At 43.1% G+C, this 57,671-nt stretch carries 56 protein-coding genes and 1 pseudogene (1 of these 57 running past the window's edge); 23 read left to right on the top strand and 34 right to left on the bottom strand.

The window, feature by feature from the left end; translation table 11 throughout:
* Together ilvA and QZ998_RS06265 are read right to left on the bottom strand one after the other, a co-directional pair.
* Positions 1-757, bottom strand: partial view of a threonine ammonia-lyase gene (gene ilvA / locus QZ998_RS06270; protein ID WP_296558947.1) — the 5' portion only. It extends 440 nt beyond the left edge of the window; 757 of the gene's 1,197 nt are visible here — the first part of the coding sequence; its start codon is at positions 755-757; its stop codon lies beyond the left edge, outside the window.
* Positions 758-809: 52 nt separating this feature from the next.
* Entirely contained in the window at positions 810-2,465 is a 1,656-nt protein-coding gene (locus QZ998_RS06265; RefSeq protein WP_296558946.1) for an NAD(P)H-dependent oxidoreductase, read from the bottom strand.
* 382 nt (positions 2,466-2,847) lie between these two features.
* On the opposite strand from QZ998_RS06265, the gene QZ998_RS06260 reads away from it, so the two are divergent.
* The 8 genes from QZ998_RS06260 to larC all read left to right on the top strand — a co-directional run bounded on the left by QZ998_RS06260 (position 2,848) and on the right by larC (position 11,889).
* The gene (locus QZ998_RS06260) at positions 2,848-4,170 is read left to right on the top strand and encodes a DUF362 domain-containing protein (protein WP_296558945.1); all 1,323 of its coding nucleotides are present in this window, start codon (positions 2,848-2,850) and stop codon (positions 4,168-4,170) included.
* A 114-nt stretch (positions 4,171-4,284) separates the two neighbouring features.
* On the top strand, positions 4,285-6,294 hold the full coding sequence (locus QZ998_RS06255; protein WP_296558943.1) for a sigma 54-interacting transcriptional regulator: 2,010 nt from the start codon (positions 4,285-4,287) through the stop codon (positions 6,292-6,294).
* A gap of 3 nt (positions 6,295-6,297) precedes the next feature.
* Positions 6,298-7,014, top strand: coding sequence for a lipoyl(octanoyl) transferase LipB (gene lipB, locus QZ998_RS06250; protein WP_296558941.1), 717 nt, complete (start codon positions 6,298-6,300; stop codon positions 7,012-7,014).
* A 2-nt stretch (positions 7,015-7,016) separates the two neighbouring features.
* Positions 7,017-7,253, top strand: coding sequence for a biotin/lipoyl-containing protein (locus QZ998_RS06245; protein ID WP_296558940.1), 237 nt, complete (start codon positions 7,017-7,019; stop codon positions 7,251-7,253).
* Positions 7,243-8,001 carry an SDR family NAD(P)-dependent oxidoreductase gene (locus tag QZ998_RS06240; protein WP_296558938.1) on the top strand — a complete coding sequence of 253 codons (759 nt, stop codon included), beginning with the start codon at positions 7,243-7,245 and terminating at the stop codon, positions 7,999-8,001. The genes QZ998_RS06245 and QZ998_RS06240 overlap by 11 nt, the downstream gene beginning before the upstream one ends.
* Before the next feature lie 28 nt (positions 8,002-8,029).
* Positions 8,030-9,892, top strand: a complete 1,863-nt coding sequence (locus tag QZ998_RS06235) for a non-ribosomal peptide synthetase (RefSeq protein WP_296558936.1) — start codon at positions 8,030-8,032, stop codon at positions 9,890-9,892.
* A gap of 46 nt (positions 9,893-9,938) precedes the next feature.
* Positions 9,939-10,688, top strand: a complete 750-nt coding sequence (larB, locus tag QZ998_RS06230; RefSeq protein ID WP_296558935.1) for a nickel pincer cofactor biosynthesis protein LarB — start codon at positions 9,939-9,941, stop codon at positions 10,686-10,688.
* A gap of 49 nt (positions 10,689-10,737) precedes the next feature.
* The gene (larC, locus tag QZ998_RS06225) at positions 10,738-11,889 is read left to right on the top strand and encodes a nickel pincer cofactor biosynthesis protein LarC (RefSeq protein WP_296558934.1); all 1,152 of its coding nucleotides are present in this window, start codon (positions 10,738-10,740) and stop codon (positions 11,887-11,889) included.
* A 59-nt stretch (positions 11,890-11,948) separates the two neighbouring features.
* Here the strand turns inward: larC and QZ998_RS06220 are convergent, their stop codons facing one another.
* The 4 genes from QZ998_RS06220 to QZ998_RS06205 all read right to left on the bottom strand — a co-directional run bounded on the left by QZ998_RS06220 (position 11,949) and on the right by QZ998_RS06205 (position 14,613).
* Positions 11,949-12,434, bottom strand: coding sequence for a histidine phosphatase family protein (locus QZ998_RS06220; RefSeq protein ID WP_296558932.1), 486 nt, complete (start codon positions 12,432-12,434; stop codon positions 11,949-11,951).
* A 118-nt stretch (positions 12,435-12,552) separates the two neighbouring features.
* On the bottom strand, positions 12,553-13,311 hold the full coding sequence (locus tag QZ998_RS06215; protein ID WP_296558930.1) for a DUF2786 domain-containing protein: 759 nt from the start codon (positions 13,309-13,311) through the stop codon (positions 12,553-12,555).
* A 157-nt stretch (positions 13,312-13,468) separates the two neighbouring features.
* Positions 13,469-14,236, bottom strand: coding sequence for an EFR1 family ferrodoxin (locus QZ998_RS06210; RefSeq protein ID WP_296558929.1), 768 nt, complete (start codon positions 14,234-14,236; stop codon positions 13,469-13,471).
* A gap of 41 nt (positions 14,237-14,277) precedes the next feature.
* Positions 14,278-14,613 carry a winged helix-turn-helix domain-containing protein gene (locus QZ998_RS06205; protein WP_296559000.1) on the bottom strand — a complete coding sequence of 112 codons (336 nt, stop codon included), beginning with the start codon at positions 14,611-14,613 and terminating at the stop codon, positions 14,278-14,280.
* Positions 14,614-14,940: 327 nt separating this feature from the next.
* Between QZ998_RS06205 and larE the strand changes: the two genes are divergently transcribed.
* Positions 14,941-15,747, top strand: coding sequence for an ATP-dependent sacrificial sulfur transferase LarE (gene larE, locus QZ998_RS06200; protein WP_296558928.1), 807 nt, complete (start codon positions 14,941-14,943; stop codon positions 15,745-15,747).
* Between the two features lie 84 nt (positions 15,748-15,831).
* Here the strand turns inward: larE and QZ998_RS06195 are convergent, their stop codons facing one another.
* On the bottom strand, positions 15,832-16,527 hold the full coding sequence (locus tag QZ998_RS06195; protein WP_296558927.1) for a glutamine amidotransferase: 696 nt from the start codon (positions 16,525-16,527) through the stop codon (positions 15,832-15,834).
* A gap of 322 nt (positions 16,528-16,849) precedes the next feature.
* On the opposite strand from QZ998_RS06195, the gene QZ998_RS06190 reads away from it, so the two are divergent.
* The 9 genes from QZ998_RS06190 to QZ998_RS06150 all read left to right on the top strand — a co-directional run bounded on the left by QZ998_RS06190 (position 16,850) and on the right by QZ998_RS06150 (position 24,846).
* Complete coding sequence (locus QZ998_RS06190; RefSeq protein WP_296558926.1) at positions 16,850-17,683, top strand: MetQ/NlpA family ABC transporter substrate-binding protein; 834 nt, start codon at positions 16,850-16,852, stop codon at positions 17,681-17,683.
* Positions 17,684-17,751: 68 nt separating this feature from the next.
* Positions 17,752-18,765, top strand: a complete 1,014-nt coding sequence (locus tag QZ998_RS06185; RefSeq protein ID WP_296558925.1) for an ATP-binding cassette domain-containing protein — start codon at positions 17,752-17,754, stop codon at positions 18,763-18,765.
* The gene (locus QZ998_RS06180; RefSeq protein ID WP_296558924.1) at positions 18,755-19,414 is read left to right on the top strand and encodes a methionine ABC transporter permease; all 660 of its coding nucleotides are present in this window, start codon (positions 18,755-18,757) and stop codon (positions 19,412-19,414) included. Before QZ998_RS06185 ends, QZ998_RS06180 begins: the two co-directional genes overlap by 11 nt.
* A gap of 21 nt (positions 19,415-19,435) precedes the next feature.
* Positions 19,436-19,969, top strand: coding sequence for a 2-oxoacid:acceptor oxidoreductase family protein (locus QZ998_RS06175; RefSeq protein ID WP_296558923.1), 534 nt, complete (start codon positions 19,436-19,438; stop codon positions 19,967-19,969).
* 1 nt (position 19,970) lies between these two features.
* On the top strand, positions 19,971-20,270 hold the full coding sequence (locus QZ998_RS06170) for a 4Fe-4S binding protein (RefSeq protein WP_296558922.1): 300 nt from the start codon (positions 19,971-19,973) through the stop codon (positions 20,268-20,270).
* Positions 20,263-21,432, top strand: a complete 1,170-nt coding sequence (gene porA, locus QZ998_RS06165) for a pyruvate ferredoxin oxidoreductase (RefSeq protein ID WP_296558921.1) — start codon at positions 20,263-20,265, stop codon at positions 21,430-21,432. The genes QZ998_RS06170 and porA overlap by 8 nt, the downstream gene beginning before the upstream one ends.
* Entirely contained in the window at positions 21,425-22,336 is a 912-nt protein-coding gene (locus QZ998_RS06160; RefSeq protein ID WP_296558920.1) for a thiamine pyrophosphate-dependent enzyme, read from the top strand. The genes porA and QZ998_RS06160 overlap by 8 nt, the downstream gene beginning before the upstream one ends.
* The gene (locus tag QZ998_RS06155) at positions 22,333-23,661 is read left to right on the top strand and encodes a phenylacetate--CoA ligase (RefSeq protein WP_296558919.1); all 1,329 of its coding nucleotides are present in this window, start codon (positions 22,333-22,335) and stop codon (positions 23,659-23,661) included. Before QZ998_RS06160 ends, QZ998_RS06155 begins: the two co-directional genes overlap by 4 nt.
* A gap of 12 nt (positions 23,662-23,673) precedes the next feature.
* Positions 23,674-24,846, top strand: coding sequence for an aminotransferase class I/II-fold pyridoxal phosphate-dependent enzyme (locus QZ998_RS06150; protein WP_296558918.1), 1,173 nt, complete (start codon positions 23,674-23,676; stop codon positions 24,844-24,846).
* 56 nt (positions 24,847-24,902) lie between these two features.
* Here the strand turns inward: QZ998_RS06150 and QZ998_RS06145 are convergent, their stop codons facing one another.
* The 3 genes from QZ998_RS06145 to QZ998_RS06135 form a co-directional block, all read right to left on the bottom strand.
* Positions 24,903-25,232: a hypothetical protein gene (locus QZ998_RS06145; RefSeq protein WP_296558917.1), complete on the bottom strand. Its 330-nt coding sequence runs from the start codon at positions 25,230-25,232 to the stop codon at positions 24,903-24,905.
* A 142-nt stretch (positions 25,233-25,374) separates the two neighbouring features.
* Positions 25,375-26,553: a MalY/PatB family protein gene (locus QZ998_RS06140; RefSeq protein ID WP_296558916.1), complete on the bottom strand. Its 1,179-nt coding sequence runs from the start codon at positions 26,551-26,553 to the stop codon at positions 25,375-25,377.
* The gene (locus tag QZ998_RS06135) at positions 26,550-27,695 is read right to left on the bottom strand and encodes a PLP-dependent aspartate aminotransferase family protein (RefSeq protein WP_296558915.1); all 1,146 of its coding nucleotides are present in this window, start codon (positions 27,693-27,695) and stop codon (positions 26,550-26,552) included. Before QZ998_RS06135 ends, QZ998_RS06140 begins: the two co-directional genes overlap by 4 nt.
* Positions 27,696-27,929: 234 nt before the next feature.
* Here QZ998_RS06135 and QZ998_RS06130 point away from each other — a divergent pair, with 234 nt between their 5' ends.
* Together QZ998_RS06130 and QZ998_RS06125 are read left to right on the top strand one after the other, a co-directional pair.
* The gene (locus QZ998_RS06130; protein WP_296558914.1) at positions 27,930-29,819 is read left to right on the top strand and encodes a ThiF family adenylyltransferase; all 1,890 of its coding nucleotides are present in this window, start codon (positions 27,930-27,932) and stop codon (positions 29,817-29,819) included.
* Between the two features lie 167 nt (positions 29,820-29,986).
* Positions 29,987-30,316, top strand: coding sequence for a DUF2325 domain-containing protein (locus QZ998_RS06125; RefSeq protein WP_296558913.1), 330 nt, complete (start codon positions 29,987-29,989; stop codon positions 30,314-30,316).
* 104 nt (positions 30,317-30,420) lie between these two features.
* Here the strand turns inward: QZ998_RS06125 and QZ998_RS06120 are convergent, their stop codons facing one another.
* From QZ998_RS06120 to cysK (QZ998_RS06010), 23 genes are all read right to left on the bottom strand, one after another.
* Positions 30,421-31,332, bottom strand: a complete 912-nt coding sequence (locus QZ998_RS06120) for a cysteine synthase family protein (RefSeq protein ID WP_296558912.1) — start codon at positions 31,330-31,332, stop codon at positions 30,421-30,423.
* A 1-nt stretch (position 31,333) separates the two neighbouring features.
* On the bottom strand, positions 31,334-32,494 hold the full coding sequence (locus QZ998_RS06115; RefSeq protein ID WP_296558911.1) for a PLP-dependent aspartate aminotransferase family protein: 1,161 nt from the start codon (positions 32,492-32,494) through the stop codon (positions 31,334-31,336).
* 18 nt (positions 32,495-32,512) lie between these two features.
* Positions 32,513-33,553 carry a uroporphyrinogen decarboxylase family protein gene (locus tag QZ998_RS06110; protein WP_296558906.1) on the bottom strand — a complete coding sequence of 347 codons (1,041 nt, stop codon included), beginning with the start codon at positions 33,551-33,553 and terminating at the stop codon, positions 32,513-32,515.
* Positions 33,550-34,470 (bottom strand): homoserine O-succinyltransferase, encoded by a 921-nt coding sequence (gene metA / locus QZ998_RS06105; protein ID WP_296558903.1) that lies wholly within the window; start codon positions 34,468-34,470, stop codon positions 33,550-33,552. The genes QZ998_RS06110 and metA overlap by 4 nt, the downstream gene beginning before the upstream one ends.
* 165 nt (positions 34,471-34,635) lie before the next feature.
* Positions 34,636-35,916, bottom strand: a complete 1,281-nt coding sequence (locus QZ998_RS06100; RefSeq protein WP_296558901.1) for an O-acetylhomoserine aminocarboxypropyltransferase/cysteine synthase family protein — start codon at positions 35,914-35,916, stop codon at positions 34,636-34,638.
* Between the two features lie 601 nt (positions 35,917-36,517).
* Complete coding sequence (nifH, locus tag QZ998_RS06095; protein ID WP_296558899.1) at positions 36,518-37,369, bottom strand: nitrogenase iron protein; 852 nt, start codon at positions 37,367-37,369, stop codon at positions 36,518-36,520.
* A 40-nt stretch (positions 37,370-37,409) separates the two neighbouring features.
* A complete protein-coding gene (locus tag QZ998_RS06090) occupies positions 37,410-38,756 on the bottom strand; it encodes a nitrogenase component 1 (protein ID WP_296558897.1) in 1,347 nt (448 codons plus the stop codon).
* A 33-nt stretch (positions 38,757-38,789) separates the two neighbouring features.
* A complete protein-coding gene (locus QZ998_RS06085) occupies positions 38,790-40,415 on the bottom strand; it encodes a nitrogenase component 1 (RefSeq protein ID WP_296558896.1) in 1,626 nt (541 codons plus the stop codon).
* Positions 40,416-40,453: 38 nt separating this feature from the next.
* Complete coding sequence (gene cysK, locus QZ998_RS06080; RefSeq protein WP_296558895.1) at positions 40,454-41,386, bottom strand: cysteine synthase A; 933 nt, start codon at positions 41,384-41,386, stop codon at positions 40,454-40,456.
* 13 nt (positions 41,387-41,399) lie between these two features.
* A complete protein-coding gene (locus QZ998_RS06075) occupies positions 41,400-42,323 on the bottom strand; it encodes an ABC transporter permease subunit (RefSeq protein ID WP_296558893.1) in 924 nt (307 codons plus the stop codon).
* Entirely contained in the window at positions 42,324-43,130 is an 807-nt protein-coding gene (locus QZ998_RS06070; RefSeq protein ID WP_296558891.1) for an ABC transporter ATP-binding protein, read from the bottom strand.
* 25 nt (positions 43,131-43,155) lie between these two features.
* Complete coding sequence (locus tag QZ998_RS06065) at positions 43,156-44,226, bottom strand: ABC transporter substrate-binding protein (RefSeq protein ID WP_296558888.1); 1,071 nt, start codon at positions 44,224-44,226, stop codon at positions 43,156-43,158.
* A gap of 183 nt (positions 44,227-44,409) precedes the next feature.
* On the bottom strand, positions 44,410-45,276 hold the full coding sequence (locus QZ998_RS06060) for a radical SAM protein (protein ID WP_296558886.1): 867 nt from the start codon (positions 45,274-45,276) through the stop codon (positions 44,410-44,412).
* Complete coding sequence (locus QZ998_RS06055) at positions 45,273-45,626, bottom strand: NifB/NifX family molybdenum-iron cluster-binding protein (protein WP_296558885.1); 354 nt, start codon at positions 45,624-45,626, stop codon at positions 45,273-45,275. Before QZ998_RS06055 ends, QZ998_RS06060 begins: the two co-directional genes overlap by 4 nt.
* A 191-nt stretch (positions 45,627-45,817) precedes the next feature.
* Entirely contained in the window at positions 45,818-45,982 is a 165-nt protein-coding gene (locus QZ998_RS06050; RefSeq protein WP_296558879.1) for a YezD family protein, read from the bottom strand.
* A gap of 228 nt (positions 45,983-46,210) precedes the next feature.
* Positions 46,211-47,896 (bottom strand): ASKHA domain-containing protein, encoded by a 1,686-nt coding sequence (locus QZ998_RS06045; protein ID WP_296558877.1) that lies wholly within the window; start codon positions 47,894-47,896, stop codon positions 46,211-46,213.
* A gap of 5 nt (positions 47,897-47,901) precedes the next feature.
* Positions 47,902-48,924, bottom strand: a complete 1,023-nt coding sequence (locus QZ998_RS06040; RefSeq protein ID WP_296558875.1) for a uroporphyrinogen decarboxylase family protein — start codon at positions 48,922-48,924, stop codon at positions 47,902-47,904.
* Positions 48,925-48,976: 52 nt separating this feature from the next.
* A complete protein-coding gene (locus QZ998_RS06035; RefSeq protein ID WP_186892907.1) occupies positions 48,977-49,648 on the bottom strand; it encodes a DUF1638 domain-containing protein in 672 nt (223 codons plus the stop codon).
* A gap of 1 nt (position 49,649) precedes the next feature.
* A complete protein-coding gene (locus tag QZ998_RS06030) occupies positions 49,650-50,606 on the bottom strand; it encodes a GTP-binding protein (protein WP_026393851.1) in 957 nt (318 codons plus the stop codon).
* A gap of 151 nt (positions 50,607-50,757) precedes the next feature.
* Positions 50,758-51,837, bottom strand: a complete 1,080-nt coding sequence (locus QZ998_RS06025) for a uroporphyrinogen decarboxylase family protein (RefSeq protein WP_026393852.1) — start codon at positions 51,835-51,837, stop codon at positions 50,758-50,760.
* Positions 51,838-51,888: 51 nt separating this feature from the next.
* Complete coding sequence (locus QZ998_RS06020; RefSeq protein ID WP_026393853.1) at positions 51,889-52,554, bottom strand: corrinoid protein; 666 nt, start codon at positions 52,552-52,554, stop codon at positions 51,889-51,891.
* Positions 52,555-52,797: 243 nt separating this feature from the next.
* On the bottom strand, positions 52,798-53,232 hold the full coding sequence (locus tag QZ998_RS06015; RefSeq protein ID WP_026393854.1) for an Rrf2 family transcriptional regulator: 435 nt from the start codon (positions 53,230-53,232) through the stop codon (positions 52,798-52,800).
* On the bottom strand, positions 53,232-54,161 hold the full coding sequence (cysK, locus tag QZ998_RS06010; RefSeq protein WP_186892906.1) for a cysteine synthase A: 930 nt from the start codon (positions 54,159-54,161) through the stop codon (positions 53,232-53,234). Before cysK (QZ998_RS06010) ends, QZ998_RS06015 begins: the two co-directional genes overlap by 1 nt.
* A gap of 277 nt (positions 54,162-54,438) precedes the next feature.
* Between cysK (QZ998_RS06010) and QZ998_RS06005 the strand changes: the two genes are divergently transcribed.
* From QZ998_RS06005 to QZ998_RS05995, 3 genes and pseudogenes are all read left to right on the top strand, one after another.
* A complete protein-coding gene (locus QZ998_RS06005) occupies positions 54,439-55,563 on the top strand; it encodes a cysteine desulfurase family protein (RefSeq protein WP_296558869.1) in 1,125 nt (374 codons plus the stop codon).
* 20 nt (positions 55,564-55,583) lie between these two features.
* Positions 55,584-56,402 (top strand): annotated as a pseudogene (locus QZ998_RS06000) (ATP-binding protein); the annotation flags it as partial.
* A 71-nt stretch (positions 56,403-56,473) separates the two neighbouring features.
* Positions 56,474-57,232 (top strand): tRNA threonylcarbamoyladenosine dehydratase, encoded by a 759-nt coding sequence (locus QZ998_RS05995; protein ID WP_296558867.1) that lies wholly within the window; start codon positions 56,474-56,476, stop codon positions 57,230-57,232.
* On the opposite strand, the gene QZ998_RS05990 is transcribed toward QZ998_RS05995, so the two are convergent.
* Positions 57,207-57,521, bottom strand: a complete 315-nt coding sequence (locus QZ998_RS05990) for a hypothetical protein (protein ID WP_296558866.1) — start codon at positions 57,519-57,521, stop codon at positions 57,207-57,209. The genes QZ998_RS05995 and QZ998_RS05990 overlap by 26 nt on opposite strands.
* Positions 57,522-57,671 lie beyond the last annotated feature (150 nt).

The raw sequence follows: 57,671 nt of genomic DNA, 5'->3' as shown, positions 1-57,671 counted from the left end.
TGACTGTAACTATCTCATCCACAAAATCACTACACAGACTGAAGGTCAGCTCTCCCGGTTCTTTTACGGCGATCCCGTCAGCAATGGTTGATACCTGCGGTAGTCGGCAGATTTTGCAATTTTTAATCGACTGGAGCATGCTGGCGGCGCCGTAGGCCTGAACCCCGTAAACTTTCACCTCAGGTTTTAAGGACTTGAGCACGTAGGCAATACCAGAAATCAGTCCGCCACCACCAATCGGAACAATCACTGCATCCAGATCTGGCAAACTTTCTAGCAGTTCCAGACCAATGGTACCCTGGCCAGCAATGACAAACTCATCATCGAAGGGATGGATAAAGGTGTAACCTTTCTCGGCCTGAAGCGCTAATGCTTTTGCATAGGCCTCATCATAGCCGCCTTCTACCAGGCAGACCTCGGCACCATAGGCTTTAGTTGCTTCAACCTTGGAGATCGGGGCTCCGTCAGGAAGACAGATCAGGGCTTTGATATGGTTAATAGCGGCCGCCATCGCCACCCCCTGGGCGTGATTACCAGCTGAGCAGGCAATCACACCCTTGGCCTTCTCTGCTTCACTGAGTTGCGAGATCTTATAGCAGGCCCCCCGAACCTTAAAAGACCCGGTAATCTGTAAATTTTCGGTTTTTAAATAGATATCACTGTCTGGACATATTTTGGGGGCATGAATCAAATCGGTGGGACGAATATATTTTTTTAAGGTAAATGATGCGTGGTAAATTTTATCCAGTGTTAGCATTTAAACTCCTATTCTTAAATCGATGGTGTTACGACAAAATTCTCTTGCCTTCCTATTTCGGTTTGGCCATATCGCTGGGATACCATTTTAGAAACCAGAGTGAAAACACAAAGGTTGGAACGCTTAATAAGATCGGAATAATCGCCGCAAAATTAATCAGTACCGTTGTATTTAGCCATAAAGCAATGCCGGCCTGAGCCAGGAAAACCAGCGACCAGATATAACATAGCAGCCGATTGGTTCTTAAAAACAAAACATTTTTAAGGGCATTGCGACCATTGAAGTAATGGGTATAGTCGGCCGTTAGCGGAATCGTTTTTAGGGTCGAGATTGCCCAGATTATCGCCAAGGCAAAGTATCCGATAATAGCAAAGGTATTTCCCTGATAGTCCGCTCCAAAGGTCACCACCGTTAAACCCATCAGCGAAAAAATCAAAAGTGTAGCGCGTTCAAAATAAACCAGATCAGTGCCCCGCTTGATGCCACATAATACACCACTGATCATCAATGGAATCACTACCCCAATCAAGGGACTGTAATCTGCCAAAAGAAAACAGAAAACCCAGGGACACATAGCCAGAAAAAACCAATAGGGCGTATTTTTAAAACTGATCGGGATAAGCCTTTTTTTCTTGTCCGCGCTCAGATTAACCGGTCCGAACAGACCATCTAAAAATGCGTTGAAGACCCGCATATCGCCTACAACCGCATACTTTTTTTCCATTAATGATTGGGCGGCATCAATTTTTCCTTCTAATATCCGCTCTAGGGTAGTCAGATTGATACTGATTGCGGTCGTTTCTCTGGCAAAATCATTACGCAGCAGGGTACAGGTTTCGTCTTTAATGACAAATTGGTAGCGCTCTTTGATATCGGTGAAATCAATCTGGAGAACGGCATTCATTTTTGGTCGTACCTTGGGGTTAAATGCGGTCTGCACTTCTTTCATATAATGCCAGGCAATCAGCCCGCCGTCAGAATCCTTCATCCGGGTATCATCGACCCCCCAACTCAGGTTGGTGGTCTGGAGATAGGTGGGTGTTTCAACAAAAGGTTTTGAGAGGCCTTCCTTGATTTTTTCGGAAAGGCTCAGATTTTCGCCGTATTCCCTGCCGGCGATCTTAACCAAATCCAGATAAGGACCAGTCAGGTTATCCAGCTGTTGAATTCCTAGCAGCTCACCTTCGACACAGATTATTTTTTCCCACTTTTCCTTGCCAAAAAGATTATTAAACTGTTCCTCGACCCCCTCATAATTATTTTTTGTCGACGGAAAGCCACAAGTGCTGATCAATATGTGCTTTTTCGCTTCCATTTTTTCAGGATTCCGGAAAGGATGGCCATAGGTTCCGCCGCCTTCATTGTCAATAAATGGCAGCAGTGCCGGTTGGGTTCGCTCCATGAATTTTTTCATCGCGCTTGAAATACCGTAATGGTAGAGCGGGCTAGCCCAGATGACAATGTCAGCCTCTTCATATTGATGGAAAAGTTCCGTCATGTCATCCTGAAAAACACATTCCCCTGGGGTAGTAGTCCAACAGGTATGGCATCCTGTACATGCATTAATATTCTTGCGGATTAAATCCACAGTTTCTATTTCTGTCTCCGAGTCGAATTCTAACAGACCCGATGCAAATTGCTCGGCAATGATCATGGTATAACTCTTAGCTGCTTTATGACTGCCGTTTAATAATAAAACTTTACGCATTTTATCCTCACTTTCTTTTTTAAATTCAAATTACGAAAGTATCGATGAACTAATCGTTTGACTTTCGTATTGTTATTTTATTCTTATTTTCTATATAATACCTCGTTTCATATGATTATAACAAAAAACATGCGCTTCGAATACCGCTATTTTCAAACTCTTGCTTGACCGAGATGTTTTAATTAAGGCTAAATTGGTGTGTCACGTGCTATAATGAGACACTGAAGCGTCTCATTATGACACATGACACACTGATAAACGATCGCGAATCACGGTTTCTGGTTTTTTTAGAACTTCTTTGTTATGGCATGATTATTGCGGGTATATATTATACGTCCGTCTACGGACAAATAAATGGTGACTATACCAAAAGGAGATTATCATGAGTAAAACAAAAGTATCTGTTGTAAAGGTTGCACAACCCGAAGGCAATGCCTCATTCATGGGCGGAAAATATATTCGCATTGAAGAGGATGTTAGAAAAATTGAAGCCGCTGTTGCCGAAGCAGTTGAACTGGCGATTGGTTCCCTTGATACCATCATTAAAGAAGGTGACACCGTTTTAATTAAACCAAACCTTGCTTTCCAGGCTCCCCCTGAAAGTCACGCGGTTGTCGATCCCCGAACCATTGAAGCCGTTGTTTCTTATGTTAAGAAAAACTCCAAAGCCGGAAAAGTAGTCGTTGGTGATAACCCCTCCCTGGGAATGCATGTTGGTCGTGCTAAACCCGCTTTTAAAGATTCAAAAATGGAAGAGGCAGCCAAACTTGGCGGTGCTGATGAAGTCATCTATTTTGACGAGCATGATGTCGTTCCCGTCGATATTGAAGGGGCAAAACTATTTAAACATGCCACTGTTTTCAAACCTTTTATGGATGCCGATGTGGTTATCAACCTTCCCAAAATGAAGGTGCATTTAGCCGGAACGGTAACCTTAGGTCTTAAAAACTGGAATGGGATCATCCCTAACTGTCATCCTAATGATCAACAGCAGGGGGCTCATCGGATTGAACTGGGTCAGAAAATGGCTGATATGTACAGGATCCGTCATGCCGACCTGACCATTGTTGACTCCGTTATTGGGATGGAAGGACAAGGGCCTCATGCCGGTTCTCCAATTGAAATGAACTTGATGATCGCTGGTACCGATACTGTTGCTGTTGACTCAGTCACCTGTTCGATCATGGGCTTTGAACCGATGGAAATTCCTGCCATCCGCTGTGCCGGAACCGAAGGCCAGGGCGAAATCGATTTAGATAAAATTGATGTTGTCGGTAACTCGATTGAATCCGTCATGAAACACTTTAAACGACCTGGTGGCGATCCCATCGGAATGTATGCTGGCTTAACCTGTATGATGCAACAAACCTGTCCCGGCTGTTTTGTCAATGTTCGTGGTGCTCTGGATTCCTTTGCCTTAAGCGGAATTGATATGAAAACCTTCCTTGAAAAAAATGGTGAAGTTATTGTTATTGCCGGTGGTGTTCCAGATTTCGAACCTGAAATATGTCGCGATAAAGATGTCTTTATCTGTGGTGATTGCTGGGAACTTTTCCCCTCTGTGGATAAGGTCAAAGAAGGCGCCGCAATTGCTAGATCAGTAACCTATTACCCTGGGTGTGCACCCGTTTACATCTTTGCACAACTGAATGGTGACTTGCAAAAATTGGCTTCTGCCTGCTATAGCTACCCATGTCCTAAGTAAAAAGCATCTTACTTAATAAATCAAGCCAGGGGATTAGTTCCCCTGGCAAACTGTTTATCGCACTAACGACACCACTGTTATCTTGGAATGTCGCTTGAAAATAAAAAACGGAGCGTGAACGCTTTGAAAATGTCTGCTGACTTTGATGAAATAAAAAGAACCTGGGACGATTTCGTGTTTTCGGGAAATATCGGCAATCATATTCGCAAACCGATTATTGATTCCTGGCTGCGCTGTCAAAAAGCTGGGCTGGATCCCCGCGCTTTGAACCGAACCCCAACTGTCAGTGAAGCTAATTTCAGGAAACGTCTAGAACAAAATAAGCTCCTCCTGGATGTCAGTATCCCATTTATGATGGAACTGCAGGAATTTGTCAACGAATCCGGTTTTTCGACAACCCTTACCGATCCCAATGGGGTTATCCTGGAACTGATATGTGATCAATCTATTTTGAAGGAAGCCTTCACTAAAAATCTGGTTCGCGGTAGTATCTGGAATGAACAGATGGCCGGTACCAATGCGACCGGTTTAGCGATTGATCTGCTCCAACCGATTCAGGTGATCGGAGCCGAGCACTACTATGAATGCTACCATGAGCTAACCTGTTCCGCCGCACCGATTCTTGATGCCCACGGTCAACTGCTGGGGATTATGGACATGGCCGGACCTAAAGAAATGGCTTATCCCCATACCCTGGGAATGGTTGTTGCGACAACAAAAGCTATCTCAAGGCAGCTTTGTATTGCTGAATCGAATCGCCAGGTCGATTTAACCAACCACTATCTGAGTACCCTCATCGACTCTGTGACCGATGGGGTGGTTGCTGTCGATGTGAAGGGAAAAATTATCGGCATTAATTCTCAGGGCGCAAAAATTCTAAAGACCACTACCTTTGAGTCCTACGGAAAAAACATCCTGGAGATTATGGATGGCGAAACCATCCTCGATGATCATGGCAATGTCCCGCCAACCTACGAAGAAAAAGATAAGCATATTATAACCAAAAGCAAAAAAATAAACTGTCTGGTTAACAGCAAGATGATTCTTCATGAAAACGGCACCGTTGTCGGTGCTGTTGCAAGGCTAACTGATATGGATAGAAAAATCCTGGTATCTGATAAGGCCAAACGCAAAGGCACTCGCTTTACCTTTGATGACATCGTCGGCGAAAGCTCCGAGCTGCTGCGATCTGTTCATCTTTCCCAGATTGCCGCCAAGGGCAGCGCAACTGTCCTGTTAGAAGGTGAAAGCGGAACCGGTAAAGAAATGTTTGCTCAAGCCATTCACAACGCCTATCAATCCGATCAGCCATTTATTGCCATCAACTGTGCCGGCATTCCAGAAAATCTGATTGAGAGTGTCCTTTTTGGCTATGAAGAAGGTTCTTTCACGGGAGCCAGCAAACATGGAAAAATCGGGAAATTTGAACTAGCCAAAGGTGGCACCATTTTTCTCGATGAAATCGGAGAAATGCCACTAAACACCCAGACCATTATGCTACGAGTCTTGCAGGAGCGCTATATTCAGCGCATCGGCGGCGACAAGGATATTCCCATTGATGTGCGGGTGATTGCTGCCACCAATAAAAATCTTGCCGAAGAAGTAAAAAAGGGGCGGTTTCGACAAGATCTTTACTATCGGCTGAATGTATTGCAAATTAATATTCCGCCACTGCGGAAACGAAAAAAAGATATCCCGATTTTAGCCGAAATCTTTCTCAATGAGATTACCCAGGCCTGCGGCAAATACATTGAACCGCTTCATCCCTCCACCATCGCGACGATGCAGGAATACGAGTGGCCGGGAAATGTGCGGCAGTTTAAAAACGCCATTGAACAGGCAGTAAACTTCACTGAAACCAATCGCATTGACGATTATTTTATTTCCAGTTTTCTGCCCAATCTCAATGCTGAGCTGACACCTAGAGAATCACCCCCGCCACCGCCAAGAACCATTGAAAAAAATACTGAACAAACCAATCTTGATTTAAAGAACATCGAGCTTAGCACCATCAAAAAAGCCCTAACGCTTTTCTCTGAACGCAAGAAAGCAGCTGAGTACCTGGGTATATCCCGCAGTACCCTATACCGCAAAATGAAACAGTATCACCTGGAGGATTATTAGACCATGAAAAAAGAGCTCACCTGGTTTGACCTGGGACTAATTTCCTATGAAGATGCCTTTATCATTCAAGAGCAGCTCCACCAGCAATGCGTGGACGGTTTCTGGCCGGACACCCTCCTTTTTCAGGAGAATTATCCGATTATTACGCTGGGTCGGGGAACCCATGAAAAGAACCTGCTTTATCCTGCCGAAGAGCTGGCTGCGATGGGTATCGCCCTAATATCGGTCAGCCGGGGTGGCGATATTTCCTATCATGGGAACGGACAATTCATCGTTTCGCCGATACTTCATTTTGATCAGTATGCTAAAGGTGCTCACCAATATGTGCGCTGTCTGGAGCAAATTGTCATCAACGTGTTGGATTACTATGGCTTGAAAGGTAACCGCGTCAAAGGCCGAAGCGGTGTCTGGGTTGTGGAACCGGGAACCGGTGAGGATAAGAAAATATCAGCTCTCGGTATCGCCGTTTCTCACGGCGTCAGTCTCCATGGCATGTCCATTAATGTCAACCCCAACCTCGAGCATTTTAAAACCATTATTCCTTGCGGCATTGAAGATAAGGGCGTCACCTCGATGGCAGCCTGTGGCTGCTCTCCCGTTACCCTGTCCGATCTTCGCGATCAGTTTATCCTGGCCTTTGATGGAATGTTTGGTACCCGAACAATAAAAAGAACGATCACAGAACTATGTAATGAAATAAATACGATTAAGGAGAATTAAACATGAAATTTGAAATTGCAGTTCCCGAATTTGCCGAAGGCGCTGAAGAAATAAATTTAAGACAATGGCTTGTTGCTGTTGGTGACACAATTAAAAAAGGTGATAACATCGCCGAAGCGGCCACCGATAAGATTTCCATCTATATTGAATCACCGGCCGACGGGGTTCTTACCGCGATGTTAGCTGCCGAAGATGACCGGGTTCTGGTTGGCCAGATCATCGGCGAAATTGAGGGTTAAAAGCATGGCCGGTATTCATCAGGATAAAGTTATTATTATCACCGGCTCATCCCGGGGAATTGGTTACTCATTTGCTGAATATCTCAGCAATGAGGGCGCTAATATTGTCATTATTGGCCGTAATATTGAAACAGCTAAAGCTGCGGCCGAAAAATTGCCCACTAAATGTATTGCTGTCCAGTGCGATATATCTTCCGAAGCAGATGCCATTAGAATGGTTGATATTGTTATGGAAACCTATGGTAAGATCGATGTGTTAATCAACAACGCTGGAATCTTCCCCGTCAAAACCTTTAGTGCGATGACCTTAGAAGACTGGAAGGCAGTGATTGATATCGATTTAACCGGAACCTTTATCGCTACCCATGCGGTTTATAAGGTACTTGAACAGCAGAAACGGGGCAAGATTATTAATGTTGCTTCGATCGCCGGCCGGGTTGGAGGACTGGGTTTCACCCATTATTCTGCCGCTAAGGGCGGGGTCATTGCTTTTACCAAAGCCTTAGCAAGAGAAGCTGCTCGTCTTAATATTCAGGTTAATGCGATTGCCCCCGGTGTCATTGAAACCGATATGGCTAAATCAAATTTCCCTAAATACGCCCTCACCGAACATACCAAAAACACCCCAGCCGGACGACTTGGCACCGAAGAAGACCTTTTTGGAGTCATTTCCTTCCTCTGTTCACCCGGAAGTGATTACATCATCGGTCAGACCATTGCCATCGATGGCGGCTATACCATGATTTAGAGAAACTGACAATATTGAGGAGACTCCCATGAATATACAAGACTCATTTATCAAGCTGAGAAACAGTGTTGTCACCATCTCCTATCTAGAGGCTAATGGCCAGGAAATAACCGAAAGCTATGCCTCACTTTTTGGAAATGCTATGAAAGTCCTTGGCGGTTACCAGTCCCAGGGGCTAAAAAAGGGAGCCCTTCTTGTTTTTCAATTAAAAAGCATTCAGGCTCAGATCACTTGTTTTTGGGCCGCCATCCTGGGGGGAATGGTTCCTGCTATTCTGCCCATTGGCCAGGATGAAAAATCCCGGGCTTATCTTCACAGTGTGCTAGCCACTCTGGACAACCCCTTCATAGTCAGTGATCTAGAAGGGGTAACCACTATTTTTGAAAACAAGCTCTTAATGGTTCGGGCTTTGGCTGAATCCACCCCGGGAACCATTACTACAGTTAATGATCGTGATCCCGGAATGATTCAGTTTACCTCGGGCACCTCATCAGATCCTAAAGGTGCTGTTCTCACCACCCGGAATCTGTTTGAAGGGGGGATCGCCAGCAGTATCATCGTTCGCGAAAATGTTCAGGAACGCTATTTAAGCTGGCTGCCGCTATCCCACTGTTTTGGTTTTGTTGGCTATCACTTGGTTCCGATTGTCAACAACTTTCCCCAATATATAATGAGCCCACTACAGTTTGTACAAAACCCCAACCGCTGGCTGGAAAAGCTCTCGCAGTTTTCCGCCACCGTCACCGGAGCCGCCCTGTTTGGTATTGAACTATTGCTTAAGGTCGGCATTAAACAGCAGCGAGCGGTGGATTTATCAACTGTTTATATCTGTTTTTGCGGTGGCGAGGATGTTAACCCCCTTTCCTTAACCTCCTTCGAAGCGCAGACGGCACCGATGGGTTGGATCCGGGATACCCTGAAACCAGCCTACGGTCTCAGCGAAACCACCATGGGCGTGGCCTACACCCCCTATGGTTGGCCCTTCCGGATGGATTACTTTCTGGGTAACGGCATTGCCATTGGTGAAAAACTGTTCTTCTGTGACCCCGATGATGATACCATCGGCCGGATGTCAGTAGGTGTTCTGGATGCATGTAACGAAGTAGTTATTAAAGATCTTGCCGGAAATATTCTGGAGCCGGAATATCTGGGTCTGATCCATATTCGGGGCACCAATGTGATGCTGCGCTATTATTCAAAAGACAGCAATGCTTCCACCGGGCTAGACGAGAATGGTTGGTTTAACACTGGTGATCTGGGTTTTTTTAGAAACGGTTGGTTAAATATTTTTGGTCGCTATAAAGATATTATTATCGTCAACGGTGAAAATTACCTGGTCTCTGATTTAGAAAAAACCGGTAAACAAGCATTGCCTGAAAATACCAACCTGATTGTTATTCAGGGCAAAGATCGAACCACTCAGGAAAACTGCCTGATTCTCTTTAGTGACTCCAAAGACCCACATACCCTAACCCTTGCCGGCCAAACGATTTCGACCAGCTGGCAGATTCCGATCACCTGGGGTGTGATGATTGATGAAATTCCCAAAACCACCTCGGGTAAAATTAACCGACTAGCCTTAACTGTTGCCTGGGAAAACGGTGAATATAATAATTATGATCTGGCTATCCCCTTAGGCAGCAGCACCGCTGAGTCAACCTTGCATGGCACCTATAAGGAGATGGCCGAATACTGGGCGAAGATTCTAAAAATTTCATCTGCCCTGATTGGACCAAACAGTCATTTTGTCTTTGATCTTGGTGGCGACTCTCTTGGTCTTATTGACCTGATTCACCAGCTGGAAAAAGCCTATGGCATTAAAATGAACACTGATCAGATCAGAAACCACCTGACCCTAAAAGAAATGACCGATTATATCGAGACTCTTTAGTGAGATTTTTTAATACGCTGACGCATCAGCAGTCATGGAGACAATTATGAATGTAGATCAATTAACAAAATTATTGGAAGATGTCAAGAACCAGCAATGCGAAGTACCAGCCGCACTGGAACTACTAAAAAATCTGCCTTATGAAGACCTATCTTATGCCAAGGTAGATCATCACCGGGAACTGCGAAACGGCTATCCTGAAGTAATTTACAGTCCCGGTAAAACCCTGAATCAGATCAAGGGGATTGTCGAAAACATGCTGGCGCGATCGACCGGCAACATCCTCGCTTCGCGAGCTGAACGGGACGTATACGACACCATCAAATCCATAACACCTGATGCCATTTATTATGAAGAAGCGCGTTCCGTTGTCGTTAAGCGGGAAGAATTTAAAACCACCGACGACTACATTCTCGTCGTCACCGCCGGAACCTCTGATATCCCAGTTGCCGAAGAAGCCGTTGTTACCGCCATGGTTATGGGCAATCAGGTCAAGCGGCTTTACGATGTCGGGGTTGCCGGTATCCATCGACTCCTCGGTAACGTCGATACTATCAATCAGGCTAAGGTAATTATTGTAGTGGCCGGTATGGAAGGGGCCTTGGCTTCGGTGGTCGGCGGTCTTACTGATAAACCGATTGTCGCTGTTCCCACCAGTATCGGTTACGGCGCTAACTTTGGTGGTATCTCAGCTTTGCTTTGTATGCTGACCTCCTGTGCCAGCGGCATCGGCGTTGTCAATATTGACAATGGTTTTGGCGCTGCCTGTATGGCTTCGAGAATTATCAAATTATAACCATAATCGTAATTTCATCAGGGCCTGGCCCAACGAAGGAGAATTGTCCATGAAGGTTTTGTTTTTCGATTGTTTTTCCGGTATTAGTGGGGATATGGTTTTAGGTGCCTTTATTGACTTGGGTATTGATCCTGCTTACCTTAACGCTGAACTAAAGAAGCTAAATCTCAGCGGCTTTCGCGTCGAAGCCGCAGCCACCATGAAAAAAGGGATTTCCGGTACCCGTTGTCATGTAATCCTGGACGCTGACCGGCATCATCATCGGCACTTTAACGATATCAAAGAAATCATCGAAAATTCAACCCTTTCGGTTGAGGTGAAATCCACCGCTCTGGCGATTTTTATGCGGGTAGCGGTGGCTGAAGGCAAGGTTCACAATGTTCCAGTTGAGCGGGTTCATTTTCATGAGGTCGGGGCTCTGGATTCAATTGTTGATATCGTCGGTGCTGCCATTTGTTACCACGCTCTAAAACCGGATCTGGTTTATGGTTCCAAAATAAATGTCGGTAGTGGCTGGGTACGCTGTGCCCATGGGCTGCTACCAGTGCCTGCTCCAGCCACCGCTGAAATCCTCTGTCAGTCTAATTTCGAAATGTATTCCAAGGCGATAGATGGCGAATCAGCCACCCCCACCGGGGTTGCCATTCTGGCCGAACTGGCTACCTACTCTCCCACTACGCCAAGTTTTATCCCGGAAAAAACCGGATACGGCTTTGGCGGCAAGGATTTTGGTGTGCTAAATGCCCTACGCATTATTCAGGGTCGAAAATCAGAATCGAACACGATTATGGTTGTGGAAACCAATGTTGATGATATGACTGGCGAAATGGCCGGCTATGTATTAGAAGTTTTACTGCAAAACGGCGCTCTGGATGCCTTTTACACTCCGGTATATATGAAGAAAAACCGCCCCGGAATCCACCTGACGGTTTTATGCAGCGAAGCCAGTCTGCCGCTGATTGAAGAAATTATTCTAAAAGAAACCTCAACCATCGGCATTCGCAAATATCCGGTCGAGCGAACCTGCATGCACCGACATTTTAAAAAAATTGATACCCCACTCGGTCAAGTCACCATCAAGATATCTCAACAGGGTAACATTACCCGGGCGACCCCGGAATATGAGGATGTTAAGAAAATCGCTCAGGAATCGGGAAAATCCCTTTGGGAAGTATTGGAAATGGTCGAAAAATTGAAATAGTATTCTAATCGCAAAAAATAATAAAGACTCAGACAAATGGATTCTGAGTCTTTACCAGTTTAAACGATTTTTTCCTGATATTCTCCCGGCTCGGCAATCCATCGCATTTTTCCCGAGCCTTGATCTACTTGATGAATCTCAATCAATAGGGCACAACCCTTTTTAATGATCACATTTTTTTCGCAAAAGCGGTAGGTCCATTCTGAGAGATCTGGTTCATGACCAACAACGATGATTGTGCAGTTATCTTCGGTTTTACTCAGTTTATCTGTTAGCTCGTCGTAATCACCCGTTTCAATGAATTCGCAAGTTTCAATTTTATCAATATTACAGATGTCTTTAATAATGCGCGCTGTTTCGATTGCCCGAGTAATGCCGCTTGACCATAGATAAACGGCTTGTTTATTTTTGAGATATTTGCCAAGAAAAGGGATGTCTTTATTTAGCTGATTGATCCCCTTTAATACCAGCCTGCGGTTCCGATCTGGAAAAACAGTACCGCGTTTCTCGGCCTTGCCATGTCTTATCAGTATCAGTTCCTTCATTTCTCCACGCTCCATTCTTTTTATCTATTTTAACATACCCTAATGAAACATCACGTTTTAATAGAAAAACCAGTGGCATATTTTTTGTATGCCACTGGCTCCTAAAATTTACACATAATTAGACAACTTCTTCTGTAACCTCTTCTGTAACCTCTTCTGTAACTTCTTCTGTAACTTCTTCCGTAACCTCTTCTGCAACCTCTTCTTTAACTTCTTCTAATTTATCTTGGGCTGTGAACACTTTTCCTTCGCGATAACCTTGAGCATAAAAAGAATAGTGTTCTTCGTGATTTTTCACTTTATGTTGGGCATGCTCCATCGGTTCAAGAATCGCTTTGACTTCGGGCGGCACCGTCATCACCAGTCCCCATTCCTGATGTTCATCCTCTTGTACCGTATAGGCATCATCTAAACCCTCATAAAAACCCTTTCCATAGGTTTCGCAGGCTTCGTTAATGATACGATTTGGCTTTTCATCTAGTTTCATCACTTTTGTTATTGCCTTTAGCTGGGAACGGACACAATCGACGGCATAGGCAAAGATACTGCTGCAAATCAGTGCATCTTCTTCATAGCCATGAAAAATAATGTAGTGCCGTTGGGTTCCGGGTGGCGTAATCATATAGAAAACGCAACAATTATTTTCTGAAATAACATCAGCTAAGCCTGTCATCCAATGCTCCCGGCGAGTGGTGTAATAAATATTGCTATCAACCTTAATGGGTTTTTCATCATATCTTAATAAATCACGTTCCGTCAGTTTAAATTCAACCATCAGCTTTTTTGCTTTTAAAATAGCATAATTTGCTTCATTGGGGTTGGGACTTTTGCCAAGGGCTAACAGTTTTTTGATTCGATCTCTTATATTAGCTTCCATTTTTCTTCCTCTTATGAACTTTCTGTTTTTTTGTCAAAAACAAACATCTCAATATAGAATCCATCTTAATTAAATATCATTTTATTCTATATCTCTTATTTTATTTGGTATGGCTCAAACTGTCAAGAACGAAGACGAATAATTTATGGATTCTTAATTATTTTAGGATCGGATTTTCAAATCGCCGCCACTTTAAAGTTTTCTTACCATACTGAATCGCTTCCCGAGGACAACGGTTAATACAGGCTGAACAATGGGTACATTGCTTCTTGATCCAAACCGGTTTGTTATCTTCCATTTTAATAACAGTAACCGGACAAATTATTTCGCATTTTTTGCAGCCGTTACACCTTTTATCTGCATAAAAAAGCCTTGTTTTTCGGCCATGCACATATAGCGGATAGGCAACTCTGGTCAAAAATGTTTTTTTTCGCTTGCTGCCATCATCCTGCTTATTTTTCGAAATGGCTGTGATTATATCGGTTAATTTTTTATCTGTCGAGATCAGTATCTTTTTCTGTAGGTCTGGACCTGTTGGCTGGTACATCATAATGTAATTGCTGGCCATCTTGAGTTCAAACGCAGCAGTCAATGGCAATTCCTGCTTTTCCAACAGCTCTTCAAGCATTTTCGCTGTTCCACCCATCCCTCCGCCGCAAGTCAACACGCCAAATACATAAGGCTTTATCCCTTCTTCCAGATTTTGTTCAATTTTAAGTTGTGCAATAAAATCTGCAACAATTGAAGGCACACCATAAAAGTAAACCGGAAAAACAAAACCAATTTTTTCATTGCCTGAAAGTCTGTAAATAAAAGATTTCTCTTTCATGGCAGCCGTTATGTCAATGAGATTTTCTCCCAGCTCATCACCAATCTTCTTTGCTGCATACAACGAGTTACCTGTTCCTGTAAAATAAAATATCATCTTATTCTCCTTTATTTTTATTCTTGATATGTAATTCTAGTTTACTTGCATTGGACATTCATTAATCGTTCAATATGCTCCACCAATGTTTTTAAATCCAATAACCTACTTTTTCCCGGATCCAGATAATAGAAATTCATGGTTCCCTGCTTATTAACATTAACAATTTTTGCATCCATCAAAATTTTTATATGATGGGATACTGCCGGTCTAGACAGATTGACTTTTTTGGTAATGTCCCCTACCCTAATTCCGGGGTAGCACCCACTTTCCATAATTGCTACAATAATGAGTTGTCGCGTTTCATCACCAATGGCGGTGAGCAGCGGTTGGCAGTCTTTAAAATTCTCGATGAGTGCTTTTTGCTCTTTACTCATGTCTTGCAAGTCTAATCCTCCGTTCAATGGTTCAATTCATTAAACCATTAATTATAGTATACATGTTTAAATGTTTTTATCAACATCGGGAAAGAAATTCAAGACCATTCACATTGATCTTACTAAAAATGACCTCTGATAATCGAATTGAATTATATTTTTTTCCATTTGAAATTATTTAATCCGTTCTTAAACTGCTGGCTGCAACCTTATATAGTTCACTGATTTATGCCATTTATTCCCTATAATCAAGCTTGACAACGGATTGAAAATAGCATAAAATATTAATCATATATAGTTACTATGATTACGTTTAAGGAGTGTATTATGGATAGCCTAACTAATAAATACCAAGCTTTGAAAAACTACTTAGCCGAACTGGAAAGTGTGGCAGTGGCCTTTTCCGGGGGTGTTGATTCGACGTTTTTACTAAAGGTAGCCTATGACGTTTTAGGTAAAAATGCTGTCGCAGTGACAGCCCGCTCAGAAAGTTTTCCCAAGCGTGAATTGCTAGAAGCTACCGCCTATGCTGAAGAATTGGGCGCCGATCACTTTATTATTGACTCGGAAGAACTCGACATTGAGGGTTTTTCCAACAATCCCAAGAATCGCTGCTATTTATGCAAATCCGAACTTTTTACCAAGATCAAAGAAATTGCGACTCTTCAGAAATTAAAGTACGTAGTTGAAGGCTCCAACACCGACGATGATGGTGATTACCGACCGGGGCTTATAGCAGTAACCGAATTAGGTGTGAAAAGTCCGTTGCGATTTGCCAATCTTTCCAAGGATGAGATCCGTCAACTATCAAAGGAAATGAACCTGACTACCTGGAATAAACAATCCTTTGCTTGTTTGTCGTCTCGATTCCCATATGGCGAGAACATAACCCCTGATCGCCTGCAGATGATCGACCAGGCCGAGCAATATCTGCTTGATCTAGGCTTCCATCAGGTTCGCGTTCGCTATCATGGCGATCTAGCCCGTATCGAAACTGATGAAATTGGTTTTGTCGCTTTGCTCAATAAAGATACTCGTACAAAAATACATGATCGTTTTAAAACACTTGGTTTTACCTATATCAGTCTTGATTTAAAAGGCTACCGAACCGGCAGCATGAACGAAACTCTGTAACAATATAAAAAGGGACTTATATAAATCAAATATTTATATAAATCCCTTTTATATTGTAGTCTTCGCTTAGTTAGTCTGCTATCGTTATAAAACCGCTATCTCACATTCATTTATGCTTTCCTTAACGTTATTGCTTGTCGCTAATTCATAAAAGCGCTTGAGTAAGGCCATACCATATGTCTTATGCTCAACTGTATTGCAAAATACATCTCCAACACATTCCGGATGGAACTGAACCCCCCATACATTCTCCTTAAACCGTAGCGCGTGAGTTGACTCAAAATCATTATGTGCCAATATTACGGCATTTTGGGGAATCTTGGTAACTGTCTGAAAGTGGGACGCATAGGAGGTGAAGTGTTCCGGTAATACCCCGAGTAATGGGTCTTTCTTTCCTTCTTCCGTAAGACGAATTTCAACCTCTCCTTTTTCTTCTCCCTGTTCATGAAAGCCGACCGAACCGCCAAAGGTATGGGCAAGCAATTGATGTCCAAAGCAGATACCTAAAACTGGAATGTTCTTGTTAACCACCTGTTTTAGCCATTGAGCGGTGGCAACTCCCCAGGGTTCCAAATCAGTTACCATTGAAGGGGAACCGGTAATAATAATTCCGGCAATATCATCCGGCAGAATCGGTACTGCATTTTCATAGACAGAAATAACACGAACATCTCCAAATGGTATTCCCATACATTGGGCAATACGCATGTCGCAGTCACCACATTTATTGATCACCTGCAGATCCGATGATCCTGTCTTTATAATGAGTAGTTTTTTCATAATAGTTCCTCCTCCAATTAACAATAATTCCATACTTTACCTATATGATATATTTTATGCAAAAACTAGGCACTTGTCAATAGCAATGAATGGTAAAATGCATAAATTTTATTCATATTATTTTTATATGTTTTATTAGTTTTACTCTTGCAAAAGCTAACGGATGCTGCTATAATAAAACACACTATACATATAAGGTTACTATGATTTGAAAGGTGGTGTAGCAATGACTCGAACGATGTGTTGTCTTATGTCATGATCCTATGTACCAGATAAACCAAAACAACAAAAATCTAATGATTAGAAAATGAGAGGATATCAAATGAAAACTAAACGAATGATCGGATTTATTACAATTATAAGCATCTTGCTTATTTCCCTGACGGGTTGTTCTTCACCAACGGCTTCTAAAACAGAAGCAGAAAAGGTTTTGAAAGTAGGCGTAGCGGCTGGACCATATGGTGATATGTTTATCGAAGCGATTCAACCATCCTTAGAGGAAAAAGGTTATACGATTGAAATCATCGAATTCTCAGACTACGTTCAGCCAAACAAAGCGTTAGCTGCAGGTGAAATTGATCTTAACATGTTTCAACACTCTACCTATCTAACTAACTTTGCCAAGGAAAATAGTTTAGAACTAACCTTTATCAAAGAAATACCGACTGCCGCAATGGGGATTTTTTCGGAAAAATATAAAACGATCAATGACATCGAAGACGGTGCTACCGTTGCCATTCCAAATGATGCGACAAACTTATCCCGTGCCATTAGAGTCTTGGCTCAGACCAATATTATTACGATCGACCCGGCTGTCGATCCTAAAACAGCCACCCAAAACACCCTTTCCAGCAATCCTAAAAATCTTCAATTTATTGAAATCGAAGCACCCCAATTACCAAGAAGTCTAGATAGTGTTGGTCTTGCCGTAATTAACGGTAATTATGCCTTAAGCTCTGGACTCAACCTTTCTGATGCCCTTCATAATGAAAAACTGTCTGAAGGCTATATTAATGGTGTCGCTGTTCGAACCAAAGACAAAGATGCCGATTTTGCCAAAGATGTAATTGCCGCGATTGAGTCTGGTGCCTTTAAAAAAGTTATTGAAGATCCATCCAAACAATATGTTTCATTCCAAAGACCCTCTGATTATTAAAAATAAAGCTCAGTTGATTTTACAACTGAGCTTTTACCCCAAATTAATACAGAAATAAGGTAAATACTATGATCGAATTCAAAAACGTCTCTGTCAGCTTTAAACAGGACAAGCAAATCTTTGCGGCTGTTAATGATGCTAATTTTAAAATAAAAAAAGGTGAGATCTTTGGCATCGCCGGTTCCAGTGGTGCCGGCAAAAGCACCCTGCTCCGAACCATTAATCTATTACAAACTGTGTCGTCCGGACAAATATTTGTCGACGGGGAGAATGTTACCAATTATAAAAAAACTCAACTGCGCATACTCCGCCGCAATATCGGGATGATTTTTCAGCACTTCAATCTGGCCAGAAATCTAACCGTCTATCAAAATATTGCCTTTGTTCTAAAAGCCGCCGGGAAATCAAAATCGGAAACCGATGCTCGCATCTCTGAATTACTGGGTCTGGTTAATTTGTCAGATAAGAAAAATTCCTATCCGGCCAATCTTTCGGGTGGTGAAAAACAACGGGTTGCGATTGCCCGGGCGCTGGCTAATGATGCCAAGATACTTCTCTGTGATGAACCCACATCGGCTCTTGACCTGGAAACAACCTCATCGATATTGGGCTTATTAAAAGATTTAAATAAAAAATTTGGGATCACGATTGTCATTATTACCCATGAACTGGATGTTATTAAAGGTATTTGCAACCGCTGTGCTGTGATGAACAAGGGCTCGGTCGTCGAGATTGGAGATGTGTACGCGGTTTTTACAAAGCCCAGAGAAGCATTCACCCGACAGTTATTAAGTCATACCAATCATTTCAGCTTGCCCAAAGAAATTTTAGACAAGATGGAAGGTCCGATTATTCGCCTCACCTTTAAGGGCGATAATGCCAACAATCCGATTCTCTATTACACTGCCAATGCTTTTCAGATTGGTTTTAATATATTATTGGGAAAGATTGAATATATCAACGGTTTACCCCTTGGGATACTCTATGTCCAGTTAATCGGCGAAGCGGACACCCTTAAACTGGCAATCGACTATCTTGCCGAAAACACAGCCGATTTGGAGGTAATCAATCATGGACTTTGATTTAAAAGGAGCACTACTTCTGACCTTTGGTCAAACCATGCAAATGGTCATTTCGTCACTCCTTGCCGCAATTATCATTGGCGGCAGTATTGGCCTGCTATTGTTTTTAACTTCCAATACTCTTTTTCTCAAGAACCGGATCATCAATCAAATTGTCGGCGTCATCATTAACATCACCCGTTCAATCCCCTTTCTGATCTTGCTGGTTTTGATGATTCCCGTTTCAAAAGCGATTGTCCATACCTCCATTGGTCCTAATGCCGTGGTGATTCCGCTTGCGGTAGCGGCGATCGCATTTTTCGGCCGACTTTCTGAAGCGTCTTTTTCAGATGTTGATAATGGTGTTCTGGAGGCCGCCATCGCTTCTGGAGCCAGTAAATTGTCGATTGTAGTAAAGATTCTACTGCCAGAAGCCTTGCCATCACTGATTAAAAATATCACCGTGACCGCTGTTTCATTAATCGGTTTTTCGGCTATGGCCGGTACCGTTGGCGGTGGTGGCATTGGCGATCTGGCCATTCGCTACGGCTACCAGCGCTATGAACCCGAAGTGATGTTTATCTGCGTGATCGTTTTGGTGCTGCTGGTGCAGGTTTTTCAAATTATTGGGGATTCATCTGCAAAGCAACTGGATAAATCCAGTAAATAAAATAAGAATCGAGGAATCATTATGATAGAAATACGATGGCACGGACGCGGTGGACAAGGTGCCTTCACCGCTGCTAAAATTCTGGGCGCCGCTTCATTAATCGACAATAAATTTTCGTTGGCTTTTCCTTCTTTTGGTCCTGAACGCCGAGGTGCTCCAATTCAGGCCTTTAATAAAATTGATGGTAAGGCAATTATTGATCGGAGTGAAATAAAAAGCTGTGATTATTTGATTTTTCTGGATGATACTTTATTTTCTACCGACTATTTAAAAGATCTTAAAGACGATGGTATCGCCCTTATTAATACCACAACCCCAGAAAAGTTCAGCAAATTCTCGCAGATCCGGTCCATTGATGCAAATCAGATTGCCCTCAAAATCATCAAGCAGCCCATCAGTAACACGGCGATGCTCGGTGCCTTGGCCAGTATCTCAGTCGATGTTTCGCTATCATCGTTGCAGCAAGCCTGTGATCTGTATTTATCCGCTATCAATACGGCCAAAAATCAATTGATTCTAAATAAGTCCTTTGAGTATTTTAAGGAGGTTCACTAATATGAGCAAGCCTTATTTACGACCCTATCAAAAACCCCAAAAATTGTCAGATTACCCCTTAGGAACAGCCAGTGAAGCTGGCTATTTGGTCACCAAAAATAGCGGTTGGCGAAACGAACGGCCGATTATAACAGATGAATGTATAAACTGCCTGCAATGTTATCTTTACTGTCCTGATGGCGTTATTTTTAAAACCGAAAGCGGTTTGGATATTGACTATGACTTTTGCAAAGGCTGTGGAATCTGTGAAAGAATCTGTCCCAAACAAGCTATTAAAATGGAGGTAGAAACAAATGACTAAAGCATTTTTATCGGGCAATGATGCCTTTGCCGAAGGGATTAGGCTGGCGCGCCCCCAGGTTATTTCGATTTACCCCATCACCCCCCAGACAACAGTGGTTGAAAGAATCTCTGAAATGGTCGAAGACAGCAGCTTAAAAAGTGAACTCATCCATGTTGAATCAGAACACTCGGCGTTATCATGTGCCATTGGTGCCAGTGCCATGGGCGCCCGCACCTTTACGGCTACCTCCTCGCAGGGCCTGCTATACATGGCCGAATGTCTGCAATATGCCAGCGGCGGTCGATTTCCCATCGTGATGATGAACGCCAACCGCTCCACCGCCTTACCCTGGAATATTTATGGCGACCAGCGGGATTCGCTTTCACAGCTTGATAGCGGCTGGATCCAAGTATATGTGGAGGACGCTCAGGAGAGCCTGGACATGGCTCTGCAAGGTTACCATATTGCTGAGAACCCGCTGGTTTCAACACCAATTATGGTCAATCTGGATGGCTTTGTTCTTACCCATACCTACGAAACCGTGGAAATTCCAAGTCAGACGGATGCTGACCGTTTTTTACCACCCTTCCAAACCGAAAACAAGATGAGCATGGATAACCCGAAAAACCTCGCTTTTAGCGTTGGTCCGGACAATAATATGGAATTTAAATACCTTCAACACAAAGCGATGCAAGATAGCAAACGAATTATCGAAGAAACCGATGCGAAATTCGCCGAAATTTTTGGCCGCGGTTATGGCGGCTTGACCCAGGGTTACCGTATTGACGATGCCGATTATATCCTGCTTACCTTGGGCAGCATCACCGGTCTTTGCCGGGAAGTCGTTGATGAACTGCGTGAGCGCGGCGAAAAGGTCGGCCTACTTAAGCTTCGCTTTTTAAGACCCTTTCCCGATGAAGACCTGGTTGCGGCACTGGGATCGGCCAAAGCCATTGGGGTGTTGGAAAAAGACATTTCCTTTGGTTATGAAGGCACCGTCTATACCAATGTCAACTCGGTTATTGCAAAAAATGGCTTACGTCTAGAAACTTATAATTTCATTGCTGGTCTCGGCGGCCGTGATATTAGCCGGGAAAATATTAAAGCAATGTTTCGCCATCTTCAAAGCGGTGGCCAACATGTTAATTTCATCGGACTGGGGGTGACCATCGATGCGTAATCAAATAACTGCAAAAACGATCACGGACAGTGAATTTTTTTATGGTCATAAGGCCTGCGCCGGTTGCGGCGGCAGTCTGGCCGTGCGGATCGCTCTTAAAGTTCTGGGCGAGGGGGCTATCTCGGTACTGCCAGCCGGCTGTATGTCAGCCGTTGGCTTTAATTATCCGCATTTATGCTTTAGCAATAATTCAATCATTTCCACCTTTGCCGGAACCGCTTCGATGCTAACTGGCGTGGAGGCCGGCGCTCGGGCGGTGGGGATCAAAAATTTCAAAGCGGTCGGTTTGGCCGGCGATGGCGGCACTGCCGATATCGGCATCCAGGCCTTATCCGGGGCCATTGATCGCAACGATGATATTCTCTATATCTGCTACGACAATGAAGCCTACATGAATACCGGCATCCAAAAAAGCGGTTTAACGCCTTTTGGGGCCAAGACCACCACGACCCCAAGCGGTGAAAATATTCACGGTAATCTTCGCCCAAAGAAAAATCTCTTTGAGATTGTGGCTGCCCATGATATTCCCTATGCCGCCACCGCCAGCATTGGCAATCTGAAAGACTTTATGAATAAGATTGAAAAGGCTTCAAAAATAAAGGGGACGGCTTATATCCATGTTGTCGCCCCCTGCCCGATCGGTTGGGGCATCCCCGTTAATGAGACCATTGAAATCTCACAAAAAATGATGGATTGTGGTTTGTGGTACTTGGCTGAATATGAAAATGGCCAGTTTAAGTTAAATAGAAACCCCAGTGAATTTTCATCGATTAAAGATTATCTACTTTCCCAGAGTCGCTTTAAACATTTAGAAGACGCAGATATAAAAATACTGGCCGCACAACGTGATGCTAAATGGACCACAATTCGAAAAAATTGGAACACCGCAGAGGAGGACTTATGAGCGAGAAAAAATATTGGGACGAAAAAATCGAGACCCTGCCACGAGTACAACTAGAAGAATTACAGCGCCGCGAATTAAAGGAAATGCTGACCTTTGCCTACAATAATTCTACTTATTACAAAGAAGCCTTTGACAAAGCCAGACTGAGCCCTGATGATTTTAAGCATCTCGAAGATATTCAAAAATTCCCGTTTACCAATAAGGCTACCCAACGCGAACGGCAGGCTAAAGGCGGTCTTTTAGGTGACATGATTGCCGTCAGTGAAGATGATGTGGTTTTTGTGTCAGCTTCCAGTGGTTCAACCGGGGTACCGACACTCAGCCCCTTTACCAAACAGGATTTTGACGAATGGCAGGATGTCGAGAGCCGTTTGTTTTATGGTGCCGGAATGCGTAAACATGATCGTTATGTTCATGCCCTGAACTTCTCTTTATTCGTGGGTGGGCCGGATGTCATTGGGGCTCAGAATTTGGGGGCCCTTTGTATCTGGGCTGGAACCGTGCCGTCAGAACGGCTGCTTTTTATTTTAAAAGAATTCCAACCGACAATCATCTGGACAACTCCCTCTTATGCCTTGTATCTTGGCGAAACGGCGCTAAAAATGGGCATTGATCCGGCTAAGGATCTGGCCATTCGCACCATTATTGTGGCCGGCGAACCAGGCGGATCGATCGCAACCACCCGGGAGACGATTGAAAAAGCCTGGGGTGCACAGCTGTATGATTTTTTTGGATTATCAGACATCTTTGGTGCCTGTGCCGGCATGTGCCAAGCCAAAGATGGCCTCCACATTGCTGAAGATCATATCTTAGTTGAGGTTCTGGATGTAAAAACCGGCGAGCCGGTAGTCGACGGTGAACGGGGTGAGCTTGTTTACACCACCCTGCGTAAAAAAGCCAGACCGCTGATCCGTTTCAAAACCGGGGATATAGGCTCCGTTAACCGCGAACCCTGCAGTTGCGGTAGAACCCACGCCCGGATCAAAATTCACGGTCGCCTGGATGATATGTTTATTGTCTCTGGGGTAAATATCTTCCCTAGTGATATTGAATTTGTTATTAGAGGAACAGCAGGGATAACTGGTGAATACCTGATTCGTTTGTACGAGCAGAATCACTCGGTCAAATATCGGCTTGAAATCGAAAAATCTAATGATAACGACGAACCGGACGAAATCTTAACAGAGCGGGTTGCCGCTTCACTAAAAACCCGGTTAGGGGTAAAACCCGGTGATGTCACGATCTTAAAAGATGGTGACTTAGAGCGAGCTACCCATAAAGCAAAGCGCTTAATCGATGAACGAACCCTAATCTATGAAATCTAAAGAAGGTGCATGATGAAACCACTTAGTAACCGAACCGCTGACTTTACCGATTCTGTGATCCGACGGATGACCCGAATTTCCAATTCGTATAATGCTGTCAACCTATCCCAGGGATTTCCAGACTTTGATCCACCGAAACCAATCCTTGAAGCCCTGGAAAAAGCCGCCCATCAGGGTCCTCATCAATATTCGATTACCTGCGGAGCGCAAAATTTCCGGGAGGCACTGGCGCAAAAACAATCCCGCTTAATGGGCCGATCAATTAATCCGGAAACCGAAATTGTGGTGACCTGTGGGAGCACTGAGGCGATGATGGCTGCGATGATGACCGTCGCTAATCCCGGTGATAAGGTCATCGTTTTCTCACCTTTCTATGAGAACTATGGAGCAGATACCATTTTATCCGGTGCTATTCCGATTTATGTGCCCCTTCATCCCCCAGAGTTTAACTTTAATACAGATGAATTGGAGGCAGCCTTTAAACAAGATCCCAAAGCACTGATTCTGTGTAACCCTTCCAACCCCACCGGTAAAGTTTTTAACCGCGAAGAACTGACCATTATTGCTGATTTGGCTAAAAAATATGATACCTATGTGATCACCGATGAAGTTTATGAGCATATTGTTTACGCGCCTCATGAGCACATTTATCTGGCCTCTTTGCCTGGTATGTTTGAGCGCACCATTTCATGCAGTTCTTTATCAAAGACCTATTCCATTACCGGCTGGCGTTTAGGCTATATTATCGCACCGGAGCCGATCATCGATGTGGCTAAAAAAGTTCATGATTTTTTAACCGTCGGTGCGGCAGCACCACTCCAGGAAGCTGCCACTGTTGGTTTGCAATTTGGCGATGACTACTACAGCGACCTGAAAAAGACCTACACCAAAAAAAGAGACTTGTTTTTAGCTGGCCTCGATGACATTGGGCTCACCTACAGCAGACCCCAGGGTGCCTATTATGTGATGATTGATATTTCCAAATACAAATCAGATGACGATCTGGCCTTTTGCACCTGGCTGGCTCAGCATGTCGGGGTTGGTGCGGTTCCCGGATCAACTTTTTTTAGGGAAAACGTCAACCATCTAATCCGTCTGCATTTTGCCAAAAAAGAAGATACCCTTTATGAAGCATTGAATCGATTATCAGAAATAAACAAAAAATGGGCAAGCTCTGCCTATTAAACGAATGGGAGCCGCTGTTTTTAAAAACCAGCGGCTCCCATTGTTTAGTCATCTTTTTATTCGTCAAAGTATTGTTGTTTTACATCAAGGCCTTCAACATAAATCATTTCTCCGCCAAATTTTTCTTTTAACTTAAAATGAAGAACCGGTTCAATTACCTTTGTTTTTTTACTGATATTGAGTTTAATATCATCTTGCTCATAGACATCATACAAATCTGCTTGCTCGGGTTTTCCAAAATCAATCTCCGAAACATCAAAAAATGGGCAACATCCTCCACCGGTCAAGATAATATCGAGCTTTAATTCTTTTTTATCCATTTTCTTCATAAACTCTATTACTTCATTATCAACACTAACTGTATACTCAGTATTCATATCAGTCACCCTATCTCCTTAAATATATTTATTTGCTTTATACCCCCTATTAAGTTATAGAAAACATTTATTTTGATAATTGGGTGGATTCTTCGAAAAAAATAATTTTAGGATCCATTTACATTTAACCCCTGTCAACTGATAACACTGTTTAATCCTGATTAAGGATCGCCCGTTCTAACTGCGTCAATGCTTGCTCCAGTATCAATCTTGGGGCGGCAATATTAATTCGTTGAAAGCCTTCCCCACCAGCACCAAACATGGTTCCGGCATCTAGCCATAGTCCGGCTCTGTTAATGATCAAATCTTCTAACGCTTCCTCATTTAATCCCAGTTCGCTAAAATCCAACCAGATCAGATAGGTTCCTTCCGGCTCGATGAGCTTAACCTGGGGGAGATGTTCGTTTAAGAAGTCTCTGATAAAATCTAGATTTTCACCGAGATAGATTTTTAATTCTTCCAGCCATTTTCGGCCTTTTGAATAGGCCGCCATGCAGGCGACAATGCCCATAATATTGATCTCATTATAGCCACCTTTTCGCATTTCTTTTCTAAATTTTGTTCTGATCTCGCGGTTTTCGATAAAAATATTGGAAACCTGAAGCCCAGCCAGATTGAAGGTTTTACTGGGGGCTGTACAGGTAATGGTGCTGCCTAAAAACTCTGCTTTTAAATCTGCAAACACCAGATGTTTATGGCCCGGATAGACAAAATCCTGATGGATCTCATCTGATATGACCGTTACCCCATGTTTGAGGCAAATATCACCCAGGCGAACTAGCTCTTCGCGAGTCCAAACCCGACCAACCGGGTTGTGAGGATTGCAAAGAATAAAAATTTTGACCCCATTATCAATGATCTTATTTTCAAAATCAGCAAAATCAATCGCATATCGACCATTATCATAGACCAGCTGGCTCACAACCAGCTGGCGCTCATTAATGGTGATAGTATCAGCAAAGGGATAGTATACCGGCTGTTGAATAATGATACTATCGCCGACCTCCGTCAGACTGCGGATTGCCGTGGCAATGGCATAAACCACCCCGGGTGTGGTAACTAGCCATTCCGGTTGGATATTCCAGTCAAAGCGGGTTTTAAACCAATCCTTTAACGTAAAAAAATAGTCCTGTCCGCCTTCCGAATAACCAAAGATGCCATGTTTGCTTTTTTCCACCAGAGCCTCCACCACCGGTGCCGGGGTTTTAAAATCCATATCAGCAACCCAGAGTGGCAGCAATCCCTCTGGCTTTCCCCGTCGATGGGCAAAGTCATATTTAATTGAATTCGTGTTATCCCGCTGAACGATCTCATTAAAATTATATTTCAAACTGATTCCCCCTTTATCACCCTGGCTAATTCATTAATTAAATCTTGAACGCCTTCAATACCAACCGATAATCTTAGTAACCGGTTATTGATCCCCCTGGCTTCCCGCTCAGCTTCAGGAATATCCCCATGGGTCTGGAGCATCGGATAGGTAATCAGGGTTTCTACCCCGCCCAGACTTTCGGCATACTGAATCAAGGATACCCCTTCCAAAATCTGTCGGGCTGTTTCCTCACTGTCGACCTCAAAGGAGATCATCCCGCCAAAGCCGGTAGCCTGTCGCCGAGATAATTCGTAACCCGGGTGCGTGGGCAGTCCCACGTAGTGGACAGCTTTAATTTTTTCCTGCTGACTAAGCCACTGGGCAATGACCATTGCATTTTCCTGCTGTTTGTCCATCCGGATCGCCAGGGTTTTTATCCCCCGAATCAGTAACCAACTGTCAAATGGTGATAAACCGGCACCAGTGGTTTTAAAGATAAACCGCAGTTTTTCAGCGATCGTTTCATCATTGGTTACAGCAAAACCAGCAATGGTGTCATTGTGACCGCCTAAATATTTGGTACCACTATGGATAACGATGTCTGCTCCTAATTGCAGGGGCTTTTGAAAATAGGGGGTTAAAAAGGTATTATCCACAATAAAGAGCAACCGATGTTTTTGGGCAATCTTCCCCACCCCAGCCAGATCGGTGACCTGCATCATCGGGTTGGTGGGTGTTTCAATAAACAGCGCTTTTGTATTTGGCCCGATCAAGGCCTCAATTAGAAAAAGATTTGAGGTGTTAACCAGATCAAAGGTGATCCCGTTTTTTACTGCAATATGCTGAAACAGCCGATGTGAACCACCGTAAAGATCATCTGAGGCAATGATATGATCCCCTGGTGAAAAAAGCTCCATTACTGCACTAATAGCCGCCATCCCCGAGGAAAAGGCCAGGGCATCGACCCCATCTTCAAGCTTGACCATAACGTTTTCCAGATGCTCCCGGGTGGGGTTTTGTTGTCTGGTATAGTCATAGCCAGTACTTTCTCCTACCCCCGGGTGGGCAAAGGTTGCGGTTTGAAAAATCGGAACACTAACGGCTCCGGTATTATCATATTTCTTATCGTTTCCATGTATACAAAGGGTACCAAAATCCATATTTTTCTCCATTCTCATACCGAATTCATATCATTTCAATATGTTTAATAAATACTACCTGATTGCCTTTTCTTTGTCAAGACGCTTCTTTCTGTATATTATATCATATCTCCCCGCAACTCAAATCTTTTCTTACTATGATCTATGCTTAATCGGTGCTTAATCTGTTAACTACTCTTGAATTTCATATTAATTCCATGGTATAATTATGTCATCAAAAATTGGAGGTTCGCCATGTACAACGATACTGTACTTGACCATTTTGCCAATCCCCGAAACGTCGGTGATTTCCCCAACCCTGATGGTGTGGGACACGCGGGAAACCCCATCGATGGAGACAAGATTACGATTTATATAAAGGTCGATGACCTGTTGCTTAGCGGTGTCAGATTTAAAACCTTTGGCTGCGGTGCTGCCATTGCTGCCAGCAGTATGCTGACCCAGTTGGCAACCGGAAAAACCTTATCCGAGGCGCTGCTGATTACCAATGATGATGTCGCCGAAGCCCTTGGTGGTCTTCCTCCGGAAAAAATGCTGTGCTCAAATATTGCTGCCGATGCGCTTCATGATGCGATTCGCAATTACATGGAAAGCAGAGAAAAAAGTACTGACTCAGATCATCTTTCAGATGAAATAAACAGCTCCATAAAAGCAGCAGCTCCCGCTTTTACGGCGACGAAAAAAGAACCTGAGAACCTTTCTGATCCGACTCAAATTAAACGTTATTTAAGACACATCATTATGCCGGATATTGGCGGTAGTGGCCAGAAAAAACTTCTGGATACAAAAATTCTCCTTTGTGCTCCAGATCTCAATCGTTGTGATTTTTTGCTTCGTTATCTAACTGCCATAGGGATCGGACACATTGAATGCTATCTGGAAAATGAGACTGAATGGGAATCTGTCTTTGACAGCTTGACAGATCTCAACCCAGATGTCACTTTTCAGTTAGTCAAAGAAATACCGCACAATATTGACTTCAACCTGATTTTTGGTGATACCAGCTTTACTAGTAAAATAACCAAATCATTACTCAAGGCCTCATCCGAAACGTCATTGGTGCCGACAATTATTGCTGTCAGCGAAGCCTGGCAGGGATGCTTTAAATATTGTAACAATTGGGATGCTTTGACACTATTCCAGGAAAACCTAATCCAGAAAGGTTTTCCGACAAGTCCTCAAAATGATTCTAAAATAGAATCGGATTCTCTTGGCAAGCTTTTGAGCGATTGCTTTTTAGGGATACTTATCCCCATTGAGCTGGTTAAAGCAAGTCTCGATTTGGGTGCTTTACAGACTGAAATATTCTATTTTGATTTGATTAAGCTGGTTTTTGATAATTACTTCGCCACCAGTTCTACCTTTTATACCCACTATGACCCAATCCAAAATGAAATAATGGCTAAACTAAAAGAATCCAAGATTTTAACCATCGGTGCCGGAGGGCTGGGCTGTCCGGCCAATCTGGTGCTGGCCAAAGCGGGTATTAAACACCTGACGCTGATTGATTTTGATCAGGTTGAAATCAGTAATCTGAATCGTCAGATCCTCCACACCACGTCTAAAATTGGTTATTTGAAGGTTGAATCCGCCAAGCAGGCACTTGAAGCGCTAAATCCCTTACTTCAAGTACGTACCCATACTGGTGCCTTTTCTGGCGAAAACGCCAGAGAATTGGTTGGCGAGCATGATCTGGTTATTGATGGACTGGACAATTTCCCGACCCGTTATCTGCTTAATGATGCCTGTTACCTGGAAAAAAAACCACTGATCGAAGCCGGTGCGCTAGCTTATTATGGTCAGGTGATGGATATCATTCCCGATGAAGGTCCCTGTTTTCGCTGTCTCTTTCCCGAATCAGAGACCCGAATTGCCGGCAGCTGTTCTGAGACCGGAGTTCTGGGCCCAGTTCCTGGTGTAATCGGCGTACTTGAGGCGGTTGAAGCCATCAAGCGGTTACTCAACCTGTCCCCATCATTAAAAGGCAAACTTTTAATGATTGATACCCTGGAATCATCATTTGATCTATTTAACTTTAAAAAAGATGAAGACTGCCCGCTATGCGGAAAAAACCCCAGCATTCATGAACTTGGAGCATTTTCTTTTGTCTGCGAAGATATCTAGTTTGATCGTTAGCATTTATAAACAGAGCTGAAATTCAGCTCTGTTTTTATATTATCGGATCTGAATATTCAAATAATTGGACGTAAAAGCTTGACCTCCGAAGATAAACATGATATTATATTATACATATATATTTAGTATGTAATAATTTAAAGGAGGTTCGGACTATGGGTATTGTTATTATTGGAGGACATGACCGAATGGTATGCAAATATAAAGAAATATGCAAAAGCTATCAATGTAAGGTAAAGGTTTTTACCCAAATGCCAGCAGATATGAAAAATGTCATTGGCTGTCCGGATCTGCTGGTTTTATTTACCAATACTGTTTCGCACAAGATGATTCACAGTGCGCTTAAGAGTGGCACAAAAACTGGCGCAAAAATTGTTCGTTCTCATAGCAGTAGCGCCTGTGCACTCCATAAAATTCTGGATGACTATTGTTCCCGAACAACCTGTCACGGATGCCCCAATCATTTAAATCAACCCGTTTCATAGACTCGGGTCTCTAATACTTAGAAATGCTAAAAAGCTTCAGTTAATGCCAATTAACTGAAGCTTTTTATTTGTATCAATGTCCATGCGCCGTTATTTTGCTTTGTTTAATCGTATAGATTTTTACTGAAATAACGGTCGCCCCGATCGGGAAAAATAGTGACAATATTTCCCTGGTCAATTTTCTCAGCTATTTTGAGTGCGCCATAAAGAGCTGCACCAGATGAGGTTCCGGCGATGATTCCTTCTTTTTGGGCCAACAATTTTGCCAACTCAAAGGCATTTTTGTCATCTACCTTGATCACCTCATCTACCAGGCTCATATCCATGGTATTGGCAATAAAGTCATTGCCAATACCTTCGATATCATAGCAGCCTGCTGTTCCCCCACCCATAATCGATCCTATCGGATCGGTCAGAACCCCTTTGAGATGTGGGTTTTTCTCTTTTAAATAGCGCACAACGCCAGAATAGGTTCCACCGCTGCCAGCACCGGCCACCAGGTAGTCAATATTTCCATCAAGATCGGCATAAATTTCCGGTCCGGTTGTTTGATAATGAATGGCTGGATTTGAGGGATTGTCAAACTGCTGTAGCGAGATGGCATTGGGAATGGTTTTAAGTAATTCCTGGGCTTTCGCTGTTGCGCCCAGCATTCCCAAATCTCTTGGAGTATTAACAATTTCTCCGCCATAGGCTCGCATCAGGGTCTGTTTTTCCACCGAAAATTTAGTTGGTACCACAAAGATCACCCGGTATCCCCGATTAATGGCGGCCAGTGCCACTCCCAAACCGGTGTTTCCAGCGGTTCCTTCGATAATCGTCCCACCCGGCTTTAGCAAACCCGATTTTTCAGCATCTTCAATCATCGAAAGGCCAATTCGATCTTTGACACTGCCGCCGGGGTTCCACAGTTCCAGCTTGGCGAAAATATTAACCTGGTCTTTTACCTGAAACTGATTGAGCTTAATCATCGGCGTATTGCCAATCAATTCTCTGATATCATTATAATAAGCCATATTATGCCTCTAAACTCTTTTCAAATGCTTGTTCTAAATCCGCTAAGATATCATTTTTATCTTCAATCCCCACCGAAATGCGGATCAGGTTTTCAACGATTCCTACTTTTTGTCGTATTTCATAGGGAATGGAAGCATGGGTCATACTGGATGGATGACAAATAAGTGACTCTACCCCACCCAAACTTTCTGCTAGGGTAATCAGCTCAAGAGATTCGACAAATTTATTAAGGTTATATTGTTCATCCAGCTCAAAAGAGAACATTCCCCCGGGACCGTCAGCCTGACCTTTGTTGATCTCGTAGCCCTGACTGTCCGGCAAGCCGGGATAGTAAATCGCTTTGACCCCGGGATTGCTTTTTAGCGCCTCAGTAATAAATGTTGCATTTTCAATGTGACGATCCATTCGAACCCCCAGGGTTTTAATTCCCCGGATTAGCAGGAATGAATCAAAGGGCTGTAATACGCCACCGGTGGCATTCTGAATAAACCAGAGTCGTTCCGCTAGCTCTTTGCTGTTGACAACGGCTAAACCGGCGATTAGATCACTGTGACCACCCAGGTATTTTGTAGCACTGTGAACGACAATGTCAACACCTAGTGAGATCGGTCTTTGGAGGTAGGGCGTCATAAAGGTATTATCAACAATACTTAAAACTCCGTGTTTTCTGGCAATTTCTGCCACTGCTTTAATGTCGGTAATGGTTAGAATCGGATTGGCCGGGCTTTCGATAAAAATAGCTTTCACATCGTCTGTCAGACTTTCCTCCAGAAGCTTGAGATCAGATGTCTCTACAATTTCATAGGTCAGACCAAAGTTATTGAAGACCTTGTCGAGCACCCGAAAGGTACCGCCATAAACATTGCTGGAAATAATTACCTTGTCCCCGGTTTTAAAAAGACTGAGCACCGCAGTGGTCGCTGCCATACCCGAAGCAAAGGCAAACCCGGCGATTCCGCCTTCCAATTCCGTAATCAGTGCTTCCAGGGCTTCCCGGGTCGGATTTCCGGATCGGGAATACTCATAGCCGCGGTCTTTACCCAGGCCATCCTGTTTATAAGTGGAGGTCTGAAAAATGGGAACATTCACTGCTCCAGTTTTTTCATCCCCATCAATACCACCGTGAATTAACTGTGAATTTAAATTGCTGTACTTACTCATGCTATGCTCCTTCAAAATTTATATTATTTCTTCAATATCAAAATGATGTGCCGTATTAATCATCGTCTGAACATTCTCCAATTTTGTTTTGGGGGCAATGTCACAACCCGGTATTAAGACAAAACCCGGTGCTCCACCATTTCTGATACAGGCAAGTGACTCCGCTTCAATTTCTAAGGTTGTGCCTTCCAGTAAAACGCTGATGGGATCCAATTGTCCGCCAAAAGCAACCTTACCCGAAAGTTTTTCTCTAGCAGTGTTCAAATCAACCTTGTAATCCATTGAAAAAAGATTTGTCTCTGACTCTGTAATTAAATCCAGAATCTTGGTCGTATTTCCGCAAATGTGCAGCGATTTTGTGTTAATCCGCCTGGCAATTGACTGGTTGGCAGATTTAATTCGTGGAAAAGACAACTCTTTAAACAATTTAGCTGAAATGACATCCCCTGATGAGAGGGGTTCTGCCTGATTGACCATTTCGACTCCGGCATCTATGAACAAATTCCAATATTTTAAGAGGAGTCTCTCCGTAAATTCCATGATATGAGCAAGTCCAGATTTATCTTTAATGGCTATCTTCATCATGTTATCCATTCCCAAAAGCTGCCCTGCCATCGTGAATGCACCCCACTGACTGACTGCCACAAGATACTCTGCGCCGATTCGTTCGGTCACGAGACTTGCTGTTTTTAAAAGATTAGCGATCTCTCGGGAGTTTTCCAGGTCTTCAACCCTCAGCCGATCAACATCCTCAGGTCGCGTGATCAGCGGTTCATCAACGGTTGATGCCTCTCCCAGCAGATTAAAGGTACATTTTCCGCCAATAGCTTTTACAACGACATTGCTGCAATCAGCACCAACCCAGACAACATCCGACTCAACTTTACGGTTATCACCAATGATGGTTTCAGCAATCTTTTCCGGGGCATCCTCCAAGACGTTCTGAAGGGTTAGTCCATTGCGATAATCTGTCCAAACCCCGCTTGAAAGAATCATAACCGGAAGTCTGGGGGTCTTTTTTAATGCAATTCCCGAAAGTATTATCTCTTTATGTGTCAAGAACTCAACTCCTTTAAGTAGTAGGGTGTTTGCTGATAAACGTAGTAATTCAACCAGTTTGTAAAAAGCAGGGTTGCATGACTACTCCAACTGGTTTGATCTGACAAACGGATCTCACCCTTAAGTTTATAATTTTTGGGAAGCTCAGGCTTTAATCCCTGTAAATAATCTCGAATGTATTCATTCTTTAAGGTTACCCGGTCAAACTCACAGTGCCCGGTAACAAACAATTGCCGATTGTTAGTACCTGAAACCAGATAAACACCAGCTTCTGGAGATTCCGCCAGCAATTCCAGTTCTGGCACCGCTAACACATCATCCCGAGAGATCGCCGTATAACGTGAGTGCGGAGCAAAAAAAACATCATCAAATCCTCTAACGATAGGATGTCGTCGATTATTGCCAAGGTGCGAATATACCCCGGACACCTTGGCCTGCAGGGCTGCTTTTTGCACCCCATAATAATAATATAGTGCCGCTTGAGCTCCCCAGCAGATATATAAGGAAGAAAATACGTGGGACTTGGTCCACTCCATTATCCGGCATAAATCCTGCCAATAATCCACGTCTTCAAATTCATTTTGTTCAACCGGGGCTCCGGTTATAATGACGCCATCATAGTGTTTTTCTTTGATTTCATCAAAGGTCTGATAAAACTGCTTGAAATGATTTAATGAACTCTCCTGGCTTGTGTAATTGGAAATCTTTAAAAATTCAACATTTAACTGTAGGGCAGTATTACTCAGTAACCGCAATAATTGGGTTTCAGTCGCAATCACCGTTGGCATTAAGTTAACAATCAGTATTTGCAGTGTTCGTATATCCTGGCGTTTTGCCCGGTTTTCAGACATAATGAAGATATTTTCATTGGCAAGGGTCTCAATGGCAGGCAAACCTTCTTTTACACAGATTGGCATAGTGACACCTCTAATTCATAGTGTTTTAAATAAATTTTTGACTGAGTTTAAAATGATTCGTGGAAATCTGATCAGCCCGAAAAGAAAACATCTGCTGCTTTGCCACTAACAGCAGATGTCTTGCTTAGTATCTTGACTATTTTAAGGGGAAAATACTATAGTGCCTTATAGTGCTTTTTCCAGAGCTTGTTCGATATCGTAAATCAAATCATCAACATCCTCAACCCCAATTGACAAACGGATCACATCCGGGGCGAATCCAACTGCTGCCTGTTCTTCCGGACTTAACTGCTGGTGTGTTGTGGACGCCGGATGAATAACAAGGGATTTCGCATCCGCAACATTTGCAAGTAGCGAGAAGATTTCAAGGCTGTCAATGAACTTTTTGGCCTGATCAATGGTACCATCAATGGAAAATGTAAAGATGGAACCGGCTCCCAATGGCAGATATTTTTGACCCAGCTCGTAATACTTATTGGACTTGAGTCCCGGATAATTTACTTTTTTGACTTTGGAATGATTTTCAAGGAATTCCACAATTTTTTTGGTATTATCAACGTGCTTTTGCACTCTTAATGATAAAGACTCCAGCCCCTGCAAAAACAGGAAGGAATTAAATGGCGATAATGAGGCTCCGGTATCTCTTAATAATTGGGCTCGTATCTTTACCGCATAAGCAATCGGTCCTAAATCAGAAAATTTTATACCATTGTAGCTTTTGTCCGGGGTGGTGAAATCCGGGAATTTTCCGCTGGTCCAGTCAAAGTTACCGCCATCAACAATAATTCCGCCGATGGATGTTCCGTGACCGCCGATGAACTTGGTGGCAGAATGCACGACGACGTTAGCACCATGCTCCAGTGGCTTGAATAAGTATGGGGTTGCAAAGGTATTATCAACGATTAACGGAATTTTATTTTCAGCCGCGATTTTTCCGACTGCATCAAAATCGATGACGTTGATGCCGGGATTTCCGAGAGTTTCAATAAACAGTGCTTTAGTTTTATCGGTGATAGCTTTTCTGAAATTTTCCGGATCATCAGGATCGACAAAGATTGTATTGATGCCAAACTTAGGCAGAGTTTCGGCAAAAAGATGATAGGTTCCGCCATAAAGGGTACTGGCTGATACAATCTCATCCCCAGCTCGGGCAATGTTTTGAATGGCATAGGTAATGGCAGCGGCGCCAGATGCTGTCGCCAGACCGGCTGAACCACCTTCTAATGCCGCTACCCGCTGCTCAAATGCATCGGTGGTGGGGTTTGTCAACCGACTGTAGATATTACCAGCATCCGTTAATGCAAATCGACCTTCGGCCTGGGTAGTGTCTTTAAATACATAGGAAGTTGTCTGATAAATAGGAACAGCTCTTGCTCCAGTTACTGGGTCTGGGGTCTGTCCGGCGTGGACCTGTAAAGTATCGAATCCTAATTTTCTTTCACTCACGTTTGTCAACCTCTCATTTCTTTCTGATGTTTTTTGATCTCGATTATTTAATTCTCTTGTTTGTTCACTTTTTTCTTCTTTATTTTTGTCGAATATTCTTTTGAAAAAATTCTGCTTTGAAGTACTCAATGATGCAACCCCTTTCTCAAGAAATATTCAATTGTCACTTAGCAAGAATGACAAATGCAATATCTCATCATGCCTAACAATAGTTCCGATAGTCCGTTCTACTGCAACACATGCAAAAGTGTCTCTCATCTAAAGTGCATAATTCATTGTTCATCATATTGCTTGCCTCCTAAAAATAAATATTACATATATTTCCTATATGTTTGATATGAAACAAATATAACGTAATTTTTCCTGTTTGTCAATCAGTTTTTTTATTTTTCTAATAAATAATTCCGATCGGATTGATCGAGAACCATTTGATCATGACTGCTGATGATAATGCTTCTCCCGTTTTGCGCTTCTTTGCGTAATTGATCAATGACTCTTTTGGGATTTCACTTTTAATATCAAAAACGCCTGGAAATCAGCGTTAAGAAATTTACTTTCCACCAGATGATTTCCTGGCTGCTCCTAAATTTTCAAACGCTCACTAAATTTTATAATCTTCTACTGCATCCATCAGTCCAAATTCAAAGAGTATTTCTTCGAGCCGATCGGTTGACATCGGTTTTGGAATCACAAAATTTTCGTTTTCCTCGATTTTTTTCGCAAGATCCCGGTACTCGCCGGCCTGCTTAGATTCCGGAGCAAAATCGATTACTGTTTTCTTTCTAATTTCTGCGTGCTGGACAATATTATCCCGTGGCACAAAATGAATCAACTGAGTGCCAAGTTCTGCTGAAAAAGCCCGTAATAATTCGTATTCCCGATCCACGTTGCGGCTGTTACAAATAATGCCGCCCAGTCTGACCTTCCCTTTGGTAGCGAATTTTTGAATGCCTTTAGCAATATTATTGGCTGCATATAAGGCCATCATTTCACCACTTCCGACAATGTAAATTTCTCGAGCCTTGCCCTCCCGGATGGGCATCGCAAAACCACCGCAAACCACATCGCCAAGGACATCATAAAAGACATAGTCTAGATCTTCATCATATGCGCCCAATCTTTCCAGTAAACCAATCGACGTAATAATGCCACGGCCAGCACAGCCAACCCCTGGTTCCGGGCCACCAGATTCTACACAGCGAATACCCCGGTATCCGTCTCTGACGATATGTTCAAGATCAATCTCTTCACCTGTTTCACGGAGGGTATCCAGAACCGTTTTCTGAGCCAGTCCGCCCAGTAGTAAGCGGGTGGAATCTGCTTTGGGATCGCAGCCAACAATCATGACGCCTTTTCCGTTTTCGGCCAGCCCGGCGGTCAAATTCTGAGTGGTCGTTGACTTACCGATACCACCCTTTCCATAAATTGCAATTTGTCTAATTTTTTTTGTCATTATATTTCCTTTCAACTGATCAATCGATTATTTTTAGTGCTTAGCCCCGAACCGTTTCGGAGTAAATTTTTTCAAGCAGGGTCAGGGCACCGTGATACCCAACGTAGGTACGGTTGATCACCACTTCCGAAACAATCGGTGTACTGATGGGGATGAGTAAACCCTTGATTTCTTTTGCCACATCGGACTCCCAGGACGACCCTAGGATCAGTGGGACACTTGATCCGTAATCAACATTTCTAACTTTTTCTTCAATTACATAACCATCTTCGATAAATTCCACATCCAACGGAAATTCATCTGAAATGTCGTGAAAAAGTTTCTGAATGTTCTGTCGATGTTTTTCGGGGGTATTATCGGTAATGATTTGTTTGGTGGGAATCAGACCAATCTGATCGGTCAGAAACTTTGTAATGGCTAGATTGTAGGCGGCATCACCAACGGTCACAAATCTTGCCGGTAACCCAAACCAGTATTCTGAAAAAAACTCTGAAAAATGTTCCAGAAAATAATAATACCGTTCCGCTTCGGTGCTGATAAACGCTTCCGCTTTTTTATTGTCAATCCCGGCAAAGTCCACCAGCTCCCGGATAAACTCAGTTGTTGCTTCTTCGCCGATCGGGATGACCGGAACATGCAAAAAGGGCTGCTTGTATTTGGTCTCCAGATGTTTTGCTATTTCCAGACCAACCCAGGGTGAAACCACCAGATTAAACTGCGCTTTCGGTACCTCTTTCCATTCACTGACACCACCCGACTCGGAGCCGAAGAGCACATTGACCTTGAATCCGGCGCCTTCTAAAACCCGTTTTAATTCGATACTGTCACCCCGCCAGTTGGCGTGGTAATAGGGAACGTCAAACCAGAGATTGATCAGGCCTTTTTTCTTTCGCCCCTTATATTCACCGACATACTGGTCAATGATGGCTTTAACGACATTTTCATGACCAGTAAGATTGTTACCTTTAAATCCAGCAGCCTCTGCATGAACCACCGGATAACCCTTTTCCTGATACTCTTTGACAATAGCACCCACGTCATCGCCAATCAATTCAATTGAGCAACCGGTGAGAACCACGTAAATATCACCATCCATAATTTTCAAGGATGATTTGATTAAATCATCCAGTTTTTTGTGCCCCCCAAAGACAATTTCATTTTCTCCCACGTTGGTACTTGGGAGAGCACCGCCACCACTGTATCCGGCACCTTGAAAACCGTTTGAGAACGAAAGCATAAAATACTGTTTATCCGCACAACCCGGCCCGCAATTAGCGATTGGGATACCTCTCGGAATGGCGGCCACCGTATTAATTGCGCCAATAGCACAGCCATAACGGGGATGGACAATGGTATTGCTTTTTTTTGTTTGATTAACTTCTGTCATCTTTTTTCCTTTCAAAGCTTGTTTGATTCACAACTATGCACTCTTTATAATCGGCGTCTCTGGTGAAGCATCTTCCGTCAGACTTTCAAGTAGCTGCGGTTCTGCTACCTCATCCAGAATCCCGGGGTTTCTGGCCAGAATAAAGGGATCTTTCTGGCTGAGCCACCAGTCGGTATAAGGCAGTTTGACATGTCGTTTTAACACCTGCCCAAATTTTTTACGGGCCAATATCTCAATTAATGCCTCTCCCACCCGGATGATCCCGTCATATCCGACCGGGAAATGTTCGTCTCCCATGGCAAACGCCGGTATCCCAATTTTAGCAGCCAGCGGTGCCAGTCCATTGTGGCGGATAATGATAAAATCAGGATTTACCCGATTCAGTAGATTATAAAACTGAAATTGTTGGGTTTTGCTGACTGTAAAATGATCGATATTCCCATAGGTATCGACCAGCTCCTTTAAGGTATCCTGTTCTGACTTGCCACTGTCATAAACCGGATCATGATGAAAAACAATGGAGCCGTCTACTTCAATGCCCAATTCTCTGATCACCGAGATCATCCCATGAGCATAGGACGAGCCGGTGGCCACAAACCCCTTGATCCCGCTGAGTTTCTTACGTAACGCTTCTATTTTTGGTAACACCCGCTCATGCTCGGCTTTTATATACTCTTCAATGATGTCTTCTTTGCCCATAATTTTTGCGATGGAACGCAACCAATCATCAGTGCCTTTAAAACCATATGGTTGTCCGGCATCTACCTGGGGTACCCCATACTCATTTTCCAGCGCGGTGGCCATATAAGATCCCAAGGTATGACAAAATGTGGCCGTTACGGCGGCCTCGGAGGCCTGGGCTAATTCGTCAAAACTGGCCATATCAATCATATAATTCACCCGCAGTCCCAGCGGTTTAAGAATTTCGGTAAAATAATCGGTTCCCCATAGCGCAATAATATTAATTAAATCCTCCTGCTTTTGAGGATGCTTATTGACGATCTGACGCATAATCCCATGCTGGGAAATATCAAAACCGGTACTCCAGTGCTTGCTTCTAAAACCTTCGCAAAACAGTGGAATAATTGGAATTTCCAATTCCTCTTCCATTTCCTGGGCAACGCTTTCAATATCTTCCCCAATAATTGCGGTCGAGCAAGACATCGAAATAAAGATTGCTTTGGGACTAAAACGGTTATGGGCATCCAAAATGGTTTGTCTAAGCTTGTCACTAGCGCCAAAAACCATATCATTTTCCAGCAGATTAGTGCTAAAAATCTGGATATTCTCAATTTTTTTACCACGCCGGGCCAATCCCATCTTATAACCGAGATTAAAGCGCGCATGAATTGCCGAGCAGCCTATTGGCGAATGCTCGATCAAAATACAGTCGGGGATATTCCCCACCTGGCACCCAACGATGGAGTGGGTACACATGGTCTGCTGATTAAAAGGCATGTTCAATTCGCATAAGCGACAGCCTTTTTCCTTTTTTCCGGAACAACCTTCCAGACTTTTTCGTTTGTCCCGACTTCTTAACTCATATCTGGAATTATCAACCAGTTCTTCAGCGCTGCCATCCCATGAAATGATGGAACCTAAACGCATCTCCCGGTTTTCAACGTCAACCAGACTTAGATCTATTTCTCTTTTAGCCATTGATTTCTCCTTCTTGCTAATGAATCTTTTATCTTATATCATTCCCTGAAAAGCGGTGTGGAAAGATAGCGTTCCCCACTATCAGGAAGGATAACCACAATTTTTTTACCCGCATTTTCAGGTCTTTTTCCCGCTTCGATCGCTGCCCAAAGAGCCGCCCCGGAGGAGATTCCCACTAGGATCCCTTCAAGTTTTGCCAGCTGATTACTGGTCTCAAAAGCATTTTTATTTGAAACCGCAATGACCTCGTTATAAATGCCCGTATTGAGAATATCCGGCACAAATCCAGCTCCTAAACCTTGAATCTGATGGCTGCCACTTTCACCCATTGATAATACCGGTGATCCCTCCGGCTCCACCGCAATGATCTGAATATCCGATTTTTTAGATTTCAGATAAGCACCTGCACCTGAAATCGTTCCGCCGGTTCCGACCCCGGAAATCAGAATATCGACTTTTCCGTCAGTATCGGCCCAGATTTCTGGACCGGTATGCTGGAGGTGAGCCTCAGGATTAGCCGGATTAACGAATTGACCCAGAATAATTGAATTCTCGATACCAAGATTTAATTCATTGGCTTTTAAAATAGCACCGCGCATTCCCTGGGTACCATCGGTCAAAACCACTTCAGCGCCGTAAGCCTTTAATAAATTTCTTCTTTCCAGACTCATGGTTTCCGGCATCGTCAGAATAATATGATAGCCCTTGGCAGCTGCCACCGAGGCCAGTCCGATGCCCGTGTTTCCACTGGTTGGCTCAATAATCGTGGTGCCCTTTTTTAATATCCCCTTTTCTTCGGCGTCTTCGATCATCGATTTAGCGATCCGGTCTTTAACGCTTCCGGCCGGATTGAGGTACTCCAGTTTGCCGATAATTGACGCCCTTGATGCCGTTTCCTGTTCGATCCTTTTTAATTGAACCAGCGGTGTATTTCCAATAAGATCGATAATGCCTGATTTAATATTTGCCATTTCTCCTCCTCGTTTATTGTCGCCAGCGAAGCAGATAGCTTTGCAGTAAATTAAAGAAATACGTCAGTATACTGACAACAACTCCCAGTACAATGATTCCAACAACTATTCTCGTGAAATCGCCAAAGTCCGAATAATACTTAATATAATAGCCCATGCCGGTCTTACCACCGATCATTTCAGCTGAAGTCAGCAAGATAAAGGAGATTCCCAACCCCTGACTACAGCCCATTAAAATTTCCGGCAAGGCTGCCGGCAACATGACATGAAAAAGCATCGAGAGTTTACCCACATTCAGCGTCTTTGCTGAATCAAGAATTTTCTTTTCGATGTTGAAAACACCAGCCATGGTTGCGCCCAGAATGGGCCAGAAAGAAGCGGCAAAAATAACAAAAACAGATGCATCACGAAAAGCCGGTAGTAGAGCAATGGCATAAGGAATATAAACGATGGGTGGGATGGAACCAAAAAACTTGGAAACATACAGAAATGAATTACCAAATCGGATGTGCCATCCTGCTGCCAGTCCCAGAGGAATGGCAGTTACAAGTGCCAGCAGGTATCCCTGAATAATGATGAAAATTGAGCTTTGTATACCCTCCAAAATTTTCGGTAAATCTGCTATAAACTGCTCAATGACAATTCCCGGTGCGGGAAACAATAGCTCATTGAGGATTGCTGATTTTGAAGTCAGCAATTGCCAGATGATAATAAGCAGATATAAAATTGCGATGATATCCTGAATGGTCTCCATTTTTTCTTCTTTCTTATTTAAAAATGAAAGTAGAAGATAGATAACCTGGATGCCAATAACAAAAATAATTATATTAATTTCATAGGTTTCTTTGCTGTACTGCTCCGGTAAGAGCTGAATCAGAAGAAAAACGATAAAAAGCAGATTTGTAATGTTAAGCTGTTTTTTTAATTTGTCTTTCATTTACAACGCCACTTCCTCTCCACCGATTTTCTCAGATATGTCATTAAAAAAAGTTGCCAGTAGTTCTTTTCTGAAATTTAAGTATTTTTTTGATTCCAGCAGATGACTGCCGGTACGTGGCCGGGGAAAGTCAATCGGGATTTCTTTTTTGATCCGTCCAGGATTTGATGTCATCATAATAATTCGATCCGAAAGCAGAATGGCCTCGTCAATATCATGGGTTACGAATACTACCGTTTTTTTCTCTTCACTGTTTTCCCATAGCTCCAGAAGCAATTCCTGGAGAATCTTTCTGTTTTTAGCATCCACTGCACCAAAGGGCTCGTCCATCAGAAGGATCGAGGGGCTCATCGCAAGTGCCCTTACGATGGCCGCCCGTTGTTGCATTCCCCCTGAAAGCTGAAGCGGATACTTGTTCTCAAATCCGCTTAAGCCAACTTTCTCGAGGTAATCATCTGCAATAGCTGTCAGCTCTTGATTGGTCAATTTCTTATTGACTTGTTTGATCCCGTAAATCACATTTCCCCGGGTTGTCATCCATGGAAAAAGTGAGTAATGCTGAAAAACTACTGCCCGATCTTCTCCGGTCCCTGTTATTTCCTGTCCATCAATGGTAATCACTCCCTGAGTCGGAAAGTTCAGACCCTCCAGAAGACTGAGCAACGAACTTTTCCCGCATCCGCTTGCTCCGATGATGCTGACAAATTCACCCGCTTTGACTGAAAATGATACATCATCCAAGGCCGTAAAAACACTCTTTCGTTCGGCGTAGTTAAGGGTGACGTTTTTTAATTCAATTTTACTCATATTTTCACCTGTTTATGATTCACTATTAATCATTCGCCTGTTTATGATACTCGACCAGACTTTGGTATGTTTTATCATTGGGGAACTCTTTAACAATCGAATCCAGCGCTTCTTTATACAACTCCGTGTTAATTCCTGATTCCAGATCAAAGGCTTTAACATAGTTCAGATTTACCATTGCGTCATAGAATGCCAAGGTCGCCCCTTTATCGGGATCTGGATTTGAGCTGATAAATTTTCCATAAGTTTCCTGTTTTAAGATTTCCTTATCGATATCGACATAATTCGCAATAATCTCGACGGTTTCATCGGGGTTTTCCTGGTAGAATTTATAGGCTTTGATGAGTGCTCGCAAGAATCCGACATAGGTATCCGGGTTGGCTTTCAGCTCTTCGGTGAGAGCCACCTGCCGGCAGCAAGGATGGTTTTCAAACCCGGCTACTTCGCCGCTATAAGAAAGGATGGTGTAACCTTCGTTTTCGGCCAGTTTTCTAAATGGTGTAAACAAAATCGCACCGTCGATTTCATCATTCTTCAAGGCTGCAAAAGCGGCCGATCCACTTTCTGCGGACACCAGCTCAACATCTTTTTCTGGATCAAGCCCCACATTGATTAAGCCTTGTCTGAAGACAACATCTGCCGTACCACCAAAGGTATCCGCAATCCGCTTTCCTTTTAATGCTGTCAAATCGGCTTTGTCTCCCAATCCAGCGACAACTTCATTTTTAACCACCAAAGCATGGCCTTCTGTCATGGCTCCCCCAAAAATGGTTACCTCATGACCCTGGCTCTCGTATAGAATTGAGTTTGTCGATCCCAAGGCACCAGCCTGTAGTTTTTTCTGTTCCATGGCGGTCAGCATGCTGTTGTTTTCAGAAAAGAGTACCAGTTCAGAGTTGAGTCCTTCTTCTTCAAAATAACCCTTATCTTGTGCTACAAAATAGAGCAAGTGCCCGGTAGACGGTAAATAACCGATCTTAAAATCAACCAGCTCTTTGGCTTGATTGGTGCCGCTTGAACAACCGGCTGTTGTTACTAAAACCGTCAAACCTACCAATAACCCAACCCATCTTTTCCATAATTTCATTTTTTTCATAACTTTTCCTCTCATTATTTAAGTTTTTCACTTCTTAGGCTATATAAATATTTTTCTCCAATCAAATTGACTAACAATCAAACACGCCCATTGGCATATAACGATAAATTTTTACTTTTGAATTCCCAGATTTCAGTATTTTCAACGCAACCTTCCTTTCTGCTTTTTTTTTGTGAAATTAAATCAGCCGTGAGAAAAGGTATCTTTCACTGCCAGCCGCTTCAGATAAATCTGATCGCCAAAGTCCTGACCGCCCGGAACACCAACCGCATCTGCCCGGCATCGTTGACAATGACGAAACACATCTATATAGCGTTCTGCCTCCTGTCTGGCTTCATCAATTTCAATGCATTGCGGTTCTCGACAATGTGATAACTGATGCTGGGGAATCAGTGGGATAATGTTATACATACTGGCTCGCGCTTCACTAACGGCCTTGGCAATATCCTTAATATGATGGCGGTTTATCTCGACGATTAAAACGGTATTAACCTTTACCACCACCCCGGCATCGGTCATTTTTTTAATCCCTGCCAATTGGTTTTCAATGAGAATCCTGGCAGCTTCTTCTCCTTCGTAGCGCTTACCATGATAGCGAATCCCGGAGATAATCTGAGCCTGGATCTGAGGATCTATCGCATTAACCGTTACTGTCAGGGTATCAATTCCCAGCTCAATCAACTCTTCGGCCCGTTCATTCAACAGTAAGCCGTTGGTACTCATGCATTTAAGAAGGTCTGGATAATGCTCTTTAATCAGACGAAAGGTTAGCATTGCCCCATCTGATGCCAAGGCATCCCCGGGACCGGCAATCCCGGCCACGGTAATCTCCGGGCACAGTTTCAGAGCTCTGCCAATCGACTCAGCTGCTTCTTCGGGTTTTAAAATGGTGGCTGCAACTCCCGGCCGATTCTCATAATCGTTTATCTTCCGATCACAGAACTTGCACTCAATATTGCAGGCCGGGCACACCGGCAAATGAATTCTGCCCTTATTTTTTTTTGCTCCAAAGCATGGATGTAATGATTTTATTTTGTTTAAATAGCTCATGCACCTTTCCTTTCAATCAAACCTTCGGTTTCTAGTTCCTTATAAAAAGCATACAGGCAATCTTTGAAAATCCCTCTGGTAATCTTTACCATAATGCCGTGATTTTTTAATTCCTTTTGAGCACCATGCCCGACCTGAACAGCTAGTAGATAGTCACAATCTGAAATAAGATCAACGGCGTTATACAATTCTCCATCATCGTGCTCACCGCCACTACAAAATGGTTTACCTGTACGAATTCCCAGAAATTTATAACCTTCGTTCATTATGTCAAAGATATAAAAATCTCTGGCCTGTCCAAAATGCTGATTGATTAATTTGCCATCTGAGCTTACCGCTGCAATTCTCATCTTTTCACCTCATAATAAATTAGCGTTTAACTTGTTTATACCTTGTTAAGCAGTGTCGTTTTATTCTTAGGAAAAACTCAATAAAAAAAGGCTCCAGAAAAAGATTACTCTTATTCTGGAACCTCCAGTTGACTGGTCAGTTCCACGACTTTATTATTTAATTAACCCGCTTGTTTGCCATGACTAAATTGTTACTTTAAACGAATCTTCTCGTTTTTTTCGATTTGAACAATCTTGCCGTCCTGGATGATCAAGGTAATAGATCCATATTGAATACACTCGATATAATCAATCAGCTTTTTTAAATCACGTTCCGAAATCTGAGTTACTTTTTGATTATCACTAGAATCTGACATCGTGACCTCCAGTCAATGCATTACTTTGTATTCCCATATGTTTTGTATGATATTATTTTAATCGCTTTATCTTTATAAGTCAACTCTTTTTTTTGCGAAACTTTCATTGTTTTCGTTTTCATAATTATTAGAGCTGTTAGCGAATAAAAAAACTGTCTCCATATACAATCCATTTACCTGATGTACATTGGAAACAGTTTCTATAACTGTACTATTTAATTCATCAGCTTAGGCACTCTTTTTGTCGAAAGACAAACAGTCCACAAAAATCCGATCAAAATTCTCCCCATTAGACAATTCAATGACCTCAATCTCGGTAACCAGGATTTCCATCTCATCGCGATATTTCTGATTCAGTAAAAATGCCAGTCCGCCGGATTTTGAAGTATTGCCAACAAAGTCAATTTTGCCTTCAAATTCTTTTGGCAGCAGCCCAATATTAATCAGACTCTTGGCGCGCAGATGAAAGCCAAATGAGCCAGCAATTTGAATCTCGTCAACCTCCTCGGGCTGCAGTTCTTTTGCGCCCATTAAAAACTCAATGCCAGCACGAACGGCACCTTTGGCAAGCTGCACCTGTCGGATATCTTTTTGCGAGAGATATACCCCACTGGCAACCTCAAAGGCAATTTTCCCATCGATTTTCACCAGTCTGTTTCTAAGGCTCTGTTTCAGCACGGCATTATCTGGAGACGCCAGTCTGCCCCGTTTGTCGATAACCTTATGAACCACCAGTTCACCCACAATATCTAGTAGACCGCTGCCACAGATCCCAATGGGTTCGCCATCTTCGATGGTTCCGATGTCAATCTCGCCGTTATCGTCAATTTCGAAATACTCGATCGCTCCTTTTTCGGCCCGCATTCCATAAGCGATATTCATCCCCTCAAATGCCGGTCCGGCGGCGGTGGAAGTCGCCGTTAATGTGCCATGATCAGACAAGACCATTTCACCATTGGTGCCGATATCGACAAATAAAGTAACCTGTTCTTTATCCTGTAGCCGGGTTGCCAAAACACCGGAGGTGATATCTGGCCCCACAAAGGAAGAAATAATCGGCGGCAGATAAATTGATCCCAGTGTGGAAATATCCAGAAGATGTTCTTTGTAACTTAAGCTACTTCCCCCGGTAATGGCTGGAGTATAGGGGTATTTACCCAGTGAATAAGGATTCACGTTAGCAGCCAGATGAATCATACAGGTATTCCCACTGAAAATCACTTCATAAATATGCTTTTGTTCAACACCAGTATGGCTGGCTGCTTTTTCAATCAGCTTGTTCAATTCCTTAATAATCATTGAGTACATCGAATCCAGACCTTTTTCATCAGAGGCAAATTTAATCCGCGATAAAACATCCTGGGCATGCAGGCTTTGGGGGTTTAGTGCTGAGACGGAGTGCAGTTCTTCACCGGTGTTAATATTAACCAGTGTTGCCACCAGCGTGGTGGTTCCGATGTCAACGACTACGCCATAATTCTGGGCTGCAGTATCCCCTTCTTCCTCACCTAAAATCTGGCCGCCGGCAGTTACAATAGTCTTGCCATTGCCGGTATATTCTTTTTTAATAAAACTATTGACGTCAATATCAAAGCTCTGACCATGGTTTAATATTTGTAGTGTTTTGTTACGGTTTTTAGCAACGGCCTTAACATCGACATGGCCAGTCACCTTAGTCTGACATGAAAGCACAAATCCCTGTTCTTTTTCCTCTTCTGGTAGTTGGTGTTTTCCGTATTCTTCCACATTTTTCAGACTTGCTGCGGAAATCTTAACCTTGCATTTTCCGCAAACCCCTTCAGAATTACAGGGTGATTCAATAACAATCCCCAACTCTTGGGCCGCTGCTAAAATCGTCGTGCCTTTTTCCACCAGAATAGCTTTGTTTTCGCCGATAAAATTTACTTTTACCATAATCGTTACGCCCCCTTTACCCGATTCGTCATTGCTGTTATATTCGCCAGTGGTGTAGAGGTACTGAGTCCACAAGCTGGCGCAATAATATCAATGCCATCCAATTTAAGTTTTTCGGTTTGTTTCGAAACTTTATCGGCTTCACCAAATTCCAGCAGATAGGTACTTAGGTTCCCCATGGTGGTTAATTCAGGATAGTCTTCTTTCAATTTTCGCAAGCTAATCGAAGAATCGGTACTGATCGCATCGGACTTAATTGCTGGCACAAATTTTCTAACCGCATTCATTTTTCCGCAAATGTGAACAATCACCGGGGTATTGGTTTCATGAATCGCATCGATGATTTTGTTGAGATAACGCACCGCATATTCATCAAACATCGCAGGTCCCAAGATTTCTCCGGTGGCAGTGGGATCAGCAATGGTAATCACACTGGCGCCGCCTTCCACCATCAGCTTAGCCAATTCAATGATATGATTGGTGGCATAATCAACCACCCGATGGGCTTCGGCAGGATTCTTCCGGAGTTCTTTTAAAAATGGAATCGGGTCAACCAGTGATGCGGCGCTACTAAGCGGCCCGGTGATACTACCAAATACCGGTATGTCTGAATATTCTTTTGATAACTGATAGGTTGCTTCAATAATCGCATTAACCCGCTTATTTTTTGCCATCGCGCCTAAGTCCTGATAAAGGACTTCTTTAACCGATGGAAACACTTCTTTTTGTATTTTTGGTTCACAGGCCAGGGTTCCATAATTAATTTCACTACCCAGTACCTCTGCTTCTACGGTCATGCAAAAGGGAATACCGAAGTTCTCAAAACCGGTGTTTTCCTGAACGTCATTGGCAATCTCTGCCATTAATTGACTATCGTGATGGCCATCCGGTAAGGTGTGGCCAGTTTTATTCATTACATCAACGATGGCTGAATTCATCATCCCACCGGGACAGATAACCGGTGCCCGATCAACAGATTCTTTATTTAAGGAACGGATGATCCGTTCCTTTGGGGTTAAATCATTCATCTAAAATTCCTCATTTCTTTTTATTTTCAGGCTTCTATAGTCTTTTGAAATTTCACGTTCTTCCAGCATTTTTTGAAAAATACGCTTCTCTCATTTCCTGCCTTGGGAGCAGCGTTATGAAATTGGCTTCATCCCAGGGACCGGTTATAATTTTTTCAATAAAGCCGATTTCACCTTTAACTGTCTGATATTCGGCTTCAAACAGCTTTGCAATTTCTCGGGATTGCTCAATTACCTCTTCCTTGGGTTCTGCCGATGTTTCAATAAACAAAACTTTTTTATAGCCATCATACATTTTTTCCAGCATCCGCTTGGCTTTTTTTTCGCCCAAACGATCATAAATTCGGCGATAGTCTGCGAGAATGCTCTTTTCGGTAATCATCCAGCCATTGCTGAGATAAAAGGTTCCAATTTCACTCTGAAAATCGCAGGCTCTACAGGTATCTGAGCACATAAAGATCGAAATACAATCATGTACTCTGGGAATAATCAGTTCACTGGCTTTAGAAATCAAACCATTAGCTGCCCCACCACACAAACCAAAAGCCAGGATGATTTTTTGATAATTCTGGGAAGCATCAATAAGCCGTTGGAGCTCGACCTTTAGTTTCTGGGGGTATAAATGAAAGTCCATCGAGACAAATTCAAAATCCCGCTCCGGAATGGGCATCAATTTCTCTATTTCCGCCTGCATGACCTCACAGGCAATCACTTTGACGTTCATATCAGAAAACGGTGTCCAGAATGGCCTGATTCAGATCATGTCCAATTACGGTAATACGCCCGATTTCATCAGGTTCAGATGCCCTTATTTCCAGGGCATTGGGGACAAAATCAAACTCCACCCAATTGACCCCATCAATCTGAACCTTGCCCTTTGACCGGACTACTTTTCCAAAAATCGCCTCATCCTTCAAACTTTCAAAGATACTTTCTAATTGAGTTACCGGAAATATCTTTGGCGTTTCGATGCCCCAGCTTGTAAAAATATCATGATTATGATCGTCATCATCGTGATCGTGGTCATCATCGTCAAACTCCAGATCAAACGCACTTAAATCCTCGTCCCGGGAAATTTGTTGCCCATCCGCTTCAGAAAGCCCAATCAGTTCAATGCCACTCAAATCATCCCAGGGCGTGGTCACAATCGATGCCGTATCATTGATTTCCCGTATTTTCGAAACCACCTTGCCTAACTCCTCATCATCGACGTTCTGGGTACGACTTAGGAGAATGGTACTGGCGTGAATGATCTGATCCCCATAAAATTCACTGAACAGCTCGGTGAATTCCTCATACATGGTCACATCGACGGCGGCAATCACCAGATTGAGATGAATGTCATTATCTTCCTCAAGTATCTTGACAATTTTGACGATTTCCGACAGTTTACCGACCCCCGATGGTTCAATGATGATTCTTTCTGTTTCTTTCGATTTAATGATTTCTCGCAAAGTATTGGTAAAATCAATCACGGTAGAACAGCAGATACACCCGGCCTTGATTTCCTTTATTTCAATGTTGTATTTTTTTAGAAATGCCCCATCGATTGGAATTTCGCCAAACTCATTTTCAATCAGCGTTATTTTTTTTGAATACACATTTTCATCGATCAGCTTCTTTATTAATGTGGTTTTACCGGCACCAAAAAAACCAGAAAAAATATCAATTTGTATTGTCATACGATCACTTTCCTATCTGTTAATCATTGAACTAGTCATTTATAAACTCAATGACAACAATCTTGGTTAAATTGTTGTCATTGATCACTTGGATTTAATTCATTTTTATTGTTCTGTTGAATTTATTTTACTTCGACCTATTGTTTGGAAATTACTTTATCGACCAACGCCCGTATCGTCTGGAAGCTTCCACCATTGCTGCTGCATTTAGTAAATTACCATTGGGCGGGAACTCACAGCCAGAAGAAAGGATAAAGCCGGCATTGTGTTTTTTAAATAAATCCAGTTGCCTTTTGACATCTTCCAATACCTCATCGGCAGTAAATACGAGACCGGTTTCGGCGGGATCGGAATATCCGATGGTGATAATCTTATCACCCCAGGTTTTGGCATGTTCTTCCCAATCTTTGGCACCATGGGCCGGGTGAGCAACCGAGATCGCCACCGGATCAGACCACTTGATAACTTCTTCAAAATAAACACCACCACCGCAATTGTGGATGGCCACTGCTGAACCGGCCGCTCGAATCGCATCGGCAAGACGTTTTAGATATGGGCCTTCGAATTTTTCCCAGGTTGTGTTTCTCAAAACAGTTCCTGATGAATACAGGGGATCTATAACAATGGAATGGGCCCCCGCTTCAATCTGAGCAACAGCATACTCAATAAGAACATCGGTGATAACATCAACTGCCCCCAGAACTTCTTCTGGGTGTTTGATCAGATCCACAAACAGCTCCTTATGACCTCTAATTTGCGACAAAACCCCCAGCGGGCCATAGACAAATCCGAAGATGGCAACTTCATTGCCTTTTGCTTCTGATAAACCTCTGACCGTATCGACAACCTGCTTCATCCGTGTGGTCTCTCTCGGGTTAATTTTTTTGATCTTGTCGTATTCCCCAGCTGTTTTTATATACTGGTTGTTAAAATCAGGATAGGCGGTACTGAATTTAGGAAAAATTAGTTCCTGGCCGAAGTCAGCCGCTTCAACAGAAAGGTCGACCAGCAGCAAAAAGGCATCCTGACCGATTAGTTCCTGGGCTGCCAGGAGACTTTGGGTCGCAATTTCGGCATCCTGAGACCATTTATCATAACGTGATCCGATCACCCGATAGGAAGCGCCGCAGACCAGGGGAATCGCCGGAATCCGGTCAACTTCTTTTCGTTGCAGAGTCAGAACAACGCGTTCCAGTGATGTTATTTCTTCATTTCTTTGTATCAATGACATAGATGATTTCCTCCAATTTAATCGTCTTTGCGTATTTTTGTGAATTTTTTCTTAGAGCTCATTTCCATATGCGGCAACAATGTTGTTCGCCAATTTTACCGCTTCGGCAGCATTCTCTGCATAGCCATCGGCACCAATCTTGTCAGCATAGGATTGGGAAACCGGACCACCACCGATTAAGACCTTATAGTCTTCTCTTATTTTTTCTTCGACTAAAATTTCGACGACCTCGTTCATACCTTCCATGGTCGTTGTCATTAATGTTGAAATGAAAATGAATTCAGCTTGTTCTTCTTTAGCTCGTTCCACAAAAGTAGTTGGAGAAACATCACGTCCCAGATCCACAATATCATAGCCGCCGGTTTCCAGCATAATCTTTACCAGATTCTTTCCGATATCGTGGGTATCCCCTTCAATTACGCCAATGACGGCTTTTCGTTTGGTTTCGTGTGAGTTAATCTTAATATGGGGTTTTAGGATATTTAGACCCGAATACATGGCGTCCGAGCACATTAATAATTCGGGTACAAAGTATTCTTCTTCATCAAATAATTTTCCTGCCTGATTCATCCCAACGGTCAGTCCATTGACGATAGCTTCATAGGCATCAATTCCTTCAGCGATCACCTGATTACTGAGTTCAATGGTTAAATCCTCATCCATGTCTACAATTGACGCTGCCAGTTTGTCGAATAATTCCTGTTTGTTTAAAGACATTTAATAATTCCCTCCTTGATTAACATACATCTCCTATATGTTTGGTATGATTATTATATTAGATGCTTTTTCATTTGTCAATATTTTTTTACACTAAACTGATATGATTTCTTCTTTATGCAAAAAGACATGATTTGAAGCCTCTGCTTCAAATCATGTCTTTTTTTAAATTCATTCTTGATGATTAAACACTATAGCGCACCGCTCTTGAATTTACGAAATAACAAACCAAAATAAGCCGAATCAGATGTAATACTCACAGTTACCTTTTTCGTGATAGCGTCTTACCAGTTCGGCCAAGGTAATGTTATCCACTACCTGATCAATGGCATCTTTGATTTCCTGCCAGACATCTGCGGTGACATGACGGTCTGCTTGCTCATAAACTCCCGCTTCATCACTCAAAATAACCGGTGACAACTCACCTTCTAGTAACCGTACAATCATCCCCACGGTATAATCTTCCGGGGGACTGGCCAACTGATAACCGCCCTGAGAACCACGAACGCTGCGAACAAAGCCAGCTCGTGAAATCTGGGTAATGATCTGTTCCAAATATTTTTCTGAAATCTCCTGGCGCTCAGCAATCCGCTTAATGGGAATGTATTCCCCGGTGTTGTTAATCGCCAGGTCCAGCATTAAACGCAAGGCATACCTGCCCTTAGTGGAAATTTTCATTACTGAAACAAGCCCGTTGACAGATAACGTTCACCAGTGTCTGGCAATAGAACCACAATCGTTTTGCCTTTATTTTCTGGTCGTTTTGCCAATTCGGTAGCTGCGTAGATTGCTGCCCCGGAAGAAATTCCCACCAACAGTCCTTCGCGCCGTCCTACTTCCTTGGATGTCAGGAAAGCATTTTCATTGCTGACCTTAATGACTTCATCATATATCGAGGTATTAAGGACTCCGGGAACAAACCCGGCACCAATTCCCTGGATTTTATGTGGTCCAGGATTTCCGCCTGATAACACGGGAGAAGCCTCCGGCTCAACAGCAACGATTTTTACCCCGGGCTTCTTTTCTTTTAAAACTTCACCGACCCCGGTAATGGTTCCGCCGGTTCCGATTCCGGAGACAAAGATGTCCACTTCTCCATCGGTATCATTCCAAATTTCCACCGCCGTGGTTGTTCTATGAATCTCAGGATTCGCCGGATTTTCAAATTGTTGCGGTACAAACGCATTCGGTGTGCTTTCCGCCAATTCCTGAGCCTTGGCAATGGCACCCTTCATTCCCAGTGCGCCGGGGGTTAAAACCAGTTCAGCCCCTAAAGCTGAAACCAGGTTACGGCGTTCAATACTCATGGTTTCGGGCATCGTTAAGATTAAGCGGTACCCTTTTGCAGCGGCTACAAACGCCAGACCAACACCGGTATTCCCACTGGTCGGTTCAATAATCACCGAATCTTGATTGATCAGACCAGCTTTTTCAGCCGCATCAATCATGGCAAAACCGATTCGATCTTTAACAGAGGATAAAGGGTTAAAATACTCAAGTTTTGCAATTACTTTCGCTTCCAGGTTCAGGTTTTTTTCATAATTTACCAGCTCTAGAAGAGGAGTGTTTCCAATTAAGTCGGTCAGATTTTTTGCAATTTTTGACATCGTGATACCTCATTTCTTATAACATTTCATATTATTTCTATATGATTTATTATATTATCCATTCTTTTGCTTGTCAACTCTTTTTTCTTTTTTAACGCATTAGCTACTTTACTTAATACCCAAAGCAATCCTTAAAATTTGAAATCTTCATTTTATTACAAGTAATTCTATAGTATAATTAGGATATCAGCCTGGCGATTTCGCAATGATCTCCTGGGTATTTTTTATGAACCGCTACGTCATTATCACATGATTCGGTTTAGAACGGAGATAACACGTGATATATTTGGATTACGCCGCCGATACCCCAGTGAATGCCGAGGTCCTGGATCTGTTTTGTCGCATTAGCCAGAACGCTTTCGGCAACGCCAACGGCGCACATCTTTTGGGCAAAAATGGGAAACAGCTCATTGAAAATGCTACCATCAAAATAAAGAATCAATTAAACTGCTCAAATATGGAAATCATCTATACCTCTGGCGCTACCGAAGCTAATAACCTGGCCATTAAGGGTGTGGCCAGAAATTATCGTGAAAATGGTCGGCACCTCATCTCAACCTGTCTGGAGCATGCTTCTGTAAGCGGTAGCCTCAAGCAGCTTCAATCGATCGGCTATGAGGTTGATCTGGTAGCCATCAAAAAAGACGGCACCGTCGACCTTGATCATCTCAAAGAATTAATCCGGGCGGATACAATTCTGGTTTCGATCAACTATGTGGACAGTGAATTGGGGGTCTGTCAGCCAATTGAATCAATTTCGGCGATTGTTGCTGCTTATCCCAATTGTTTTTTTCATGTGGATGCCACTCAGGCTGTCGGGAAAATACCCGTTCATTTAGACCAGATCGATCTGGTTACCTTTTCACCCCACAAATTTTTCGGCCTGAATGGCATGGGCGTACTGCTAAAAAGCGACAGCCTGATCCTTGAACCACAGATCCATGGCGGCACCAGCACCAGTTATTATCGAAGCGGCACGCCTTTTACGGCAGGGGCCGGGGCAACAGCGCTGGCTCTTGAACTGTGCATGGCTGAACTGGAAGAACGGCTAGCCCAGGTTGCCTTAAAAAACGCCTGGTTAAAAAAGCAGTTGTCAATTTATCCGCTGGTTTCTTTCAACAGTACTGAGCATTCCATTCCCCACATTCTTAATCTCAGTGTCAAAGGCGTCAAGGCGCAAGCCTTTCAGGCTGCACTGAGTGATCAGGAAGTCTGCGTATCGACCAAATCAGCCTGTTCTACCGATAACACCCCCTCCCGCTCAGTTCTCGCGGTCACCGGAAGCCGGGATCTGGCCAGATCTTCCTGGCGGATCAGTCTCTGTCATTTAACCACTGACAGCGAATTGCAGGAGTTTATGGAAATATTTGATTTTTGTTATAAAAGTTTAACTAAAAAGTAGGAGTTATCATGGAACGTTATGAAGAAATAGAAAAAAGTTTAAAAAAGAAGTATCGCAGCAGTATCTGGTGCCGTTTTACCAGTGGCATCAATGAATATCAGCTGGTCAAGGAAGGGGATAAAATTGCGGTGTGCATCTCTGGAGGAAAAGACTCCATGCTGATGGCAAAGCTGTTTCAGGAACTGAAGAAACATAATAAATTCGAATTTGAATTGGTTTTTCTGGTAATGGATCCGGGCTATAACCCGATCAACCGGGAAATGATCAAAAAAAATCTGAAGCTGTTGAATATTGAAGCCACTATTTTCGAGTCGCAGATTTTTGATTCAGTGGCCGATATTGAAAAATCTCCCTGCTATCTCTGTGCCCGGATGCGTCGGGGCCATCTGTATCATCACGCCAAAGAATTGGGATGCAATAAAATCGCCCTGGGGCATCATTATGACGATGTCATCGAAACCATCCTGATGGGGATGCTTTACGGCGGCCAGATACAGACCATGATGCCCAAGCTAAAAAGCAGCAATTTTGAGAATATGGAATTAATCCGGCCGATGTACCTGATCCGGGAAGAGGCGATCATCAGCTGGAAATTACATAACGACCTGCAATTTATACAGTGTGCCTGCCGATTTACCGAAAATTGTATGATTTCTGACAATGAAGGCGGAGCCTCCAAGCGCCAGGAAATGAAAACGCTGCTAAAAAAATTCCGTCAAACCAGCCCTTACATCGAAAGCAATATTTTCAAAAGTGTGGAGAACGTCAATCTGAATACCATTATTTCATATAAACAAGATGGAATTAAACATCATTTTTTAGATGAATATGATAACTGACTCCCTAGTCGAACTAACTCTTTAATCGAACTAAAAAAATCTGAACCATAATATCTGAACGGAGAATTATAATGTTGAACCAATTTTCAAGAACTGAATTATTACTTGGCAAAGACATCATGGAAAAACTGGCGCAGTCAAGCGTTGCCATCTTTGGCATTGGCGGTGTGGGTAGTTATACTGCTGAAGCCCTTGCCCGCAGCGGCATCGGTAAATTTGATCTTATTGATGACGATAAGGTCTGTTTGACAAATATCAACCGACAGCTGATCGCCACCCGAAAAACCGTCGGCCAAAACAAGGTGGAGGTGATGAAACAACGGATTATGGATATCAATCCCAATGCTCAGGTCAATACTTATCAATGCTTTTTTTTACCTGAAAATGCCCATGAATTTGACTTCTCTTCCTATTCCTATGTGGTTGATGCCATCGATACGATTTCGGCCAAAATTGAGTTGGTGCTCCAAACCGAAAACACAAAAACACCCATCATCAGCTGTATGGGTGCCGGAAACAAATTAGATCCAACGCTTTTTAAGGTTTCTGATATCTTCAAAACAAGCATGTGTCCGGTCGCAAAAATCATGCGAAAAGAACTCAAAAAACGACGGATCAAGCATTTAAAAGTGGTGTTTTCAACCGAAGAACCGATTAAACAAATTGAAAATCTGGCCAACAATTGTAAATCCAATTGTATTTGCCCGCCGGGAACTGAAAGAAAATGTACCGATCGACGATCCATTCCCGGCAGCATTTCTTTTGTTCCATCAGTGGCGGGTCTAATTTTAGCAGGCGAAGTGATCAAGGATCTCGCTTTTTCAAACTAAGCCCTTCGGCTTGTATGGTCGCTCCAATCAAGTTTTTCTTAAGTTTAAAGTGCAGGATTGGTGCCGTAATCCTTGTGTTTTTGGAAATATACAGGGTAATGTCATTTTGCTCAAATAATTGAAATTTCTCCGTTTGATCCGGTTCGATCATATCTATCTCAACAATTTCAAAGGTTGGACAGCAGCCGCCTCCTGTGGTGTTGACCGATAACGTCAACACCTTTTTTCTTTTTTTGCGCATCCAGTTTAACACTGCATCATCAATTTTTATCGCAAAGTTATTATTCATCTTTCTCCTCCTCGTATAATATGTTTAGAACCATTACTTTACGGGTCTAAACATATTTATTTTTTATTGTTAATTGAGATATCCTAAGGCTAAATATCATTATAGAATGATTAGCGAAGGACAATTCTTGTTCTCCTTGCGACGCCTTAT

Origin of the sequence: uncultured Acetobacterium sp., assembly GCF_927416815.1 — a bacterium.
In the GTDB taxonomy this organism is placed as follows: Bacteria; Bacillota; Clostridia; order Eubacteriales; family Eubacteriaceae; genus Acetobacterium.
The sequence above is the reverse complement of the archived record's forward strand: the minus strand, read 5'-3'. Positions and strand labels throughout refer to the sequence as shown.

Coding starts and splice junctions, on each gene's coding strand:
- QZ998_RS06265 (WP_296558946.1), bottom strand. CDS start 2,465: ATGCGTAAAGTTTTATTATTAAACGGCAGTCATAAAGCAGCTAAGAGT.
- QZ998_RS06260 (WP_296558945.1), top strand. CDS start 2,848: ATGAGTAAAACAAAAGTATCTGTTGTAAAGGTTGCACAACCCGAAGGC.
- lipB (WP_296558941.1), top strand. CDS start 6,298: ATGAAAAAAGAGCTCACCTGGTTTGACCTGGGACTAATTTCCTATGAA.
- QZ998_RS06245 (WP_296558940.1), top strand. CDS start 7,017: ATGAAATTTGAAATTGCAGTTCCCGAATTTGCCGAAGGCGCTGAAGAA.
- QZ998_RS06235 (WP_296558936.1), top strand. CDS start 8,030: ATGAATATACAAGACTCATTTATCAAGCTGAGAAACAGTGTTGTCACC.
- larB (WP_296558935.1), top strand. CDS start 9,939: ATGAATGTAGATCAATTAACAAAATTATTGGAAGATGTCAAGAACCAG.
- larC (WP_296558934.1), top strand. CDS start 10,738: ATGAAGGTTTTGTTTTTCGATTGTTTTTCCGGTATTAGTGGGGATATG.
- QZ998_RS06220 (WP_296558932.1), bottom strand. CDS start 12,434: ATGAAGGAACTGATACTGATAAGACATGGCAAGGCCGAGAAACGCGGT.
- QZ998_RS06215 (WP_296558930.1), bottom strand. CDS start 13,311: ATGGAAGCTAATATAAGAGATCGAATCAAAAAACTGTTAGCCCTTGGC.
- QZ998_RS06210 (WP_296558929.1), bottom strand. CDS start 14,236: ATGATATTTTATTTTACAGGAACAGGTAACTCGTTGTATGCAGCAAAG.
- QZ998_RS06205 (WP_296559000.1), bottom strand. CDS start 14,613: ATGAGTAAAGAGCAAAAAGCACTCATCGAGAATTTTAAAGACTGCCAA.
- larE (WP_296558928.1), top strand. CDS start 14,941: ATGGATAGCCTAACTAATAAATACCAAGCTTTGAAAAACTACTTAGCC.
- QZ998_RS06195 (WP_296558927.1), bottom strand. CDS start 16,527: ATGAAAAAACTACTCATTATAAAGACAGGATCATCGGATCTGCAGGTG.
- QZ998_RS06190 (WP_296558926.1), top strand. CDS start 16,850: ATGAAAACTAAACGAATGATCGGATTTATTACAATTATAAGCATCTTG.
- QZ998_RS06185 (WP_296558925.1), top strand. CDS start 17,752: ATGATCGAATTCAAAAACGTCTCTGTCAGCTTTAAACAGGACAAGCAA.
- QZ998_RS06180 (WP_296558924.1), top strand. CDS start 18,755: ATGGACTTTGATTTAAAAGGAGCACTACTTCTGACCTTTGGTCAAACC.
- QZ998_RS06175 (WP_296558923.1), top strand. CDS start 19,436: ATGATAGAAATACGATGGCACGGACGCGGTGGACAAGGTGCCTTCACC.
- QZ998_RS06170 (WP_296558922.1), top strand. CDS start 19,971: ATGAGCAAGCCTTATTTACGACCCTATCAAAAACCCCAAAAATTGTCA.
- porA (WP_296558921.1), top strand. CDS start 20,263: ATGACTAAAGCATTTTTATCGGGCAATGATGCCTTTGCCGAAGGGATT.
- QZ998_RS06160 (WP_296558920.1), top strand. CDS start 21,425: ATGCGTAATCAAATAACTGCAAAAACGATCACGGACAGTGAATTTTTT.
- QZ998_RS06155 (WP_296558919.1), top strand. CDS start 22,333: ATGAGCGAGAAAAAATATTGGGACGAAAAAATCGAGACCCTGCCACGA.
- QZ998_RS06150 (WP_296558918.1), top strand. CDS start 23,674: ATGAAACCACTTAGTAACCGAACCGCTGACTTTACCGATTCTGTGATC.
- QZ998_RS06135 (WP_296558915.1), bottom strand. CDS start 27,695: ATGGATTTTGGTACCCTTTGTATACATGGAAACGATAAGAAATATGAT.
- QZ998_RS06130 (WP_296558914.1), top strand. CDS start 27,930: ATGTACAACGATACTGTACTTGACCATTTTGCCAATCCCCGAAACGTC.
- QZ998_RS06125 (WP_296558913.1), top strand. CDS start 29,987: ATGGGTATTGTTATTATTGGAGGACATGACCGAATGGTATGCAAATAT.
- QZ998_RS06120 (WP_296558912.1), bottom strand. CDS start 31,332: ATGGCTTATTATAATGATATCAGAGAATTGATTGGCAATACGCCGATG.
- QZ998_RS06115 (WP_296558911.1), bottom strand. CDS start 32,494: ATGAGTAAGTACAGCAATTTAAATTCACAGTTAATTCACGGTGGTATT.
- metA (WP_296558903.1), bottom strand. CDS start 34,470: ATGCCAATCTGTGTAAAAGAAGGTTTGCCTGCCATTGAGACCCTTGCC.
- nifH (WP_296558899.1), bottom strand. CDS start 37,369: ATGACAAAAAAAATTAGACAAATTGCAATTTATGGAAAGGGTGGTATC.
- QZ998_RS06090 (WP_296558897.1), bottom strand. CDS start 38,756: ATGACAGAAGTTAATCAAACAAAAAAAAGCAATACCATTGTCCATCCC.
- QZ998_RS06085 (WP_296558896.1), bottom strand. CDS start 40,415: ATGGCTAAAAGAGAAATAGATCTAAGTCTGGTTGACGTTGAAAACCGG.
- cysK (WP_296558895.1), bottom strand. CDS start 41,386: ATGGCAAATATTAAATCAGGCATTATCGATCTTATTGGAAATACACCG.
- QZ998_RS06075 (WP_296558893.1), bottom strand. CDS start 42,323: ATGAAAGACAAATTAAAAAAACAGCTTAACATTACAAATCTGCTTTTT.
- QZ998_RS06070 (WP_296558891.1), bottom strand. CDS start 43,130: ATGAGTAAAATTGAATTAAAAAACGTCACCCTTAACTACGCCGAACGA.
- QZ998_RS06065 (WP_296558888.1), bottom strand. CDS start 44,226: ATGAAAAAAATGAAATTATGGAAAAGATGGGTTGGGTTATTGGTAGGT.
- QZ998_RS06060 (WP_296558886.1), bottom strand. CDS start 45,276: ATGAGCTATTTAAACAAAATAAAATCATTACATCCATGCTTTGGAGCA.
- QZ998_RS06055 (WP_296558885.1), bottom strand. CDS start 45,626: ATGAGAATTGCAGCGGTAAGCTCAGATGGCAAATTAATCAATCAGCAT.
- QZ998_RS06050 (WP_296558879.1), bottom strand. CDS start 45,982: ATGTCAGATTCTAGTGATAATCAAAAAGTAACTCAGATTTCGGAACGT.
- QZ998_RS06045 (WP_296558877.1), bottom strand. CDS start 47,896: ATGGTAAAAGTAAATTTTATCGGCGAAAACAAAGCTATTCTGGTGGAA.
- QZ998_RS06040 (WP_296558875.1), bottom strand. CDS start 48,924: ATGAATGATTTAACCCCAAAGGAACGGATCATCCGTTCCTTAAATAAA.
- QZ998_RS06035 (WP_186892907.1), bottom strand. CDS start 49,648: ATGAACGTCAAAGTGATTGCCTGTGAGGTCATGCAGGCGGAAATAGAG.
- QZ998_RS06030 (WP_026393851.1), bottom strand. CDS start 50,606: ATGACAATACAAATTGATATTTTTTCTGGTTTTTTTGGTGCCGGTAAA.
- QZ998_RS06025 (WP_026393852.1), bottom strand. CDS start 51,837: ATGTCATTGATACAAAGAAATGAAGAAATAACATCACTGGAACGCGTT.
- QZ998_RS06020 (WP_026393853.1), bottom strand. CDS start 52,554: ATGTCTTTAAACAAACAGGAATTATTCGACAAACTGGCAGCGTCAATT.
- QZ998_RS06015 (WP_026393854.1), bottom strand. CDS start 53,232: ATGAAAATTTCCACTAAGGGCAGGTATGCCTTGCGTTTAATGCTGGAC.
- cysK (WP_186892906.1), bottom strand. CDS start 54,161: ATGTCAAAAATTGCAAAAAATCTGACCGACTTAATTGGAAACACTCCT.
- QZ998_RS05995 (WP_296558867.1), top strand. CDS start 56,474: ATGTTGAACCAATTTTCAAGAACTGAATTATTACTTGGCAAAGACATC.
- QZ998_RS05990 (WP_296558866.1), bottom strand. CDS start 57,521: ATGAATAATAACTTTGCGATAAAAATTGATGATGCAGTGTTAAACTGG.